Source organism: Prevotella brunnea, from assembly GCF_008016795.1.
Taxonomy (GTDB): domain Bacteria; phylum Bacteroidota; class Bacteroidia; order Bacteroidales; family Bacteroidaceae; genus Prevotella; species Prevotella brunnea.
The window spans coordinates 1-54,302 of the sequence record NZ_SDIK01000011.1 but is presented as its reverse complement, the minus strand read 5'-3'; the positions used below and the strand labels follow the sequence as shown (position 1 = coordinate 54,302).

At 44.9% G+C, this 54,302-nt stretch carries 49 protein-coding genes, 2 tRNA genes and 2 pseudogenes; 20 read left to right on the top strand and 33 right to left on the bottom strand.

Features of this window, described 5'->3' with window-relative positions; genetic code table 11:
• The first annotated feature begins 61 nt into the window (after positions 1–61).
• Positions 62–202, top strand: a complete 141-nt coding sequence (locus ETF27_RS11150; RefSeq protein WP_158635970.1) for a hypothetical protein — start codon at positions 62–64, stop codon at positions 200–202.
• A gap of 47 nt (positions 203–249) precedes the next feature.
• Here the strand turns inward: ETF27_RS11150 and ETF27_RS01760 are convergent, their stop codons facing one another.
• Together ETF27_RS01760 and ETF27_RS01755 are read right to left on the bottom strand one after the other, a co-directional pair.
• Positions 250–1,044 carry a HincII family type II restriction endonuclease gene (locus ETF27_RS01760; RefSeq protein WP_130830691.1) on the bottom strand — a complete coding sequence of 265 codons (795 nt, stop codon included), beginning with the start codon at positions 1,042–1,044 and terminating at the stop codon, positions 250–252.
• Positions 1,041–2,582, bottom strand: coding sequence for an Eco57I restriction-modification methylase domain-containing protein (locus tag ETF27_RS01755; RefSeq protein WP_147785402.1), 1,542 nt, complete (start codon positions 2,580–2,582; stop codon positions 1,041–1,043). The genes ETF27_RS01760 and ETF27_RS01755 overlap by 4 nt, the downstream gene beginning before the upstream one ends.
• A 177-nt stretch (positions 2,583–2,759) precedes the next feature.
• On the opposite strand from ETF27_RS01755, the gene ETF27_RS01750 reads away from it, so the two are divergent.
• Positions 2,760–2,975: a hypothetical protein gene (locus ETF27_RS01750; RefSeq protein WP_147785401.1), complete on the top strand. Its 216-nt coding sequence runs from the start codon at positions 2,760–2,762 to the stop codon at positions 2,973–2,975.
• Positions 2,976–3,429: 454 nt separating this feature from the next.
• The gene (locus tag ETF27_RS01745; RefSeq protein ID WP_147785400.1) at positions 3,430–3,678 is read left to right on the top strand and encodes a hypothetical protein; all 249 of its coding nucleotides are present in this window, start codon (positions 3,430–3,432) and stop codon (positions 3,676–3,678) included.
• Here ETF27_RS01745 and ETF27_RS01740 read toward each other — a convergent pair.
• The gene (locus tag ETF27_RS01740) at positions 3,675–3,932 is read right to left on the bottom strand and encodes a hypothetical protein (protein WP_147785399.1); all 258 of its coding nucleotides are present in this window, start codon (positions 3,930–3,932) and stop codon (positions 3,675–3,677) included. The genes ETF27_RS01745 and ETF27_RS01740 overlap by 4 nt on opposite strands.
• A gap of 948 nt (positions 3,933–4,880) precedes the next feature.
• A complete protein-coding gene (locus ETF27_RS01730) occupies positions 4,881–5,267 on the bottom strand; it encodes a hypothetical protein (RefSeq protein WP_147785397.1) in 387 nt (128 codons plus the stop codon).
• A 1,565-nt stretch (positions 5,268–6,832) separates the two neighbouring features.
• Between ETF27_RS01730 and ETF27_RS01725 the strand changes: the two genes are divergently transcribed.
• The 4 genes from ETF27_RS01725 (at position 6,833) to ETF27_RS01710 (ending at position 9,659) form a co-directional block, all read left to right on the top strand.
• Positions 6,833–7,579, top strand: coding sequence for a hypothetical protein (locus ETF27_RS01725; RefSeq protein WP_147785396.1), 747 nt, complete (start codon positions 6,833–6,835; stop codon positions 7,577–7,579).
• A 113-nt stretch (positions 7,580–7,692) separates the two neighbouring features.
• Entirely contained in the window at positions 7,693–8,403 is a 711-nt protein-coding gene (locus ETF27_RS01720; RefSeq protein ID WP_158635969.1) for a hypothetical protein, read from the top strand.
• Positions 8,404–8,431: 28 nt separating this feature from the next.
• Positions 8,432–9,094, top strand: a complete 663-nt coding sequence (locus ETF27_RS01715; RefSeq protein ID WP_130829835.1) for a ParA family protein — start codon at positions 8,432–8,434, stop codon at positions 9,092–9,094.
• 49 nt (positions 9,095–9,143) lie between these two features.
• The gene (locus ETF27_RS01710; RefSeq protein WP_147785394.1) at positions 9,144–9,659 is read left to right on the top strand and encodes a DUF2339 domain-containing protein; all 516 of its coding nucleotides are present in this window, start codon (positions 9,144–9,146) and stop codon (positions 9,657–9,659) included.
• 108 nt (positions 9,660–9,767) lie between these two features.
• Here the strand turns inward: ETF27_RS01710 and ETF27_RS01705 are convergent, their stop codons facing one another.
• Together ETF27_RS01705 and ETF27_RS01700 are read right to left on the bottom strand one after the other, a co-directional pair.
• Positions 9,768–10,778: a DNA cytosine methyltransferase gene (locus ETF27_RS01705; RefSeq protein ID WP_147785393.1), complete on the bottom strand. Its 1,011-nt coding sequence runs from the start codon at positions 10,776–10,778 to the stop codon at positions 9,768–9,770.
• A gap of 32 nt (positions 10,779–10,810) precedes the next feature.
• Positions 10,811–11,770 carry a HaeIII family restriction endonuclease gene (locus ETF27_RS01700; protein ID WP_147785392.1) on the bottom strand — a complete coding sequence of 320 codons (960 nt, stop codon included), beginning with the start codon at positions 11,768–11,770 and terminating at the stop codon, positions 10,811–10,813.
• A 119-nt stretch (positions 11,771–11,889) separates the two neighbouring features.
• Between ETF27_RS01700 and ETF27_RS11145 the strand changes: the two genes are divergently transcribed.
• From ETF27_RS11145 to ETF27_RS01690, 3 genes are read left to right on the top strand one after another with little or no spacing between them, the layout of a single operon-like run.
• Positions 11,890–12,120 (top strand): hypothetical protein, encoded by a 231-nt coding sequence (locus tag ETF27_RS11145; RefSeq protein ID WP_158635968.1) that lies wholly within the window; start codon positions 11,890–11,892, stop codon positions 12,118–12,120.
• A 33-nt stretch (positions 12,121–12,153) separates the two neighbouring features.
• Entirely contained in the window at positions 12,154–12,576 is a 423-nt protein-coding gene (locus ETF27_RS01695) for a hypothetical protein (RefSeq protein ID WP_130829833.1), read from the top strand.
• Positions 12,577–12,588: 12 nt separating this feature from the next.
• The gene (locus ETF27_RS01690) at positions 12,589–13,032 is read left to right on the top strand and encodes a hypothetical protein (RefSeq protein WP_147785391.1); all 444 of its coding nucleotides are present in this window, start codon (positions 12,589–12,591) and stop codon (positions 13,030–13,032) included.
• Positions 13,033–13,363: 331 nt separating this feature from the next.
• Here the strand turns inward: ETF27_RS01690 and ETF27_RS01685 are convergent, their stop codons facing one another.
• From ETF27_RS01685 to ETF27_RS01640, 10 genes are all read right to left on the bottom strand, one after another.
• Positions 13,364–14,380, bottom strand: coding sequence for a hypothetical protein (locus ETF27_RS01685; protein ID WP_147785390.1), 1,017 nt, complete (start codon positions 14,378–14,380; stop codon positions 13,364–13,366).
• 151 nt (positions 14,381–14,531) lie between these two features.
• On the bottom strand, positions 14,532–16,430 hold the full coding sequence (gene rho / locus ETF27_RS01680; RefSeq protein ID WP_147785389.1) for a transcription termination factor Rho: 1,899 nt from the start codon (positions 16,428–16,430) through the stop codon (positions 14,532–14,534).
• Between the two features lie 143 nt (positions 16,431–16,573).
• Complete coding sequence (locus tag ETF27_RS01675; RefSeq protein ID WP_147785388.1) at positions 16,574–17,566, bottom strand: N-acetylmuramoyl-L-alanine amidase-like domain-containing protein; 993 nt, start codon at positions 17,564–17,566, stop codon at positions 16,574–16,576.
• Positions 17,563–18,690 (bottom strand): DUF4421 domain-containing protein, encoded by a 1,128-nt coding sequence (locus ETF27_RS01670; RefSeq protein WP_130829950.1) that lies wholly within the window; start codon positions 18,688–18,690, stop codon positions 17,563–17,565. Before ETF27_RS01670 ends, ETF27_RS01675 begins: the two co-directional genes overlap by 4 nt.
• 57 nt (positions 18,691–18,747) lie before the next feature.
• Entirely contained in the window at positions 18,748–19,731 is a 984-nt protein-coding gene (locus ETF27_RS01665; protein WP_130829828.1) for a Gfo/Idh/MocA family protein, read from the bottom strand.
• Positions 19,732–20,135: 404 nt separating this feature from the next.
• A tRNA-Tyr gene (locus ETF27_RS01660) sits at positions 20,136–20,217 on the bottom strand.
• Between the two features lie 6 nt (positions 20,218–20,223).
• Positions 20,224–20,298, bottom strand: a tRNA-Val gene (locus tag ETF27_RS01655).
• A 93-nt stretch (positions 20,299–20,391) separates the two neighbouring features.
• Positions 20,392–21,747 (bottom strand): MATE family efflux transporter, encoded by a 1,356-nt coding sequence (locus ETF27_RS01650; RefSeq protein ID WP_147785387.1) that lies wholly within the window; start codon positions 21,745–21,747, stop codon positions 20,392–20,394.
• Positions 21,748–21,759: 12 nt separating this feature from the next.
• Entirely contained in the window at positions 21,760–22,386 is a 627-nt protein-coding gene (locus ETF27_RS01645; RefSeq protein WP_147785386.1) for a DUF4230 domain-containing protein, read from the bottom strand.
• Positions 22,379–23,062, bottom strand: a complete 684-nt coding sequence (locus ETF27_RS01640) for a DUF4230 domain-containing protein (protein ID WP_147785385.1) — start codon at positions 23,060–23,062, stop codon at positions 22,379–22,381. The genes ETF27_RS01645 and ETF27_RS01640 overlap by 8 nt, the downstream gene beginning before the upstream one ends.
• 345 nt (positions 23,063–23,407) lie before the next feature.
• Between ETF27_RS01640 and lipA the strand changes: the two genes are divergently transcribed.
• Positions 23,408–25,234, top strand: a complete 1,827-nt coding sequence (lipA, locus tag ETF27_RS01635) for a lipoyl synthase (protein ID WP_147785384.1) — start codon at positions 23,408–23,410, stop codon at positions 25,232–25,234.
• Here lipA and ETF27_RS11620 read toward each other — a convergent pair.
• The 3 genes from ETF27_RS11620 to ETF27_RS01625 all read right to left on the bottom strand — a co-directional run bounded on the left by ETF27_RS11620 (position 25,210) and on the right by ETF27_RS01625 (position 28,533).
• Positions 25,210–25,332 (bottom strand): hypothetical protein, encoded by a 123-nt coding sequence (locus ETF27_RS11620; protein ID WP_255418145.1) that lies wholly within the window; start codon positions 25,330–25,332, stop codon positions 25,210–25,212. The genes lipA and ETF27_RS11620 overlap by 25 nt on opposite strands.
• Positions 25,333–25,395: 63 nt before the next feature.
• Positions 25,396–25,869 (bottom strand): Lrp/AsnC family transcriptional regulator, encoded by a 474-nt coding sequence (locus tag ETF27_RS01630; protein ID WP_130829823.1) that lies wholly within the window; start codon positions 25,867–25,869, stop codon positions 25,396–25,398.
• A 462-nt stretch (positions 25,870–26,331) separates the two neighbouring features.
• Positions 26,332–28,533 carry a sodium-translocating pyrophosphatase gene (locus ETF27_RS01625; RefSeq protein ID WP_130829822.1) on the bottom strand — a complete coding sequence of 734 codons (2,202 nt, stop codon included), beginning with the start codon at positions 28,531–28,533 and terminating at the stop codon, positions 26,332–26,334.
• A 343-nt stretch (positions 28,534–28,876) separates the two neighbouring features.
• Here ETF27_RS01625 and ETF27_RS01620 point away from each other — a divergent pair, with 343 nt between their 5' ends.
• On the top strand, positions 28,877–29,251 hold the full coding sequence (locus ETF27_RS01620; RefSeq protein WP_130829821.1) for a RidA family protein: 375 nt from the start codon (positions 28,877–28,879) through the stop codon (positions 29,249–29,251).
• A 345-nt stretch (positions 29,252–29,596) separates the two neighbouring features.
• Here ETF27_RS01620 and ETF27_RS01615 read toward each other — a convergent pair whose 3' ends face one another.
• The 5 genes from ETF27_RS01615 to ETF27_RS01595 form a co-directional block, all read right to left on the bottom strand.
• Positions 29,597–30,214: a radical SAM protein gene (locus ETF27_RS01615; protein WP_147785383.1), complete on the bottom strand. Its 618-nt coding sequence runs from the start codon at positions 30,212–30,214 to the stop codon at positions 29,597–29,599.
• Between the two features lies 1 nt (position 30,215).
• Positions 30,216–31,361 (bottom strand): energy transducer TonB, encoded by a 1,146-nt coding sequence (locus tag ETF27_RS01610; RefSeq protein ID WP_147785382.1) that lies wholly within the window; start codon positions 31,359–31,361, stop codon positions 30,216–30,218.
• A gap of 3 nt (positions 31,362–31,364) precedes the next feature.
• Positions 31,365–31,907 (bottom strand): carboxypeptidase-like regulatory domain-containing protein, encoded by a 543-nt coding sequence (locus tag ETF27_RS01605; RefSeq protein WP_240048102.1) that lies wholly within the window; start codon positions 31,905–31,907, stop codon positions 31,365–31,367.
• 179 nt (positions 31,908–32,086) lie between these two features.
• Positions 32,087–32,767, bottom strand: a complete 681-nt coding sequence (locus ETF27_RS01600; protein ID WP_130829814.1) for a carboxypeptidase-like regulatory domain-containing protein — start codon at positions 32,765–32,767, stop codon at positions 32,087–32,089.
• Positions 32,768–33,276: 509 nt separating this feature from the next.
• A complete protein-coding gene (locus tag ETF27_RS01595) occupies positions 33,277–33,924 on the bottom strand; it encodes an Abi family protein (RefSeq protein ID WP_262711913.1) in 648 nt (215 codons plus the stop codon).
• 490 nt (positions 33,925–34,414) lie between these two features.
• Between ETF27_RS01595 and ETF27_RS01590 the strand changes: the two genes are divergently transcribed.
• From ETF27_RS01590 to ETF27_RS01580, 3 genes are all read left to right on the top strand, one after another.
• Complete coding sequence (locus ETF27_RS01590) at positions 34,415–34,633, top strand: DUF4492 domain-containing protein (protein WP_130829812.1); 219 nt, start codon at positions 34,415–34,417, stop codon at positions 34,631–34,633.
• A 94-nt stretch (positions 34,634–34,727) separates the two neighbouring features.
• Positions 34,728–36,263 (top strand): cytochrome ubiquinol oxidase subunit I, encoded by a 1,536-nt coding sequence (locus tag ETF27_RS01585; protein WP_130829811.1) that lies wholly within the window; start codon positions 34,728–34,730, stop codon positions 36,261–36,263.
• Positions 36,260–37,402 carry a cytochrome d ubiquinol oxidase subunit II gene (locus ETF27_RS01580; protein WP_130829810.1) on the top strand — a complete coding sequence of 381 codons (1,143 nt, stop codon included), beginning with the start codon at positions 36,260–36,262 and terminating at the stop codon, positions 37,400–37,402. Before ETF27_RS01585 ends, ETF27_RS01580 begins: the two co-directional genes overlap by 4 nt.
• Positions 37,403–37,973: 571 nt before the next feature.
• Here ETF27_RS01580 and ETF27_RS01575 read toward each other — a convergent pair.
• On the bottom strand, positions 37,974–38,678 hold the full coding sequence (locus ETF27_RS01575) for an HAD family hydrolase (RefSeq protein WP_147785379.1): 705 nt from the start codon (positions 38,676–38,678) through the stop codon (positions 37,974–37,976).
• A gap of 840 nt (positions 38,679–39,518) precedes the next feature.
• On the opposite strand from ETF27_RS01575, the gene ETF27_RS01570 reads away from it, so the two are divergent.
• The 3 genes and pseudogenes from ETF27_RS01570 to ETF27_RS11140 all read left to right on the top strand — a co-directional run.
• Positions 39,519–39,707: a hypothetical protein gene (locus ETF27_RS01570; protein ID WP_147785378.1), complete on the top strand. Its 189-nt coding sequence runs from the start codon at positions 39,519–39,521 to the stop codon at positions 39,705–39,707.
• Between the two features lie 27 nt (positions 39,708–39,734).
• Entirely contained in the window at positions 39,735–41,786 is a 2,052-nt protein-coding gene (locus tag ETF27_RS01565; RefSeq protein ID WP_147785377.1) for a hypothetical protein, read from the top strand.
• Between the two features lie 334 nt (positions 41,787–42,120).
• A pseudogene (locus ETF27_RS11140) lies at positions 42,121–42,267 on the top strand (plasmid mobilization protein); the annotation flags it as partial.
• A gap of 16 nt (positions 42,268–42,283) precedes the next feature.
• Here the strand turns inward: ETF27_RS11140 and ETF27_RS01560 are convergent.
• The 7 genes from ETF27_RS01560 to ETF27_RS01530 form a co-directional block, all read right to left on the bottom strand.
• On the bottom strand, positions 42,284–42,769 hold the full coding sequence (locus ETF27_RS01560) for a hypothetical protein (RefSeq protein WP_147785376.1): 486 nt from the start codon (positions 42,767–42,769) through the stop codon (positions 42,284–42,286).
• Position 42,770: 1 nt separating this feature from the next.
• A complete protein-coding gene (locus ETF27_RS01555) occupies positions 42,771–44,993 on the bottom strand; it encodes a peptidase domain-containing ABC transporter (RefSeq protein ID WP_036891723.1) in 2,223 nt (740 codons plus the stop codon).
• Positions 44,990–47,398, bottom strand: coding sequence for an outer membrane beta-barrel protein (locus tag ETF27_RS01550; RefSeq protein ID WP_025877781.1), 2,409 nt, complete (start codon positions 47,396–47,398; stop codon positions 44,990–44,992). Before ETF27_RS01550 ends, ETF27_RS01555 begins: the two co-directional genes overlap by 4 nt.
• 4 nt (positions 47,399–47,402) lie before the next feature.
• Positions 47,403–48,395, bottom strand: a complete 993-nt coding sequence (locus tag ETF27_RS01545) for a radical SAM/SPASM domain-containing protein (RefSeq protein ID WP_231728336.1) — start codon at positions 48,393–48,395, stop codon at positions 47,403–47,405.
• 341 nt (positions 48,396–48,736) lie between these two features.
• The gene (locus ETF27_RS01540) at positions 48,737–48,949 is read right to left on the bottom strand and encodes a hypothetical protein (RefSeq protein ID WP_130829803.1); all 213 of its coding nucleotides are present in this window, start codon (positions 48,947–48,949) and stop codon (positions 48,737–48,739) included.
• Between the two features lie 235 nt (positions 48,950–49,184).
• Positions 49,185–50,324 carry a StlD/DarB family beta-ketosynthase gene (locus ETF27_RS01535; RefSeq protein ID WP_147785375.1) on the bottom strand — a complete coding sequence of 380 codons (1,140 nt, stop codon included), beginning with the start codon at positions 50,322–50,324 and terminating at the stop codon, positions 49,185–49,187.
• Positions 50,325–50,331: 7 nt separating this feature from the next.
• Positions 50,332–50,958, bottom strand: a complete 627-nt coding sequence (locus tag ETF27_RS01530) for a TetR/AcrR family transcriptional regulator (protein WP_147785374.1) — start codon at positions 50,956–50,958, stop codon at positions 50,332–50,334.
• 803 nt (positions 50,959–51,761) lie between these two features.
• Here ETF27_RS01530 and ETF27_RS01525 point away from each other — a divergent pair.
• Both ETF27_RS01525 and ETF27_RS01520 read left to right on the top strand, forming a co-directional pair.
• The gene (locus ETF27_RS01525; RefSeq protein WP_130829800.1) at positions 51,762–53,042 is read left to right on the top strand and encodes an AAA family ATPase; all 1,281 of its coding nucleotides are present in this window, start codon (positions 51,762–51,764) and stop codon (positions 53,040–53,042) included.
• Between the two features lie 6 nt (positions 53,043–53,048).
• Positions 53,049–53,645 carry an RloB domain-containing protein gene (locus ETF27_RS01520; RefSeq protein ID WP_147785373.1) on the top strand — a complete coding sequence of 199 codons (597 nt, stop codon included), beginning with the start codon at positions 53,049–53,051 and terminating at the stop codon, positions 53,643–53,645.
• An 84-nt stretch (positions 53,646–53,729) separates the two neighbouring features.
• Here the strand turns inward: ETF27_RS01520 and ETF27_RS01515 are convergent.
• Positions 53,730–54,038: pseudogene (locus tag ETF27_RS01515) on the bottom strand (ATP-binding cassette domain-containing protein); the annotation flags it as partial.
• Positions 54,039–54,302 lie beyond the last annotated feature (264 nt).

Sequence of the window (54,302 nt, the reverse complement as noted above, 5' to 3'; positions counted from 1 at the left end):
GGGACACTGAGGTCTCGCTGTTTTGTTTGTATTGCTGGTTGTTTTTTTTCCTCGCCGAGAGATGCAGACAACCTCTCGCTACGCTTCGAGAACGTCTGCATCTCTCGGCGAGGGCTACTCTTTTATTGCACTTCGTTTTGGAACTTGCAGACAGCCGGCAAAATACCTAAACGATAAAGAACTGAAACTCACCAAGATATAGCCAGCCTGTTTCTTGTCAGAAAAGAGCAGATGGAATGTTGTTTTTCCTTAACTGTTTTCTGTGTTCAAAATATATTTTCGGAAAGGTTCAATAAACTTTTCACGCATCATAACCATTCTTGTTTCTGCACTGTCCACAAATACTTTCAGGTAATGTCTTGCCCACTCCTCCATTGTTCCACTCCAAGATTGATCAAGATCGCAAACGTGAAATTGTATCTGTAGAGCTGCACTCCAATTTATATAAAGTGCTTCGGGTTTTGCTTTAAATAGATTTGCATAATGCGCATCAGTACATCTCAAATGTTTTTCCTCTTCAGTCCAATCTATTTCAATATAATCAATCCCCAAAGTATCAAATTCTTCATTGTCTATCATCAGTGCGCACATCCTTGCTAATTTGTAAGCTGACACTATGTTAGGTGCCATTGCAGACTTATCAATGTTTCTTGTTTTCACATCTATGATACCATAGTAGTTTGGTTCATGGTAGAGTATATCTGCCGTATCATTCTGTTTTTCTTCAAATAGATTTTCCGGTGTCCATTCCTTTGTAGCTTTGTTTCCCCTATTCAGCAAAAATAAAGCTGTCGGAGAATCAAACAGGGCATATTTTTGTTCAACGGTTATATGCTTGGGGTGTCTCAAGTATATATCGTTGAGATATTCATATTGTTTGAAAATGTTATTTGGGTATTTCTGTTTTAATATTTTATACACGCATTTTTCAAAAGGTTCTCCGGCAGCATGCCCTGAGAGTGTTCCGGCCGATGCTTTGTTTGGACGTTCAACCCTTTGGTTTTTCATTCCTTTCGTTAGTTTTTCAAAGTCTTCCTTTTTCATAATTCCAATCTCTTAAAATAACTGTCAATATGTTTTATATGCGCAGACTCTCGGCTTTTCAGATATTCTCGCACTTCTTTTGTAATCATTGCATGCAGTCTGACTTCCTCTTCCGATTGCCAATTGATGGGACGAAATGGAATACTTGCAATAGGTGCTTCCGAAAACTCCACAATGGCACCTTTTACAATCCCATTCAATATAAGCCATTCAAAAACATCTTCACTGTTCAGATAGGCTAAAATATATTCGATAGACTCTTTGCAGCACGGCTTCTTAAATATGGCTGTTACATCCTGCGTCGGATAATATTCTTCCGAAGCATAACAAAATCTGAAATAATCTTTGTTGGAAACACGTTCTTTGCATGGAACGAAAATTCTCGGCTCGTTTCGTTCAAACATCTTTTGGTTTCTCGGAAAAACAAACTCCCAATAAGGAATATCCCTTTGATAGCTGTACCTATTGGCAAGTTTTTCTAAATAAGGTTGAAAATGCGCTGCAAAATGGGGATATTTTTTGCAGAATTCTTTCTCTGAGATCCTCTCTTGAACAAAGATGTACGGAGTAAAAGCTTTCGATTTGTAGGGACAGAGGTCTTTGGCTTTTATCACTTTGATGAGCTTTTTCTTCTCTGCCACATTCAACGGTTTCACATCCTTCAACTGAAATGCCACATCAAGTCCGGAAACCATACCATTTCCAATGTCGCAGAAGTCGCCAATGCGATGAAGTTCTTTCTCAAACAGATTACTGTTGAACTTTACACATTTGTTTTCAAAATTCTCCAACCGCTTTTGTGTATCTTTCGTTGCCAAAAGCCATCTGCTGTTTTCTTTGAAATGTGGAATTACACAAAAGTCAAAACAGCTCTTGTCTGCCAATTCCTGCTGCGTAGGCAGCCCCTTACTCTTATTATATTGATAGAGCATAATGGATGTTCGTTTCTCTGAACTCTTGATAAATCTAAAAATAATAAATGAAGCTGTTACCTTTTCAAAAAGTGGTGTCTCCTTGAAATGATAGATTTCAGTGAAATATCCCTGCCTGCACATATAGTTACGCAGCGTTTCGGAATGAGTGGTATTCATCCAGTATTCCGTACAAATAAAGATCAACTCTCCGTTTTCTTCAAGATGCTCAATGCTTTTAAGAATAAAGATGAAAAGATAGTCGCACAAACTGTTAAAGTATTGATTCCATAAATCATTTTTTGATAACTCTTTTTTCAGTTCCGGCTCTATGTTTTTCCACCTTATATAGGGAGGATTGCCTATGACAACATCATACTTTTCAGCAGTGGATACTGATAAAAAATCGACAAATCTGATACAATCATGGTGCGCCCCTAATGTCGGGTCTATTTCGTAAGCAGTGAGGTTTTGAAATCCATGTTGGAAAAGAAAATCAAGAAAAACGCCCTTACCACAAGATGGTTCAAGTATTCTACTGTCTTTCTGATGAGAAATCAGCGATACCATGAAGTCTGCTATAATGGGAATGGTAAAATATTGCCCGTACTTATTTTTCTCTATCATTGAATATTCGTACTTGTAATAGTGCCACAAACTTACAAAAAAAAATCCGTTTTTGTGTTGATAAGAAAAAGATTTTAGCCTTTCAGCCTGATAACCGATTGAGTACACTTTACCCGTTCTTTCGCACTTCTTTTAGCGAAAAAACATTTATTATAGGGAATTTCAGCTAATTCCATTTTGAAAATCCCCATAGTCTGTCGGGAAACACAGGTAGCTCTCATGGCAAGTCGCATCCGTCAGACACAGTTTCTTGTTTTTAAGACCGTCTTTCCATTTGTCGTAAAATATGCGCCGAAAGCTGTCTATGCCAAAAGTTTTGACAAGACGATTGCACATGCCATTTATAATCTTCCCATCCTTGATGGGATTGGAAGGGTTTATGGGTACAAATAATATATCAACACTGACAAACTATCAGTTAGGAATTTACTGAATATTCCTAAATAACGCGTCGAAGGGCAAACTTTCGTCATACAATAGCTAAACTTTTGTTTTTCAATAGCTTAGATTTCTCCTTCCAATAGCTTACCTTTTACACCGCAATAGCTTACCTTTTGCACCGCAATAGCTTAGCTTTTACATTCCAATAGCTTAGCTTTTGGAAGACTGACCTTTTTTCACTGAAAAACAATCAACCGGAAATCATGTGATCATGGTAAAATTATTATGCAAATATCACATAATATATAATTATATTTTTATGTTTTTTATTCTATTTTACACGAAATAAAAGAATATTTATATATTTATCTATAACTGCTTTTATATATTTTTGAAAAATTCAGAATACAAAAAGAGGGTAAGAGGAGTTGATACATATTTATATATTTACATTATTCGTAACTTTATGGCGACAAACACCGGACAAACACAAATCAGGCAGAACATAAATGCTCGTTCGCAATATGTTTTCACCGGAGGGAAAATAATATCCGCAACGAAAGAAAACCATTCTCCAAATGGGCAACAGCCTGCCCCACCGGTTGGTTTTGCAAAAAATCTCTTTGACAAAACTCTGTTCATCGTTGAAAGAAACTTTGCCATTCGTTGGAAAAACTCTGTTCATCCGTTGGAAGAAACTTTGCCCATTCGTTAGAAAAAACTGTTCATCCGTTGGGAGAAACTTTGCCATTCGTTAGAAAAACTCTGTTCATCCGTTGGAAGAAACTTTGCCATTCGTTGGAAAAAACTGTTCATCAGTTGGAAAAGCTTTGTCAAATCGTTGGAAAAACCCTTTCCTGCACACCTCCTTCCAGTGCTCATGGCGATGTTTCTCTCGCGCTGCAGGCACAAACGCTTTGCCGGTGTGCAGGGAATGTCCGACAAGCGTCGCACGCCGGTGAATCGCAAGCTTTGCGGGAGGGGTGCCAGCGCAATCATGCACCGTGAGACCGGGCAGATGATGGCTTTCGCCTTACGCCGCGCCGCGCGCCGGAACCATCAACTCGGGCGCGGCAGCGTGGTTCCACGACTTCAAAACTTCGGAAACCGGGCACAAAAGACACGAAACGGGAGCATGAGCTGTAAACTATTTTCAATTTGTTCCTTTTTTGTCGTTGCGGAATGAAAACCACAAATCAAAAATTCCTCCCGAAATGTCGCGAGAAAATTTATATATTTTATATCTGCCTGATAACATGATATTTACGAATATACATATTTAAATTTATAATCATAAATATTCACAGATGCGGAACATATATCGGCAGACTTTTAGCAATATACAAACGAAAAAGAAAGAAAAAGTCATTGTTTTGTCATCATTATTTACCTAATTATGAAAAACCCTCCCAAAGCGTCGAAGCAAAACTCCCCTTTCGTCGGAATAGTGCTCCACGACTTACTAAATTGTCGCCACTACCCTACTATTTTGTCAAGGCTTTCTTACCAAACTGTCGCCACAAACCTACCAACTTGTCGTTAATAAACTTCGCTAACCATTGTGTATCAATACTTTGCATGGGCTTATATAATATCTTATAAAGATATATCAATGAATTCAAATCGAAAGATGAGTTTTAAATTTTAAAGTTATTGTTTTTATGATGCTTCGCTTTCATGATGATTTTTACAAGTTTTCTTGCGACCCTCCCTATTTGTCGCACCAACCTTTTTTGCATCTTCTGCCCTCCTTCCCCATTGCCCGTTTCTTTTTTGTCAAAGCCTCGTTCACTTTTCGCTCCCCACGCTTGCAGCGTTCCCGATTTGTTGTTCGCGTTCCGCGGGGTTTGTCGTCGGCACCCCTCGATGTTAATTTCTCATTGGCTCGCAACCTGCTGTTTATCAGGCAGCCCCGGGTCATTCCCCCTGTTGCTTTCTTGCTCCGGTTTCTTCTCGGAAGTTTTGCGATACACTTTCTACATCGCGTTCCCCGTCCCTTTTTCTATTCTTCAAACTCTCCCTTTTGTCGCTCCCCCACCCCATTTTCTGCACTTGTTTCCTCCACCGTGCAAACAAATTCTTCCTTCTTTTCGAAACTGTCACGGGCGAATTGCGCCTCGAAATTTCCCATTCTTTGTCTCCAAACAAAGGCACGAGTTTTCTCTCCCTATTTGTCGCACCCTCCCATTTTTTACCTTCTCCTCCCCCGGCTTCCCTTTTTGTCGCCTTAATTCCTTTCGTTTTCTCTCCAACCCTACCTTTTTGTCGCTCTTCAGCCAATGCCCCCACCTCCATGCACCCCATTTTCGCTGCAAAAACCAAGCTTTTGCAGCGACAAATAAGGAAACTGTTTGCTTATATCTCACCATTTATATTTATTTTACTCTGTTGAAATAGAACATCTTACAGCCGATTATTCAACAAAAACTTAGCAAACGCCTGAAACATTTCACTTTTTTGTCGCCATTCCCCTTTAACATCCACCTTAACCCCTTTGAAAATCAGATGATTACAGCCATTTTTACATACCCCGAAAATACCTTACTAATTTGTCGCATCTCCCTTTTTCCGCCCTTTTCTTCCCTTTTTGTCGCCAAAGTCTGTTCTTTTCTTCTCGTCCGCTCCCCTTTTCCGGCTTTTTGGCGCAACTCCTTCGCCGCGATTCCATTTCCACTCCCTCCGAAAACCGGTTTTCAGCTACCGCCCTACCCTATCCGCTGCCGTCAGTAATTTTCTTCCTCATTTGTCGCTCTTGGTTCTCGGTTTTCTTTTTCCCTGCCCTTTTCGCATTTCCGCTCCCTCTTGTCAATTGTTCTGTACAAACACATAAATATATAAATATACAAAAGATTAAAAAGCCCCCACCTTTCCTTTGCTCTTTTTGCTGCTATGAGGGTTGAGGTTTTTTCGCTTTTTTCCCACGTTGTGCAACGACCCGTGGCAGAAGACGAACCTGCCATGAGATTGTTTCCGGGCTTCCCTCCCCCACCCTGCCTATATATATGTGAGTAGAAGTTCAAAAGGAAGCGTGCAAATCTTTCTTTGTTTTTTGCTTTCCGAACGACAAACGAGGCTCTGTTGCCACAATTGTTTTTTTTGCACACCTGCTTCTACCTTTTTTTTCTTCTTCTGCTTTTTTCTTTTTCTGCTTTTTTCTTCTTTTCCCCAATATTCATTCCCCGATTTGCTGTTTTCAGCCTTTCGTTCTTTGTTCTCTCCGACCGATTGCACGGAGGAACTTCATGAGCCATAAGCATTATGGCGATTTTGTGGCTTTCGGCTTACGTTGGTTAATATAAATATATAAAGACATAAATACATATAAATGCCGTTTTTCATATATTTTCGGTTCAGATTTGTCTTTTTCAGCTTTTTATCGTATATTTGCGCAAGGTTAAGTATATATCTAAATATATGGTTGTTCAAACATGGGGATAGATAAATATATAAAAATGTATTTAAGTTTATAATCTCTATTCCCATACAAGAATAAACAGAAACATATATGAATGATAATATAAAACATTGAAAATGTAAACATACTAATATGTAAATATATAAAAACATAAATAGAACGAAGTCTAAAGTTTTACGGTTATTATGCATAAAGATATAAATGTTTAAAAAAGGAAATATGTTTCTATATAAACATGTTGAAAGATGAAAATATAAATACAAGGATGAGTAAAAACAAGGAAATATAATTATGCGGAAATATGATAATATAAAAAGGTGAAAATAGAAATATTTAAGAATATGTTTAATTAAAAACATGAAAGTGTGAAAATATAAATATATAAATAATTATTTTCTATCTTGGAATGAATGTATTATCATGTGTTAATATAAATATATAAAAGAATGAATATATGGTTAATCAATTTCAAATCAGCAAGGTTCAGAACGAGTTGATGAACTGGTCGTTCGGAATTGGGGTGGCGATGCTCATCTTGGGATTTCTCGACGGTTTCTTCGGTTCGGGCACAGCGTTTCAAGGCGAACTTGTGGCAGGTGTGAAGAGGGTGGGGCAGAGTTCGCCATTGAGCTTGGTGGAGGACCTCACCTTTTGCGTTGCCAATCTGTTGATGTGGTGGGTTCTGCATCGTTGTTTGGTGCGTCGCGGTCATTTCGGCATGCAGCTTGCCCTCGTCACAATGATGGTGCTCACGGCGTTGGGTGCGGTGATTGGCATCATTCCCTCCGGCGATGTGCTCACGGCGTCGGGCTTTTATCGTCAAACCACGTTTGGCGCGTTCCAAAGTCGTTTTCCGTTTTTCAATTCCTTTGTTGTTTATCTTGCCGGGTTCGTGCTCGGCACCGGTTTGATTCGCCGTTACGGTGGTTATCTCCGTCTTTATGGATGGGCGTTGGTTGTCTTTCCCCTTCTCGACTCTCTGTTGCAGTCGTTCTACGTCTATCTCTACACCTCCGTCGGCGGACTCACCCTGAACGAGCTGAACACCTATCACGGTCTCGCGCAATTGGCGCAATTGGCACTCGCCATCGGTTCGCTCGCTCTCTTGCGCCGCTCCGTTTCGGTGGATGCCGACGAGCGTCCCGACGACGGGTCCGACCTGAACCAGCATGGGGCAATACAGTATAAGATAAAAAGGTAAATACGTGAAAATGTGAAAAGATATACATATTTCTATGTTAATATATAAAAATACAGAATGTTGATAATCAGAAATTTATTAATTACGAAATACCCATTAATCAACCTAATTAAATGTTAAAGTGTATGGAGCACATGAAACTCAATGAAATTCCCATTTTGGTGGAAGAGAAGCGACTAATCAGAGTTTGCTTTCCGGTGTATATGCTGAGTCTGTTCGGACTTTTGTATGCCTTTCTCACCCAGCCGGACATCATCTTTCCCGACGACCTCATCCCCGACCGGTTGCTGTTCAGCGATTACGTGTCGCTTATTTGCGAGAGCACCGCCCTGTTTGCCTTTTCCGGTTTGATCTATGTCTTCTATCAGGCGTTGGAACGCATCATCGATTACGATCGCGTGCTGTCCGCTCGTTTCTTCCTGATGGCGAGTGTGCTTTGCGTGCCCTTCTACGTGCTTTCCGCCAAAATCGGTACGATGTGGTTCGGAACTGCGGGGCTGCCCGGAGCGTTAGATTTGTTTTCCAACATCCTGATTGTCATCTTCCTCTTCAGCACGCTAAACTCGTTGTGCATCCTTTATCTGTCCACCGAGGAGAAGTTGCGCGTTCTTTCCCAGCGCGCCCTGTTGTGCTATGTGGGCATGCTCGTTTTGGGACTGTGCTTCTTCCTTCTTGCACTGACGTCCGTTCCCAACTTGCTGCTCGCGTCTATAGCCGTCGTTCAGCTCGTGCTTGCTGCCCTTGTTTTCAAGAGTCTGTACGCCATGTTGGGTTATTCCCCCTATGAAGAAGAATTGAAACGGCGCACCGCAAGTTGTGAATGAAGTGAAACCATAAATTACAGACAGAAAAATGAAAAATATAAAAGTAGTATTTGCCAATCAGAAAGGTGGGGTGGGGAAGAGCACACTCTGCATCCTCTTCGCCAATTACCTTGCCTATAAGCGCAAACAAGTGTGTGTCATTGACACCGACCTTCAGAAAACCATCCTCATGCAGCGACAGAAAGATGCGCAGGTGTATGAAGATGCCGAAGAGCCCTACACGGTGCAAGGCTTCGACGTGAGCGAGCCGGAGATGATGCAGCAGCTCATGGACTCCGCCTCACGGGTGGAAGGCTTCGTGCTCTTCGACTCTCCCGGCAACGTCAGCGAAGACGGACTTGTTCCCCTCTTCGCCAATGCCGACTACATCGTCTGCCCCTATGAATACGAAGACAAGACCCTCGATTCCACCGGTGTCTTCGTGCAAGTCATCAATGCCCTCAAGGAGCATAATCCCACCATGCACGCCCAACTCTTCTTCGTGCCCAACCGCATCGATCCCCGCATCGGAACCATCGATGAGCAACGCATCTGGAACGCCACCAACAGCATTTTTCAAAAGATAGGAAAGGTAACTCCCGTGGTGAACAGTCGCGCCACGCTGAAACGCATCAACACCTTCGAACTGCTTGCCACCCAGCGCGATGCAGTGAAGGGCGCGTTCGATTACATGTTGAAGCACATGAAGTAAGATTTCACCCACGAAACCAAAACAGAATACAATAAAAAAAACATAAGCTATGGTAAAGAAGAAAACCAGCGTGGTGCTGCCCGGCGGCATCGCCAACCTCGTACATCAAGTGCAGGGAGCTGAAACCCCTGCCACACCCGAAAAGAAAGAAGAAACCCCGAAGCCGGCGGAACCCGTTCGTCCCGCCACTCCCGAAGAGCCATCGCCCACTCCGGAGAGCACCATGCAACCCACACCCGGCGGTAAAGACCGTTCCGCCCCCGCTGCCAAGAAGTTGCCCAAGGCCGAAGGCAAGGAGTTGGCACGCGAATACACCCTTGCCATCGACAACAGTGAGGAGAGCTGGCAACTCTTCCTCGACCTTGCCAAGGAATACAAGCGGCGCGACACGAAGCTCGCCACCGTCTATATCGATTCCGACCTCAAGAGTGTCCTCGACCGTCTGAAGTCAGCCTCCAGTGTGAAGCTTCCCTCCACAGCCATCCTCAGCTCCATTGTCGCCCGCTTCATCTTCGATCACGAGAAGGACATCAAGAACGCCATCTTCGGCGAGAGTCTGCTGTAAGAGAAATCCGTTCCTCCCGAAGCATTGTGGTTCGGAGGAACGGACAAGAGCAAGGTGTGTGGAACGGATTGATTCTGTTGGTGTGCGTGCAATCTTGATGAACGGAAGTTAATTTCTATAATCAATTTCATGCCTGTCCAAAGCATTTCTGATGCTTTTTGCCACGTGGCAGGCAAGGTTTACCGGTACGGCGTTTCCCACCATTTTATATCCGATATTTACGTCATTGTACACGAACTTGTAATCATCCGGAAACGTTTGCAGCCTTGCCACCTCCCTCACCGTCATTCTCCTATAGAGGTGTTCTTTTCCCGGGACGAAAATTTGTTCGTTTTTCCCTATTTTCAACATCTTTGGGGCTTGAGGGTGCAGTTGGCATTGCCTTCCGCTTGCCTGTACGGTGAATCCCGGTTCATCCCAGCTCCTCACCCTGTTTCTTGACATGAAGATGGGCGAGTACGACCCTGTGAAATATTCGTGATTGGGGATGATGCACCTCTCCCCATTGGTCTTGTTCTTTTCCAATGCCGGCAGCGCGGTGTCCTTCAAGTCCCAAATGCTTTCGCGCAGCGTTGGTTTGTGGGCTGATGGTTTTGGATATTGAAAGTCATGAATGTTCAAGTCTTTTCTGAATCCAACATAAAAAACCCTGTCTCTGTCTTCAGGAACATCGAAATCGTTGGCGTTGAGCATTTTTAGGTTCACGTCATACCCTGCTTCTCCGAAAAGCCGTATAAACTCCCTCACCGCTTTCTTGTTTCGTTTTGCCAGCATGCCCGAAACGTTCTCGGCGACGAAGAACAGTGGTTTTACCGTTTTCAATATCCTTATGTATTCGTAGAACAGTTGTCCGCGCGCATCGTTTATTCCTTTCAAGGTGCCGGCTTCGCTCCACGATTGGCAGGGAGGTCCGCCAATGATGCCCGTAACTTGTTTTGGAAAGCGTTCGGCACTTACCCATCTTATGTCTCCTTCTATCAAGTGGGTATCAGGAAAATTTATCCTGAACGTCGGACAGATTTTAGGGTCGAACTCGTTGGCAATCACCGTATGGAATCCGGCATTATGAAAACCCTTGTCCAAACCGCCCGCTCCCGAAAATAAGCTTATTAGTTTCATCTTTAATCCCCTGGTGTTTTATGAATGTTTTTTTACCATTTGCAATTGAATTTTATATTGATTTCCGCCGGCATCCCCACAATCTGTATGTCGAACTTCAATGATGTGTTTACTTGCTTTTCCGCGTTGTGCAGTCGGAATGAAAACTGCCATCCGTTGTCCAAACACAAGAGTAGGGAGGTTTTGCTGTTGGGCTTAAAGCCGATGTGTAGCAAATGTTTGGGGCATTGAATATGTGGGACTTTCAAGGTGGGTTTGGAATATTTTCCCGGTAGGTTGAGCGTCCCATACATATTGAACGACTGGATTGTTGTCAGACGTTTCTCGTCAGTGCTGACAACCTTGTAAAAGTCGTATCTGCTTAATAAGTATTCAATCAGCTTTTTGGGAATTTCAGGGTGTTTCCTGACTTGTGTCGTTATTTCCTTCGCGAACGCATTGAGTAGTGGAACATAGACTTTTTCTTCTTTCCCGACCAAGTCTTTGAATAAAGTTCCTTTTGTTTTTTCCCTTTCCAGAACATCGAATACCGGTTTTATTTCTTTCCAATAGGTTTCCGAGCATGGGATACCGTACCATTTGCTTCCGAAATCAAGATTTTTCGCTATTCTGCTGTGCTTAACGGCTTGATGGTTGTGCTTAATGCTCAAGCCTATTTCCCATACAATATCCTTTCGTTCGATGATGATGTCCCTTACATCGGCTGTTTCGCCTCGCTTATCGGGTTGGATATATAAGGTCAGTACGTCATCTTCGCCATTTCTCTCCATTATGTTTGGCTCCAATGCGAATATCGTGTCTATCGTAGATAATGCACTGAGTGTGTATAATGTCCGGTTGCTCTCGCAAAGAGTGTTCCACGCGTTTTCGGCAGCTTCAAAACTGCTGTTCTTGAAAATCTCGACAGACCTCACCCTCGCGATGGCATCCCGCAGTGCGTTCAAACAGGCGAATTCATAAGCCCTTCCGTGGTTGTTACTTAATTTGCTCATTTTGCGTTTCCATGGGAATTCATCCCGATGGGGAGTTGGTATAATGTTGCAAAAATAGGAATTATTACTCGAATTCAAGACGTTTTCATCGTTATTTTATGGAAAGTTAATTGAAATTCATGCGAAGGTTAAAGATTGGTGCGCGGAACTCGGTAGGGGCGGAGGGAGTGAACACGCACCGGTGCGCCATCGGGCAGGGGAACAAATTTTGGGGAGAAACGAATGTAAGCTCCAAAACGAAGTGCAATAAAAGCGTACCCATCGGCAATGGAAAAAAGAAACGAAATTCGTGGCATGGCAGTTTGGCGGTTTTGAATATTTTGCGTAAATTTGCCGTGTCGCTTCCATGAAACCCATGGGAGCGCGATGGAGAACAGACCGTTATGAAACCGAAAAAGAAACCCACATACACCCTGCCCGTGGCAATCTGCGCCGCCGTGCTGGTCTTCGGTTCGCTCTTGTTGGCAATCCTCATGGCCACGCGCGACATGGCACCACCGAGGAAATACGAGGTGGATATGTCCGGAACGGTCATCGGAGTGGACACCACATCGAAGATACCCGTGCTGACGAAGGAAGAAGCCGAAGAAGTGCAGGTGAAGGAAAACAAGAAGGTGGACTATGTGCCCGCCGATGAGAGCGAAACCGGTGAGAAAATTCCCGAGCCGGAACCCATCGTCGTGCCCTCCACGCCACCTGTCGCAAAGGAAGAACCGGGTGTGAAGGCAGAGGAACGCACCGCCGTGCCCGACGTCAGTGTCCGCCGGCCCGACATTAAGAATCCGCGAATAGAACCGATAGAGTAGGGGGGGAGCGACATGTGGAATAAATTTATCAATCTTCTCTCTGCCCTTTTCACCGCCCTCAATGTGGGGGTGGCGTTGTGGTTCTATCTCACCACCGACGAGATTGCCATCCCTGCTCATTGGGAAGCCCTCGAAAGTGCGTGGGGCTATGGCAGGTCGTGGCTCATCCTTCCGCTTTCTGCCCTTTCCGTGTTCATCTATCTGCTCTTGCGCTATAGTCGGCGGCACACCCTTGTGAACCTCCCCTTTGCCGTTACGAACAAGGTGGCTGCTCATCCGTTGATAGTGTCGATGATGAGTCGTGCCACGTTCCTCATCACCCTTGCCCTTTTCTATGTTGTTCTTGCCGTGGCGCAACTTGTCCCGCTGCACAATGTTCTTCTCTTTCTTCTTTTTTTCCTTCTTCTTTCCGATGTCGTTTGGCACGTCATAAGAATCTATCGCGTAAGGAAGTAGGGCTGTTCCATTGCGAACCGTTGCAATTCCAATCCCTCGTGGGGACAAACACAGGGTTTACAATCCCCACGAGATTGATTTTTCCGGCGTAATGGAAATTTGGAAGGCTGAAAAAGTTCCAAATTTCCATTACATAACAGTTATTAGCTCACACGCTCACAATTGGTTGATAACAATATGGCTTATCACCTGATTTAACTCTCTTGTTGTCAACAACCCTGCAATTTTCTCTCGCTTCTACCCACTACGTCTTCAAAAGCACGACAAACAAACTGATCGGTAGTCAAATAAAATCAGCACAGACGTTAATGACCGGTTTGAGGTTAATCTGCTATTTTGAAGGAACAAAGTCATGCTTTGCCCTCATAAGTGCTTTGCTCAAGGCTGGTACATTGGGCAGAAGCTCAACTGCCTCCTTGCTATTTTTGATCTTCATCTGCCGCTTGGCTTCGTCTTTTGTCAGATATTCAGCCTCTACGGTATAGAAATCCTCAACATAGTTATAGACAACCTCTTTCTTCTTTACACTGGAATTGACTGAATAGAACGTATGGCTGAGGGATAAATCGCCCATGGTGTATTTTCCATCTTCCCGATACGGTGTGAACATCTGCCCAACACTTATATAATTGAATTTGAACTTTACCACAAAGAATTTGAACTTGACCGTATCTCCTGCTATGGCGTCGGGAATCTCAATCAAAGAATGGTTGCCCCCAGGCATATCGTACTGAATTCCAAACGGCTGACCGGCTTTCATGATTTTCCAAACTGTGGCATCTGCTGTCTTGGAAACGACCTTTTTATCTTTGGCCACCAAAGGCTGACGCTCAAAAAGGTTCACTTTCGTTACATCATAAGATTTGGTCATACCCTTAGCCATGAGTTGTCGCAACCCCTCAGTACGATACTTTATCTTTCCTTTTCCATTGATTGGGATGAAATACTCCACGACTCCCTCCGTAATGAACGTGAGATTCTTATTCTCGAATTGATAGTTTCGTTGCCAACCTCTCAATTTCACATAGTCGGCCTTAGGTTTATCCTTGCCTCGAACTGAAACCGAACTGACAATAGGGGTCATCTCCAGATTCTCTTCCGCTCCCCCATTAATCTGAAATTCGACAGGTTCGAAGGCGGAATGCACTACATCAATCTTTCCAACCGACAGCATTTCGGCGGTCAACAGACCGTCCTCTTTGGTTATTCCCAACAAATGCCCCTCTGAGTCCATCACCAAAGCGCCACCAACCGGTGTCTGTGTGACGCTGTTTGTCAAAACCTTCTGCGCCTTTGACTCTAATCCTAAAAGACAGAAGGTTATCAATACAAAACATAGTCTTTTCATGAGTATTTCAATTAATTAAAGTTTCCATAACTTAGAACTTGCAAACGCTACAATTAAAGAACTTCTAATATTACGCTTCATAAGTTCATCCACCTTGGAATTATTTACTATATTTAACATTTCATAGTGTCAAGTTGTTTTCGAGCTTTGCTTATCCGTTCATTGACAGTAGGAATTCTTCGTTGTCTTTTGTTCTTTCCAGTTGAGTGCTGACTACGTTCATTGCTTCCAGCGATGTCATGTCGGCGATGTTCTTGCGCAAAATCCACATGCGGTCGAGCGTGGTCTTGTTGTGTAGCAAGTCGTCTCGGCGTGTGCTCGATGCCACGAGGTTCACTGCCGGGAAGATGCGTTTGTTGCTGAGGTTGCGATCGAGTTGCAGTTCCATGTTTCCCGTACCCTTGAATTCTTCAAAGATTACCTCGTCCATTTTCGATCCCGTGTCGATGAGTGCCGTGGCTATGATGGTGAGCGAGCCGCCTCCCTCGATGTTGCGTGCTGCTCCGAAGAATCGTTTTGGCTTTTGCAGGGCGTTGGCATCCACACCTCCCGTAAGTACTTTTCCCGAAGCCGGTGCCACGGTGTTGTAGGCGCGTGCCAGTCGTGTGATGGAGTCGAGGAAGATGACTACATCGTGTCCACATTCCACCATTCTCTTTGCTTTCTCCAGTACGATGCCTGCTATTTTCACGTGTCGTTCTGCCGGTTCGTCGAATGTAGAGGCAATGACCTCTGCGTTTACGGTGCGTGCCATGTCGGTAACCTCCTCCGGTCGTTCGTCTATGAGCAGCATCATCAGGTATGCTTCCGGGTGGTTTGCTGCGATGGCGTTGGCAATGTCTTTCATCAGGATGGTCTTACCTGTTTTGGGTTGTGCCACGATGAGGGCGCGTTGTCCTTTTCCGATGGGTGAGAAGAGATCTACCACGCGTGTGGAGCGATTGGTGGTTGCCGGGTCGCCGCAGAGTGTGAATTTCTCGTCCGGGAAGAGTGGTGTGAGGTGTTCGAAAGCCACGCGGTCGCGTACTTCGCCGGGTTGTCTGCCGTTTATTTTGTCAATGGAGGTCAGTGGGAAATATTTTTCTCCGGCGCGTGGTGGTCGTACATGACATTCCACTACGTCTCCGGTCTTCAATCCGTATTGTTTCACCTGATTGACTGCGACGTACACATCGTCGGGTGAGGAGAGATAGTTGTAGTCGCTCGACCTTAGAAATCCGTATCCGTCGGGCATGACTTCCAAGACGCCGTTGGCGGTGATAATGTCGCTGAAGTCGAATTTGTTGTGGTCTGCCTGTGTGGAATGGTCTTGATAGAATGTCGGCCGGTTGTTTCCCGCGGGCATTGTGGGTCGGTCGAGCATGTTGTAGTCCGGCAGTGCGCCTTGGTCTTCCACCGGTATGTCCACCACGGTGATGAAGTCGGTGCCGTCTCCCGGGTCGCCTTCCCACACTTTTCCTCCGGTGTCTGCCGTTTTTGTTCCGTTCTGTTCGTTGTGGGCGTTCACCTTGGCTTGCAGTTGTTCGATAAGGTTTGTGTCGGTTTGTGCCTCCTCCTTTTCGTTTTTCTGTTCGGCGGTTTCTTCCGTTGTGTTGTTCGTTTCGGACTGTTCGCTTTGCGGTTCTTCTTTTTCTGCTTTTTTCTCCTCCGGCTTTGCCTTTGTCGTTTCTTTTTTCCGCGTTTGTCTTGTTGGTTTTACCGGTTCCTCGGTTTTTTCTTCTTGTTCGGTTGTTTCTTCGGGAATGTCCTTAAACAGTGAGGGTTGTGGTTGTTGTGCTCCCATGGGTTTGTTTTTCTGAACGTCGAAGTTTTCGCCTTCTTTCCCATGAACGGTGTACACTCTGTCGGTGTCTTTTCGTGCTATTCTGGTACGTTTTCTCTTGGTGGTTTCCAAGGGGTGTGTTGCTCCGGCATTCATTGCCTGTCTGTCTAAAATCGCGTAGATAAGTTCTTCCTTATCATCGTCTTTCTTATAATCAGCGTTAATTTTGTCGGCAATTTCTTTCAACTCGGAAATGTTTTTGCCCAATAAGTCTTCTTTACTTAACATAAATAATTATGTGTGCGAGATTTTAATTTTGTGAGAAACGGGGTTTCGAGACCGGAAACCCCGCGTATGTTAAAAAACAGGGGCAAAGTTACGTTTTTTCTTTTGTATGTGCAAGGATTTTTCCTGATTTATTTTTTTTTTCGTTACTTTATTTTGGAGAGGCAGAGGCGTGCAACGCGGATGCCGGGATTGTGGGGGCGTTCGGCAAGGTAATCGTAGAGTGTTTCTTCGGGTTCGATTACTGAGTTTTGGTTTTTCTTCAGGCTTGATGCGTTGATGAGGTGGAGTCCGTCGTGGTGCCATACGGCGATGCCGAGGTGTGTTGTGTCCAAATTTTTCTTGTTGGTAACGATGGCAATGAGGTCGCCGTCGCGGATGACGGTTCTGAGCAGTTTGGAGTTTTTCAGTTCTTTTTTGGGAATGTAGCGCACGTTGGTGCCGTTGGTTTTGTCTTCCATTTCTTTGATTCGGCTGATGCGTTCGGGGTGGTTGCGCAGCATGTCGTAGGCGTTGCTGTTTTGGCTCATGTAGTTGATTTTCAGTTTCTGCACTTCGGTGAAGGGTGGGTTGGGTGTATGGATTTCCCTTACCAGTCCCATTTTTTCGTTGTCTGTTACCCACCATTGATAATAATGCAGCCGGTTCTCATAGCTTATTTTTCCGCCCCGATAGCGAATTTGTCTCAGCAGGTTGGCGAAGTCGCCGAAGGAGGTTTTCCCCCTGTTTGCGCACAGTGCGATGGCTGCCACGTTTTCGAGGAATGTGGTGCAATCCATTTCTCTTAGGTTCACGGTGAGTTGTTCCTCTTTGTTGCGGTCGAGCGTGTGTGCCACGTAGGGTGTTCCGATGAAGCTGCGTGCCACGCGCAAGATTAGTTCGCTCTCTGCGAGTTGTTTCTCGTCGTGCACCAATTGGCTCAACAAGCGTTCCACGCCGGCAGAGTCTTCGGCGGTGGCGGACAGTTGCATGGTGGTTGTCTGCTCGTGGGTTGTTTGTGCCGTGTCCTTTTCTGTTTCCGCTTGTTTTTCGGTGTTTTCCGTTTGTTTTGTTTTCGCTGTTTTGTTGGCACTTGCGTTGCAGGCTGTCAGCAGTGTTGCCGCGACGAGTGCTCCGTAAAATCCATGTAATCTGCTCATTTTGCCTTGTTTTTTTTCTTTTTCCCCTTTCTTCCGAAGTTGAACCCCGCGTAAATGTTGATGTTTCCGAAGAGGTTGTTGGTGGAGAATTGGCTTCGCCTGTAGTTGTAGGCATGCAGTATGGCACTTGTTCCCGCGTACCACCGGGTGTTGTTCCATACGATGCCGAAGCGTGCCGTTCCGTCTATATTGAGGTTTTTGGTTGAAAATTGCCTGAGCGAGAAGCGTCGGTGTTCCATGTCGCCTTTGGTTCGTTTGTAAGCCAGCCCCAGCGTTATCGACCCTGCCATGAGCCAATTGTGTGCGAACACCCAGTTGTAGGCATATCCGCCCGAGATGCTTATGTTGGAGTATTTCACTCGTCCGAACATCATTGTGCTGTCCAGTCCGGCTTCATCGGCTTTGTTGCCGAGTTTTTCGGTGATGATTTTGTTCAGTTCGTTCCAATTCACCGAGAGTGTGTGTTTCGTGTAGCCAATTCCGAGGAGGGGGCTGCCTGCGGAGCGGCGTTGCACCGTGCTTTGGCTGAATGCTGCCGGATAGGAGAAGCGGCTGTGGTTGAAGATGTAATAGATGTTCAGACCTTTCACGGTGGAGGTGAGTCCGCCAAAATCCGACCCTTCCACGTTGCGTGTGTCGATGTTTGTGCCGAGGTTCAGACTGCGTATTTTGTAGTCGTTGCCCGTCTTCCGATAGTAGAAATCCATGCCCACCATGGAGCTGTACAGGCTCAGGTCGTATTCCTGTCGTTGTTTGTCGTCGCCGCCGAAGTTGATGTGCTTCACGTCGAGTGTATAGCCGAGGAAGATCCATTGCCATCCCACGAATGGTCCGATGCGCACGCTGGGTTCCGGTGCGAACACGATGTTTTGTCCTTCCTTGTTGTTGAGTCTGTACACCTCATAGTTGTTGGTGTTTTGCAACATCACGGTGAAGTTGTAGAGTTGCGGTTCGATGTAGTTGGTGTCTATCTTGTTGAATCCGCGCGCCATCTTCTCCGCTTTCTTCAGTTGTCGCGTGTACCATCCGCTTTTCTTCTCCACGCGCATCCATCTTACGGTGTCTTGTTTTTCGACTTGGGCGCGAGCGGACAGGTGGGAGAGCGATGTTGCCGCGAGCAGCATCGTCAGGAGGAAAGTCCCGATGGGGTGGTGGAAGAATTTTGTTGCCGGCAATTTTCTTTATATCTTCTCTAAAATCCTGTCCATCACCCAATTGGTGGGTGTGGCACTGACACTTGTACAATCGCATTTCCCGAAGCCCTGCAGGTCTTCTACCACCGAGCGGATGAGGGGCAGCTGCACGTAAGGGGGGTTGGGCACTTCGATGTCCTGCCGACCTTCTCCCGTGTAGAGGTGGATGGGGTCGTAGGTATAGACCGAGAATGCCACGCGCCCTTTGGTTCCGAAGATTTCGATGCGGTCTTCTCTTGCGCTCTCGTGCGACACGAAGCTCCACGCGCCACTTCCGTTGAGTCCGCTCTCGAAGCTGAACACGGCGTTCACCGTGTCCTCCACGTCGTAGAGTCCGGCGCGGTTGGCAACATATCCGTGTGCTTTCACGATGATTCCGAAGAAACTTTGCAGAAGGTCGAGCTGGTGGGGAGCCAAATCGTAGAAATAGCCCCCTCCGGAAATGTTCGATTGCAGACGCCAGGGCAGTTTGTCGTTCAGCTCGTAGTCAAGGTCGCGTGGCGGAACGGCAAAGCGCACCTGCACGGTGAGCACCTTCCCTATGGTGCCGCTCTCCACGATTTCCCTCACCTTATTAAAGTAGGGCAGGTGTCTGCGATAATAAGCCACGAAGCAGGGCACTCCCGTCTGTTCCGATATGCGGTTGATGCGCACGCAGTCCTCATACGATGCTGCCAATGGCTTCTCTATGTAGCAGGGTTTGCCGGCTCGCATGGCCATGATGGCGAAGGCGGCGTGCATGGCAGGCGGCGTTGCGATGTAGATGGCATTCACGTTGGGGTCGTCCACGAGCAGTTGCGCATCGGTGTACCAATGTTTTATGCCATGTTTGTTGGCATAGGTGCGTGCTTTTTTCACACTTCTGCTGAACACCGCTTCCACGTGCGACCCTTCCACTAAATTGAATGCTGGTCCGGATTTGCGTTCCGTTACGTCGCCGCATCCGATAAAGCCCCAACTGATTTGTTTCATATGCGTGTCTTTTTTGCAAATGTACAAAAAAATCTCTTATTCCGTGAAATGCGTTCCCGAAAATCTTTCCGCCGTTGTGTCCTTTCCCCATGAATCGTGTGCAATTCGCCCGTTGTGTCCTGATTTTTTTATGCCGCCCGTGCAAAGCTTAACTTTTGCCCGGCAAAAGCTTACCTTTTGCAGTGCAAAAGGTCATGAATCGGAGTGCAAAAGCCAAGCTTTTGAATCCCAATTAATATTCTTCTGATTATCAGCAGGTTGGGAGGCATGCCCCGGTTTCTGTTTTTGTCATCTTTTTTCGTGGCGGTGGTCGGATGGAAAGTTTGAAATCAAGCCCTTGTTTTCCCAAGCGGGGAAAGAAAAAACCGAACCCTCATGAAGGATTCGGTGGTGTGTGCGTGGAGTGGGTAGTGATGGATTCGAACCACCGAAGCAAGAAGCAGCAGATTTACAGTCTGCCCCATTTGGCCACTCTGGAAACTACCCGATGGGTGGGCGTTGACGGATTCGAACCGCCGACCCTCTGCTTGTAAGGCAGATGCTCTAAACCAGCTGAGCTAAACGCCCTTACTTTTTCAGTAAGCGGGTGCAAAAGTAATGTTTTTTTTTCGCACGTGCAAGTTTTTCTGCAACTTTTTCTGTCTTTTTTTCTTTTCTCGTTCAGCGGTTGTATTGCCACACCTGTTTGAGTCTTCGCAGGAAATGATAATAATAGAGCAGTCCGGCAGTGGTCAGTGCGAAGGGGAAGGCGAGCCAAATGCCGAGCAGTCCGGTTTCCATTCTGATGCCGAAGAGATAGCCCAGGGGCAATCCGATGACGAAGTAGGCGAGGAATGCCGTGTACATGAGTGGTTTCACGTGGGCGAGTCCGCGCAAGGCGTTTCCGTAGGTGCACTGCATGCCGTCGCCAAACTGATAGATGATGAGGGGGATGATGGTTTGCGCCACGAGGCGGCTCACGTCGGCGTCATCGGTGAAGATGGTTCCCAGACTGTCGCGCCATGCCATCACGGGCACCGACACGGCGAGTGCGATGAGCAGGATGAGATGGAAGCCTGCCGCCGCCGTCGCCTTCACGGCTTTGTAGTCGCGTTGTCCGGTGAAGTAGCTCACGCGAATTGCCACTGCTGCTCCCATGCCGTAATACACCATGTAGAAGAATTGCGAGATGGTGAGCATCACCTGGTGGGCGGCGAGCGATGTCGTGCCAATCCATCCCACCATGACGGAGCTAAGGCTGAACGCTGCCGTCTCCATTCCCATTTGCATGCTGAGTGGGAATCCTATCTTGCACAGACGGCGGATGTCGGCGCGGTTGATTGGCAGTTCGCCGAAGCCTTTTTTATACACTTTGTAGCGAGGCATGAAGAGGAAGACTGCCACGAAAGCCACTGCCATGACGATGCGCGAAATCATGGTGGAGAGCCCTGCGCCATAAAGTCCCAATTCGGGGAATCCCCATTTGCCGTAGATGAGTGCGTAGTTGCCCACGATGTTCAGCAGGTTGCCTCCGAGCAGAATCCACATGGGCGTTCGGGTGTCGGTGGTGCCGTCGGAGAGCTGTTTGAAGGTGTTGAACCATGTTACGAAAGGCAGCGAGAGGAGATTCACGATGAAATAGGGTCGCATCAGGGGCAGAAGCTCTTCAGGCTGTCCGAGTCGGTGGAGGTTCAGATAGAGCAGTGTCATCACGCCTACCAAAAAGAATGCCAACAAGGTGTTGCTCACGAGCGAGTTCTTCAACATTCCGCCTATCTTCCGGTTCTCTTCCCTTCCGTAGAGCGAGCCCACGATGGGGGTCAGTCCGTAGGCGAAGCCCATGGCAAAGATGAGCACGAGCACGAACATATTGTTTACGAACGCTGCCGCACCCAATTCCGCCGTACTGTGCCGACCTATCATGAGCGTGTCGGCAAAACCGAGCACGATGGTTCCGATTTGTCCGATGATGATGGGAACGCCCAATTGCGTCAGGGCGCGATAATGCGTGTAATAAGGCTTTATTTGCGTGAACATGCTTCGGTTTCTTTATTTTCTTTTCTCTTTCTCAAACTCCACGCAGACGTTCTCGTATCCCATGGATTTGAGCAGTTGGGTGAACTGTCTGCGTGCGTTCTCCCTCGCCACGTCGATGTTCTCCCTCGTCATGCAGCGTTGGAGCATTTTCCGATGAGCAATGTCGTAGAGCCGTTTCATGTCCTGTGGCGTCCATTTGCCTTTTTGAAAGAACGACTGGGAGCGTGCCTCGTCGATGAAATCCTGACTGAGCAGTCGGATGGGGGGCAGCGTGGCAACAATCACGCTGTCGTGTTCCACGCGAATCCATCCCTGTCGGGTCTCGCCGAGGTTGATGCCGAGCCGGAGAGTTCCGTAATAGATGCGCGCCAGCTCCGCATCGATGAAGAGACCGGGTTTTACGGAGTCCACCAGTTCTTCGTCGTCGATGGCAAGGAACTCCCATTCGCCCATGTCGCGAATGCTTTGGATTTGTTGCGGCGTGATGTCGATGCGGTTGTCCACCGTTATGCCCACGTGATTGCCGGTGTTCAGCCGGTGGCAGTAGTTGAGCAATCCGATGATTAGTGCGATGCCGATGACGAGGAGCAGTGCCGCTGCCTTGGCGTGTTGGCCGATGAACCGAAGCAGACTAATCATGGCTTGCCCCCTTTCTCTCTGTGGTTGTGGCATCGAGCAGCGAGGAGAGGTCGGCTCCGGTGAATTGTTTTCTGAAACTTATCGTGATGTCTTCCTCCCTATAGCCCATTGCCGTGAAGATGGGCAGGAGTTGTCGCGCCGCGCTCCGTCTTGCCTGTTCCATGATGCCCGTCCGCGGTAGGGCAGTGAGAATCTGACTTCTTCCCTGTCGCTCGTAGGCAGTCAGTTCCTCATCGGTGAAGTTGCGGCGAGTCAGTGCCACGTACTGCTTCACGCCATCGTGGTCTATCTTTGTCGCCGTAAGGGCGATGCGCGGGTCGGGCAGGGTAATGCTGAGCTTGCTTCCCTCGCGCCGGATGTTTGCCTCGCTGAAGCCGTCGAAGTCGATGTATGCCTTCAGTGTCGCACTGACGGGAATGGCGATGCGTCGTTCGCCAAGTGGCAAGTCAAGGCTGAAATCTTTTTGCAAGAGTTTTCCCGACACTTTCGCTTTGTCGTTGTGGGTGATAATTTTTCTGATGCGATATTCTGTGGTGTAGAGTCGCGAGCATTGTCTCACCTTCAGCACCATGAGGGGTATCGTGTCGATTGGCTCGGCTGCCGGTGTGGTGTCGCCGTGCTTGGAACAGGCGACGGCGAGCAGTGCCGTAAGCAGGAAGAGGATGATTTTTCTCATAAGCGTTGCTGAGTCTTGCCCCATTGTTCGCCACCTTTCTCTCTTGGCGCAGATGGGGATTTCGATGGCGCAAAGTTAGGAATTTCCCCCCGATTATGCAAGTCGGAAGGCGAGTTTTAGGACAAAAGCTCGTGTGGGATTGCAAACTTATAATTATAAATAACCCTAAAATCTTATCCAAAGAAGCTGTTTCGGAGTTTTATTTGTACATTTAATTAATTTCACTTTTCAAAGAAAGAAAAGCGAAAAAGTGGCTCGTTCCCTTTTTTTTCGTACATTTGTAGCCCGATAAACTCGCGGGAACGATTTCCGCGGGACAGACAAAACAAAAACGACAAGGAGACAATGAAATACATCATCATTCCCGACAGCGCGGAAATCCGCCGGCTGCCTTTCTATTTCGCCGTGGAAGAGTATGTGGCACGCACCTATACCGACGACGATTACTTCATGGTGTGGCAGGTAGAGCCCACCGTCATGCTCGGACGCAACCAACTCATCGCCAACGAAGTGGACACCGATTACTGCCGACGTGAGGGCGTGGACATCTTTCGCCGGAAGAGTGGCGGCGGTTGCATTTATGCCGACAGGGGCTGCTTGCAGTTTTCTTACATCTCCTTCGCAGAGAATGTCAGCTCGGCCTTCGTCGATTACATGAGGGGAGTGGCGGAAATGCTTCGCTCGCTGCACATCAACGCGCGTTTATCGGGCAGGAACGACATCCTCGTGGAGGGGAGAAAGGTGGCAGGCAGTGCTTTCTACCGGCTCAAGGGGCGCAGCGTGCTCCACAACTCACTCCTCTTCGACACACGTTTGGAACACCTCTCGAAGGCACTCACGCCCTCGGGTGAGAAGCTGCGGAGCAAGGGGGTGGCATCGGTGGCGCAACGCGTGACGAACATCGGACAATACACCGAACTCGGCATAACGGATTTCATCGCTTACGTGCGGAAATATATGTGTGGCAGCGAGGGGCGCACGCTCACCGAGGCAGACATGACTGCCATCGCCGCGATTGAGCGGGAACTGGCTTCCGATGAGTTCACTTATGGGAAAAACCCGAAATACACCGAGATACGCTCAAAACGGTTCCCGGAAGTGGGCACCATTCAGGCGCACATAGAATTGAAAAACAACAAGATAGTGAATATCAATCTCATGGGCGACTATTTCCTGCTGGGCGATCTCGACCGCGAACTGCTCGATGTGCTGCGCGGAACCGACTTCACTCGCGAGGCGGTGGCAAAACGACTTGAGGGCATCGAACTTGGGACTATCATCCGGGAACTGACCATCGACCGGTTCCTGCGGCTTCTCTTCGGCAGACCGCCTCACGTCATGAAGCCCGATTGGCTGAAGATCGACCTCCGCTCGAAACAGTCTTCGGGCGAAACGGCAGGCATCCTCGCGCGACATAAGATGAATACCATCTGCACCAGCGGACTTTGTCCCAACCGAACGGAATGTTGGATGGCACGCACTGCCACGATGATGATAGGCGGGGAGGTGTGTACGCGCAAATGTCGCTTCTGCAACACGCTCAGCGGACGACCCAAACCGCTCGACACGGAAGAGCCGCGCCACGTGGCAGAGACGGTGAAGGCACTCAAATTGCGCTATGCCGTCATCACATCGGTGGATAGAGACGACTTGCCCGACTATGGTGCCGACCACTGGGTGAGGACGGTGGAGGCGGTGCGCAACATGAACCCGGAAACGAAGATTGAACTGCTCATTCCCGATTTCATGGGGAACATGGAACTGCTGGGGAAGGTGCTGGAAACGCGACCGCACGTCTGCGGACACAACATGGAAACGGTGCGCCGACTGACGCCCTCTGTGCGCAGTGTGGCACAATACGACCGAAGTCTGGCGGTGCTGGCGGAGATAGCTCGCCGTGGAGTTCAGGCGAAGACGGGCTTCATGCTCGGACTTGGCGAGACCCACGAGGAACGCTTGCAAACCATGGAAGACATCCTTGCCGCGGGCTGTCGGCGGCTCACGCTCGGACAATATCTGCAACCCACTGCCAACCATCTGCCCGTTAGCGAATATGTTACTCCGGAGCAGTTTGCCGAATACAAGCGCATTGCTCTCGAAAAGGGTTTCCGCCACGTGGTCAGCGGTCCGCTCGTGCGCTCTTCTTATCATGCGGCGGAAACTGCCGAATGAGGGTGGCGCGCCAACCCATCGGACACTTGCTTTCCGAAGGGGCTGATGTTCGTCTCGGAGGGGTGGGGCAGCTCCTTCCGGGACATGAATAATTCCATTCCGATTGTTTCGGAATGGAATGTTCATGCGTCCCCGCCCCGTCTTTCTTTCCTTTGTCGCTGTCAGCGAATGGGGATGCCGTGCGTGTTTTTCACCACCGACACCACGAAGTTGCTGTGCAGATTTCCGATGCACTCGATGTTTCCCAACGTGTTGAGCATGAACTCTTGATAGTCGTTCATGTCCTTGGCATACACCTTGATTTGGAAGTCGTATTCGCCACTGGTTTCAAAACACTCCGTAATCATTTCGATGTCCTTTACGGCATCGGTGAATTTCTTGATGTTCGGCAGGGTGTGCTGCTTCAGTCTTACGTTGCAGAGCACGAGGATTCGGTTCCCCACCTTGTTGCCGTTCACCACCCCCATGTAATGCTCTATGTAGCCTTCGCGCTCCAATCGCTTTTGGCGTTCAAAGGTGGGAGAGGGCGACAGATGCACCTTCTCGGCAAGTTCTTTTACCGTGAGATGCGAGTCTTGCTGAAGTATGCGCAAGATTTGCAAATCGACGGCGTCTAAGTTTTCAGTCATTTCCATTCTGCCATAAGTTGAAAATTCAGAATATTATTTTTGATTATTCTCTATATGGGGGCAAATGTAGCATAATTTTCCGAAATACACAAAAAAGTTTGCTTATATAATATTTTTTGCCTACCTTTGCATTGCAATAATGATAATACGGTTAAAGTTTTTAAGGTAGAAGGTTAAAGTTAAAGGTATAAGTCTTAGTAATAAGATTGTGATTTTGGGTAATCATATTAGTACAACAATTAGCGATTTTGATTCCGATTAGACGTGATGTCCGGTCGGAATCTTTTTTGTTTGATGCCGACAATGTTTTTCTTCCGTTCATGCAAAGCTTAGCCATTGCTTTTTAAAAGCTTACCTTTTGCACTGCAAAAGGTCATGAATTGCAGTGCAAAAGGTAAGCTTTTAAATTCAGATTAATATTCCCCTGATTATCAGCAGATTGCGAAGTGCGTTTTTAAACCTGATTTCTTAGAGGAACGCTATGGTCAGACCTGCCATGACGATGCTGACCATCGACATGAGTTTGATGAGGATGTTCAGGCTCGGACCAGAGGTGTCCTTGAACGGGTCGCCCACGGTGTCGCCCACGACGGTGGCTTCGTGACATTCCGACCCCTTGCCGCCGAAGTTGCCTTCCTCAACGAGTTTCTTGGCGTTGTCCCATGCGCCGCCGGCGTTTGCCATGAAGACTGCCAACGTGAAGCCGGCAGCCAGTCCGCCAACGAGGAGTCCGAGCACGCCTGCCACACCGAGTATCAATCCCACGAGGATGGGGATGGCAATGGCAAGGATGCTGGGGAAGACCATCTCGCGCTGTGCGCTGCGAGTGGAAATCTCGACACATCTGCCATAATCGGGCGTGGCTTTGCCTTCGAGTATTCCGGTGATTTCGCGGAACTGTCGGCGCACCTCTTCCACCATGGCTTGTGCGGCACGTCCCACGGCGCCCATGGTCAGCCCGCAGAAGAGGAATGCTGCCATTGCACCTATGAATGCCCCAACGAGCACTTTCGGGTTCATGAGCGTTACTTCGAAGAACTGCATGAAGTCGGGCATGGTGGCTGTGGACGGATCGAAGGCGTTGCCTGCCCCGTCGATGAAGTGCTCGCCCTCGTTCATGGCGCGCACCATTGCCATTTTCACTTCTTCCACGTAGGAGGCGAGCAGTGCCAAGGCCGTGAGAGCCGCACTGCCTATGGCGAAGCCCTTGCCCGTGGCGGCGGTGGTGTTGCCCAGCGCGTCGAGCGCATCGGTGCGTTGGCGCACGTCCTCACCCAGTTCGCTCATTTCGGCGTTGCCCCCGGCATTGTCGGCGATGGGTCCGTAGGCATCGGTGGCAAGCGTGATGCCGAGCGTGGAGAGCATTCCCACGGCTGCAATGCCGATTCCATAGAGTCCGCGGCTGATGGCATCGGAACTCATGTCCATGTCGAAGCCGTTGGCGCAGAGATAACTCATCATGATGGCAACAGAGATGGTGATGACGGGGATGCAGGTGGATATCATTCCCGTGCCCAAACCCTTGATAATCACTGTGGCGGCTCCCGTCGTGCCGGCTTCGGCGATGTGTCGGGTGGGCGAATAGGTGTGCGAGGTGTAGTATTCGGTTGCCTGTCCGATGATGACACCGGCGACAAGTCCCGTCAGTACGGAGAAGGAGATGCCCACCCAGTTATCGAGTCTGAGCAGATAGAGAATGCCAAACGATGCCACTGCCACGAGGACGGCACTGACGTTCGTGCCCAATCCGAGCGCGCGGAGCAGGTCTTTCATCGTGGCCCCATCCTTGGTGCGCACGAGGAAGATGCCCAGCAGCGAGAGAAAGATGCCCACGGCGGCAATAATCATCGGGGCAATGACTGCCCTCAGCTGCATGTCGCCGTTCATGGCGAACGCCGTTGCGCCGAGTGCGGCCGTGGAGAGGATGCTGCCACAATAACTTTCGTAGAGGTCGGCACCCATTCCCGCTACGTCGCCCACGTTGTCGCCCACGTTGTCGGCAATGGTAGCAGGGTTGCGCGGGTCGTCTTCGGGGATGTGAGCTTCCACCTTTCCCACGAGGTCGGCTCCCACATCGGCAGCCTTGGTATAGATACCTCCGCCCACACGTGCGAAGAGTGCTTGCGTGGATGCACCCATTCCGAAAGTGAGCATGGTGGTGGTGATGGTGGTGAGCGCCATCGCGCTGCCCTCATATACATAGGAGAGGAGAAGGAACCAAAAGGCAATGTCGAGCAGTCCCAACCCGACTACCACCAGCCCCATGACGGCACCACTGCGAAAGGCAATTTTCAGTCCGTGGTTCAGTCCGTGGCGCACGGCGTTGGCAGTGCGTGCCGAAGCGTAGGTGGCGGTTTTCATGCCAAAGAAGCCCGCCAAGCCCGAAAAGAGACCGCCCGTGAGGAATGCCACCGGCACCCAAGGGTTCTGCACCTTCAGCACGAAAGCCATGATGGCAAAGACCACTACCATGACGGCAAAGACCATTGCCACCACCTTGTATTGCTGTTTGAGGTAGGCCATGGCACCTTTTCGCACGTGTTCGGCTATCTCTATCATTTTCGGGGTTCCCTCCTTCTCTTTTATCATGGCAGAGAAGAAATACCATGCCATTGCCAATGCTATCACCGAGGCAATCGGTACGAGCCAAAATACTACAGGAATGTTCATAAGCTGCGGATGTTTAGGTTCAACAATTCGGGGCTTCCCACCGCTATATGAGGGCGCGACCCACTCTTTGGCGAATGTTACGATAGTGTAACAATTCTTGACAAATGTACTGATAAAAATGATAAATCAACAATTTTCAAACGATTTTAACATAAAAAACAGATAATATCGCAATCCCAACACCATTTTTTACCCGTATTCAACGCGAAAAAACAGACCGGCGGATGAACAGCCTGCTTTTTTCATGTTCCGTCGGAAAACTTTCCGAAATGTTTGCGCAATCTGAAAAATATCTTTAACTTTGCGGATAAGTAAAAGGTAGAACATCATAAAGCAATAAATCATGAAAGTAGTAAACACAACTAATGCACCCGCAGCCATCGGTCCTTACAGTCAGGCGATAGAGGCAAACGGATTGGTAATCACTTCGGGACAACTCCCCATCGACCCTGCCACTGGTCAGTTCGCTCCGGGTGGCATCAAGGAACAAACCCGCCAATCGCTGCTCAACGCGCAGGCAGTGCTCAAAGAAGCCGGCATCGACCTGTCGCACGTGATGAAGACAACCGTCTTCCTTGCCGACATGGAAGACTTCGCGGCAATGAACGAAGTCTATGCCGAATTTTTCAAAGAGCCGTTCCCGGCACGTTCCGCCATCTCGGTGAAGCGGCTGCCCAAGGACGCGTTGGTGGAAGTGGAGTGCATCGCAGTGAAATAAACTTCAAATTAATCATTCTTCATGGTGGGAGTGCTTCTTCGCGGAGTGCTCCCACTTTTTGCCTTCAGAAGCGCGAAGCATCGAGCCGCGAAACATCAAGCCGCGAAGCCGTCGAAGAACGCCATAAGCCCTTGGTTGCATGACACATCATCCCATCCGATAACGGAAAAGCCGGCAGACTGTAAAAAAAATATTTTCCGAAATTGTTATGTTTTGCGAAAAGAAACTGAGGGAAAGAAAAGCCAATAGCAAGTTGGCGGAGTATATCCGTAACGGCAAGATAGTCAGTGGAAGCAACACAGAAACAACAGCCATAGCCTCAGTGGAGTATATAATTAAACCAGTTTATCCTCCAATCACATATTCAAATTCATCAAAATACTCATATCCTAATTCTTTTAAGACTTGACGACTGTGTTTCCTATCCTCTTCGGTGTTGAACTTTGGTATGAAGGGGAGGCGGAGAATGATTTTGTCTTTATGCTTTGCATGAGTGTAGAGCCAAACAAGATTGTCGATAACTTGTTTGTTGGTCTTGCCTGTATAGGCTTGGTAGATAACGGGATCCATATCCTTAATGTCGATGATAAAGGAATCAATGTATGGAGTGACTTCCTCCAAGTTATGGCGAGGCGCGTTTAGACTCGTCTCCATCGTAAATTGCCATTCATTTGGGCATTGCTCACAAAATTCCTTTATAAATGAACTCCGCAGAAGTGGTTCGCCTCCGCCAAAGCAGATGCCTCCTCCTGTCGCCAAGAAGTAAAGATTGTCCATCTCCACATTCTGCATTAAGAGTTCTGTATCCATTTCCTGCCATACGCCGTCAGCATCATGACACTGTGGATTGAGGCAGTATTTACAACGAAGCGGGCAACCGTGGAATGCCACGAGCGTAGTTACCCCTTCACCGTCTATTGAAAGGCGGTGGCGGTCTATACAGATGAGCGGAGCGGTATTCATATTATTCAATTCTGAAATTGACAGGAATAGTATATTTTGATTTCACGGCTTTGCCGTTCTGCTTGGCAGGATTCCACTTCGGCATACTTTTCACCACTCGAATGGCTTCCTTGTCTAACTTTGGTGTGATGCTGCGCATTACCTTGATGTCGCTCAGACTTCCATCCTCATTGACGGTGAATCCAACGATGACTCTGCCTGTTGCTGCACCTTCTTGACATTCTTTTGGATAGCGGACGTTATCCTTAATGTATTGCATCAATGCAACAGAACCACCAGGGAATGAGGCCATTTCCTCGATTGCTTCACCAAATAGCTTGCTGCTCTCGGTAGAGTCGGAGTTAACGGCGGGTTGGATGATAGCGGTCTTGCCTAGTTTGGACTTCTTTTCTTGTCGTGATTTCTTGGAGGACTTGTCCTTCTTGACGATGGGATATGCTACTTCAACAGGGACTATTCCTGCCACCATCTCTCCTAAGTAACGCTCATCTTCTGCCAAAGTGATGATGTTTAACTTTTCTTGGCTCATTTCCGTAAGTTTGATGGCTCTATTTTGCATGCCAACGTATTCAACGCTTATAGTGTCGTTAGGTGATACTTCAAGAGTGAAGTTTCCTTTCCTGTTAGAAATAGTCTTTTTACCTGAAAGTTTGGCGATGATATAGGCTCCGACAATCGGCTCTTCATCTTCATCGTCAATGACATGCCCTTGGACGAAAAGTACTCCTTTCTTGTTTAGTGCTTCTTTTTCTTGGAGCAAGGTTGAATCATCGGCTGTGTATTCTCGGAAGCGGATAGGGATGATCTTTTCTGGCGTGGAGGATGTTGAGGACGTTGATGTCGCGGCTGTGGAAGATGTTAGAGTAAAACTATTGTATCCCTTCTGCGTGGAGCAAGATGTGGCGGATGTGGCAAGGGCGGTGATTCCCAAAGCCACTCCTGCAACCTTGATGGTCTTTCCTGCCATCTGTCGAAGTCTCAGTTCATACTCTAAGTCCTTCACATCTTGCTCGCATTTAGGGCACGTGCCCTTACATTCACCCTTGAAATGACATTCTTCGGGTGAATAGTCTATCTTATTGGCATCTGCTATTTGTTTGCGGATAGCTTTGAGAGTGTTGCAAATGTTACGTCCTCTTGTTGCCATAATTTATTTCCTTTCTTGTTTTGCTTTCTTAACATGTTTGTTCTTTTTAATAATAGGAGTAGTTTCTTTGGGATAAGGAGCGATACCAGCAATCACTTCTCCTAAAATATGTGCCGTTAAAGTAACAATATTGAGCTTGTCTTGGCTCATTTCCGAAAGTTTGATTACTCGGTCTTGAAAGCCAATGTATTTTACAGTTATCATATCCCCTTGCTTTACTTCAAGGGTAAAATTCCCATCAATGTCAGACAACGTTTGCTTTCTTGAAAGCTTAGAAGTGATAATGGCTCCGATGATAGGATTTTTCTCATCGTCAATAACATGCCCTTGTACAAATAACACTCCCTTTTTGCCAAGTTCTTCTTTTTCTTTAAGTAAAATGGTATCATTGGAAGTATAATCTTGATAGCTGATAGGAATAACTTTTTCTGGCATGGATGATTCCATGTCATATTTTACCTTTTGTGTGGCACAAGATGTGGTGGATGTAGCAAGGGTGGTTATTCCCAATGCTATTCCAGCAACCTTGATAGCCTTTCCTGCCATCTGTCGAAGTCTCAGTTCATACTCTAAGTCCTTCACATCTTGCTCGCATTTAGGACAAGTACCCTTACATTCGCCCTTGAAATGACATTCTTCGGGTGAATATTTTATCTCATTGGCATCCGCTATTTGCTTGCGGATGGCTTTAAGAATATTACAGATGTTGCGTCCTCTTGTCATAGTTATTTTCTTTTATGCTTATGTCCTTTTTTGATAACAACAATTTCACCCATGAGTCCTCCACTTTCTGTCAAAGTGATGACATTGAGTTTTTCGAAATTCATTTCAGAGAGTTTGATGATTCTGTCTTGCATACCAATGAACTTTATGGTGATTGTATCTTTTGGCTTCACTTCAATGGTGAAGTTTCCATCAATGTCTGCTCCCGTTTTCTTTCCAGAAAGTTTAGCTGTGATGAAGGCACCAACAATCGGTTCTTTTGTGTTTTCGTCAATGATATGCCCTTGAACAAAAAGAACTCCTTTCTTACTCAATGTTTCTTTTTCTTTTAATAGGATAGAATCTTTGGCTGTGTATTCTTGGAAGCGAATCGGAATAACTTTCTTTGGCAGTGCGGGCGTGGAGTTATAGTATCCTTTTTGTATAGAGCAGGAAGTAAAAGATGCAGAAAGAGCAGTCATTCCCAATGCCACTCCTGCGACCTTTATAGCCTTCCCTGCTTTCTGCCTAAGTCGCAACTCATGTTCCAACACTCTAACATCTTTCTCGCATTTCGGGCAAGTTCCCTTGCATTCACCTGTGAAGTGACATTCGTCTGGTGAATAGTTAATCCCATTGGCATCCGCTATTTGTTTGCGAATAACCTTGAGAGTATCGCAGATGTTGCGTCCTTTGGTTTTCATAAATTGATGTTTTTAGGTGTTCAACATTCCTTTTATTTTCAAAATGAGTATATATTGCTCCTTAGTTATAATTCATAATTCTGTTTTCAAAAGTACGAAAAACAATCCACAAACAAGAATGTTTTGCTTTGTATTGTAAGAATGGGGACGACATTTAATATTTCTCTTGTTTTTAATGCCGTATATGAAAATTATATGTGTTTCGATTAGATATTGTGTTGTTGCATTTGTGACATTTCTTCGACCATAATTTAATAATCTATAAAAACAAAGCAAAAGATGTTGCTTCGCAGATTTTAAATTTATCTTTGCAGTCGTAAAGAGTTGTTTGACAAGCAAGGCAAACTTATGTAGAATATAGAAGTTAAAACTATTGCCAAGTCATTACCTCTATTGAGGAGGAACACTCATAAATCGCTCATTTTAAGCTGTTCAGCAGATTTTAGTAGAATTTTATCAAAAAATAACGCCTGAAAGTGACTGCACGAAGTTTGGTTAAAGAATGTAAATTAGCGTTGTTTTAAGGAGTTGATTTTGGAACAGACACTCTGCACATGGTCAAGTCCATATAACATTGAACGAGAATCTATTCCCATCCAAGAGAATAAAGTCTGAATTTTTTGATATTCATTGACGATATAACTTGTGTCTATTTCGGAAGCATGAAGTCTGAAACAGATAGGTTCATGGTGCGCTATTCTGTTTCTCAGACTATTCACCTTGTCAAGTTCATTGAATATGTAGGCATTGCTGTATTGAGCAGCAGCCGATGAACGAGGTTTATTTGGGAATGCCCTTAACAGACATTGCCCTGTCGCACGATACTGTAGAGAGGAGTACATATACTTCCATACTCCGAATTCCATTTCGGCTATCAGCTTGGAATGAGAATAAATACCTTGTCTATTCAAACGATTGTATGCCTTTTCTATGATTTTTCTTGTTTCATTCATGCGCCCATTAGAAAATATTCCATTGGCTTGAACAGAATCTTTCAGCCAATTCATTCCTAATGTCGGTACCAAAAGGCTATCTATAGCATTGCGCAAAGCCACTTCAAAGCAGCTAACTATCGTGAACATCTCTTGCGACAAGCGCAAGTTGTAGCGATACAAAGCCATAGCCTTGCGAGTATCACCATTCGCTGCATCCTTTATATCTCTGTATTCGTTTGGCAGACAAGATTCTTTCGAATTCTAAATATTCCATAAAAATGGTTCGTTTACTTGGTTGTAACAAGAAAAAAAGCTATCTTTGTAGCGTTGATTCCCGGTAGCCTCTGATTCGTCAAGCTATCGGGTCTTGTTTTTTATATGATTCTTACCCACAAAAATACATCTTTTTCTGCAATTACGATTATGCCACATTATATAATTACAGAAAATTAACCGTAAAAAGTTGATAAAACCATTGTATTTTTACAACCCAAAAAGAGTTGTTTGACAGCAAACGTGTGAAGATTGCAGAAATTGGAACTATTGTCAAATCATTACCTCTGTTGAGATGAAACGCTCATGAATAGTTCATTTTAAACTATTCAGCAGAATTTAGCGCAATTTTTATCAGAAAATTTATACGTTTTCGTTTTTTTTATATAAATTTGCAAGTGGAAATTATAACTATTACAATGGCGAAAGTATTTTAAATATGAATAAATCCGGCTTTTTTTATCGGGCTTTTGACTTGTATTACGACGGCTTCAGAAACATGACGTTGGGCAAGACACTTTGGGCGGTAATCCTCATCAAGCTCTTCATCATGTTCTTCATTCTCAAATTGTTCTTCTTTCCCAACATCATCAAACAGCGATCGGAGAAAGGACATGAAGACAAGTTTGTGGCAACCGAGGTGTTGGGGCGCGAATAATCGCAACCCACGGGCAAATCGAATTGCGAGTTTCGTAAATCATTGCGGCAAGAAGAAAAGAAAAATCTAACAGTTACATATTAATATTTACAACATGGAAAATTTATTATTAACCATTGATCCCGGAGTAGTCGACTGGTCGCGCGCCCAGTTTGCCCTCACAGCCATCTATCACTGGCTGTTCGTGCCACTGACGCTCGGACTTGCCGTCATCATGGGCATCGTGGAAACGTGCTACTACCGTACGCGGAAAGAGTTTTGGCGTTCTGCCGCCAAATTCTGGCAGACGTTGTTTGGAATTAATTTTGCCATGGGTGTTGCCACGGGTATCATCCTCGAATTCGAGTTTGGTACCAACTGGAGCAATTACTCTTGGTTTGTGGGCGACATCTTCGGCGCACCACTTGCCATCGAGGGCGTTGTGGCTTTCTTCATGGAGTCCACCTTCGTGGCAGTGATGTTCTTCGGTTGGAAAAAAGTGTCGGCAGGCTTCCATCTTGCCGCCACATGGCTCACCGGTCTGGGTGCCACCATCTCGGCATGGTGGATTCTCGTTGCCAACTCTTGGATGCAATATCCCATCGGTTGCGAGTTCAATCCCGAGACGATGCGCAACGAGATGAACTCCTTTGCAGATGTGGCATTAAGCCCGTTTGCCGTGGATAAGTTCTTCCACACCGTTACCTCCTCATGGATTATCGGAGCAGTGTTCACCATTGCCGTTTGCTGTTGGTATCTCATGAAGAAACGCCACACGGAATTGGCATTGCAAAGCATGAAGATAGGTGCCATCGTGGGTATCGTGGCCGCAGTGTTGGCAGCACTCACTGGGCACAACTCGGCTTACATGGTGGCACAAACACAACCCATGAAGCTCGCCTCCATGGAAGCATTGTACAACGGTGGCAACTCGCAGTCGCTCACGCTCATGGCAATGGTAAACCCATTCAAGCAGCCCGACTATGCCACAACCGACGAACCGGCAGGACGCATTGCCATCCCCAACCTGCTCTCATTGCTTGCCACACGCGACGCCAAAGGATATGTGCCGGGCGTGAACGACATCATAAAGGGCTACACCAAAGCCGATGGAAGCAAAGAACCATCGGTGGCAGAAAAGATGGAACGAGGCAAAAAAGCCATCGCCGCACTGAAAGCCTATCGTGAAGGAGAGAAAACACCCGAAAACCTGCACGCCTTGGAAGAAAACATGAAATACTTTGGCTACGGCTACGTGAAGAACCCCGACCAAATCGTTCCATTCATCCCCGTGAACTTCTGGGCATTCCGCATCATGGTCGGACTGGGAATGCTCTTCATACTCGGATTTGCCATCATTCTCTTCTACCTTTACAAGAAAGACATCACGCGTCCGCGCTGGATTCACGTCTTCGGCATCCTCCTCTTCCCATTGGCATACATCGCCAGTCAGAGCGGATGGCTCGTGGCAGAGTTCGGACGTCAGCCATGGACCATTCAGGACATGCTCCCCACATGGGCTGCCGTGAGCGACATCAGCAGTAGCGGCGTTGCCCTGACCTTCTTCATCTTCCTCATCCTCTTCACGGCGATGTTGGCAGTGGAAATCAGTATTATGTGTAAACAAATCAAGAAAGGACCGGCACTATGACATACGACTTTTTGCAACATTATTGGTGGTTCCTCATTGCCGTGTTAGGCGGCTTTCTGGTGTTCCTGATGTTCGTTCAGGGAGCCAACTCCATGATTTTCCGGTTGGGGAAGGACGAGGAGGAACGTCGTCTTCTCATCAATTCCACCGGACGTAAGTGGGAATTTACTTTCACCACGCTCGTTACCTTCGGAGGAGCTTTCTTCGCCTCCTTCCCGCTGTTCTATAGCACCAGCTTCGGAAGTGCCTACTGGGTGTGGCTCGCCATCCTCTTCACGTTCATCATACAGGCAGTGAGCTACGAGTTTCAAAACAAAGCGGGAAACCTCCTCGGCGTAAAGACATTCCAAGTGTGTCTCGTCATCAACGGACTGCTCGGACCACTGCTCATCGGAGGCGCGGTGGCAACCTTCTTCACGGGCTCTAACTTCATCGTGGAAAAAAGCAACATCGTAAGCGATATGCAACCCGTCATCTCACAATGGGCAAACGCATCGCGCGGACTCGATGTGTTGCTCAATCCATGGGTGGTCATCTTCGGATTGGCAGTGGTGTTCCTCGCACGCATCCTCGGAACACTCTATATTAATAATAATGTGAACGATACGCACATTCGCGCGCGCATCAATCGCCACCTCATCGGAAACACCGTGCTGTTCCTAATCTGCTTCCTCGCCTTCCTTGCAAAAACCTTGTTGGGCGACGGATTTGCCGTTGCCACAGACGGAACCATCGTCATGGAACCAATGAAGTATCTCAACAACCTCATTGCACTTTGGCCACTTGCCATCGTCTTCCTTGTCGGAGTGCTGCTGCTGCTCTACGGCATCATTCTAACCCTGCTCCGACCGAACTACATCAAGGGAATCTGGCCGGCAGGCATCGGAGTGATACTCGTCGTAATAGTCCTCTTCCTCATCGTGGGATGGAACAACACAGCTTACTACCCATCCACTGCCGATTTGCAAAGTTCGCTCACCATAGCCAACAGCTGTTCGAGCGAGTTCACCCTCACCACGATGTTCTATGCAAGTCTTGCAATACCCTTCGTCCTCGCATACATCTTCTATGCATGGCGAAGCATAGACTCCAAGAAGATAGACCGGGAAGAACTCAAGAACGATGACCATGCTTATTAACCATCCGACATCAAGGTTGATAAGATAAAACATTCACGATATCCGGCGGAAACAAACTTCCGCCGGATATTGTTATCCCTCCACTGACATTTCTTTTTATTTTTTCGCAACACCTGCATAAAAACAAATAAGGAGGAAACCTTTTCGCGGCTGCCTCCTTAAAGAATACAATCTTAAACAAAAACTATAGAGAGTCCTATAAAAAAATACTCCCTTTCAAAAACACTTACGCGGATCTCGATAATCTCACATCATCGTCCCGACGACTTCGGAAAGCAAACCGGTTGTCACAACCATTTGCCACCGCGGGCACGCCGGTATCCTTGAAAAGACAATATGCAAACATCTAAATTCAACCTTAAACCTAATAAAAAACTATAATCTCGATGCCATTCCTTGCCTCTTTGAGCTTCATCCGGTCCACCGACCTTCATGGCATGACACCTCTTTGCATTTCCTTTATACCTTTATACGCCGCAAAGGTAACGACCCCCGGTTTCAATGCTATGAACAGCATTTTAAAAAAACATGAAAAAGCCTCCCAGCCCTTTCGGAAAGCCCGGACAACACCTCACGACAGCAACGCCGGAAGCTCCGCAATCCCCCTTAGCGTCCACAACCGCTCATGGGCGTACTCTCGCGTAACCTCATGTTGCCACTCCGTGTGAAAAGGAATGTGAACCGCACTGCCACCCACCTGCAACGCAGGCTCCACATCGGAACGGAACGAATTGCCCACCATCAGCAACTCATCGGTTTCGCAGCCAAATCGAGCACACAACTGCCGATAAGTTTCGGGCGTCTTGTCGGAAACAATCACCACATCATCGAAAAAATCCCGAAGACCGGAACGATGCAACTTGTTCTCTTGGTCGAGCAACTCGCCCTTGGTGAACACCACCATCTTCCAACAACCCTGTTCGCGCAACCAATGCAGCGTAGCCCTTACACCCGGCAACGGACTGCCGGGAAGCTCGAGAAGCGTCTTCCCAAGTGCCACGATTCTGCCGATGTCGCCTCCCGTAATCCTGCCACCCGACATCGCTACGGCATTCTCTATCAGCGAGATGATGAACGCCTTGCAGCCATAACCCAACAACGCCATGTTATCAGTCTCAACGGCAAACAACGATTCCGACACCTCCGACTCGCTCCCATAATCGGACAAGATTCGTGCGTACTCTCGTTCCACGATGGCGAAGTGCGACTGGCAATCCCATAGCGTGTCGTCGGCATCGAAAGCCAACAGCCCGATGTTTTCTTTCAAATCTCTCATAACCTTTCTCCTTCAAGTGAGGCAGAGACGAAACAGCGGTGAAACAACCCCCCCGCTCAGTCCATCCCTCGTTTTTACTTGCAAAAATAACTTTTTTCCCCGACAATCCCTCCGTATCCCCCCAAAAACTTGCTTTCTTTCACGGGCTTGACACAATCCGACCACCAACAACTTATGCCCCCAGTCTTAAATCTTCAGTATTTTTCCATTCCGCAATATGGCAAATCCATTCCACCATTACATTCTTTCATTGTGAACCGGTGGGAATCCATTCCACCGCAGGAGGCAAACTCTGTGTTGGTCCGCCCACGGAATATATGGATAAAAAAAGTAAAAAAAATTCTGTTTTTTCTTTGCTGTTTTAAAAATTGGTCGTACCTTTGCAACGAATAGTTATTTAAGGTAGCTTATTACCCACCGTTGATTGAGCGTGGATATGGCTTTGAAACAGTTTACTGTAATCTTTTGAGTAATAAAAAAATATGAACCGTGTGATTGTCAGAATGGGCAAAAATGGGAATGTATTGCAGAAAAAATATAATTTATTTTCTGCAAATTTTAACACGTTTTATTTGCTCGTCTCAAAATATTTATTAACACACACACACACACACACTATATATATAGGCTTTTTACCCAAAGTCTGTTTTTCACATTCTTGCTATGGATGCGCATCGTTGCGCACATCCTCATGAACACACGGGAGAAATGTTCTCTCATGTGCAATGCGGTGTGTTCGTATGTGTCCTTGCGTGCCAAACATTATGGACTGCAGATGCGATTTGGTGTATTGTTTATTTAATCATCTAACTAATAAATTTTAATTTAAAGAAAAAGATTATGAAAAAAAGACCTTACATTATGCCGGAAACCGACATTGTAGAAATGAAATCCGAAGCAATGCTTGCCGGTGTGTCAGGAGGAAAGAAAGACCCAAATGATGATGGCATGGATATCCTTGCCAAACCCATCGACATTGAGATTGGAGAGGAATTTGATGATGAAGACAGAAATTCCACAAATTTTTAAGTTTTTAACCAAATAAAAAAATCAGACATGAAAAGAAAGAATATATCGGTTCTGCTGTGCGGAGCCATTGCATTGCTCGGCATGTCGGCTTGTAGCGATGACATGAATGAGCCAAACGGAACGAAAGACAACGCCGGACAAGCTTTGGTTTACAAACTCAACGTGGCGGCTACCACTCGCAATGAAGGTACGAAAGCCTTAACGCTCGATGAGAAAAGTCACATCCATACGGCGTGGAAACCCGGAGACAAAATGTTTGTATATAACTGCAGTGATAATAACAAAAGCACCGAAAAGCAATACAGCACCGTCGTTACACAAGACGACGGAGGAACCACAGCTTCGTTCACGGGATCAATCAAGAGCAAAAACGCCATGCAGGAAAGCGACGTGTTGGGCTTCTTCTATCCCGGTGCAGCCATAGAACAACAAGACAATGTGGCAGCAGGAGAACTTACACAGGAACAAGTAAAAGTGAATGGCAGCACCCAAGTTATAGACTACTATAAGAACTCGGAAGCTGTCAAAGACCAAGTGTTGCTCAATCTTTCACAGCAAGATGGAACTTTGGAGACCATCGACAAAAAGTATGATTACTGCTGGGGTAAAACCAATCCCATGGACATAACGGGAGATGCAGCGAACGGCTACACCTGTCGCGCAAAAGTAGATCTACACCGCATGGTGGCTTTTTGGGGACTGCAGTTCAACGGTGGCAAGGAAGGAACTCCTCTTACAAGCATCGAGCAAATCAATATTAATGGACCGAAATCGACAGACGTACTCAACCTCAAAGATGGAAAATTAATCGGAAATGACCAAAACAAAGCCTTCTCCATCAACATCAGCAACAACGGTAATTACATTAAACTGACCAATGGCTTTATCTGGGTGGCACTACTTCCCGGAGAAACCCACAGAGTAACCATTACGCTCAAAACAACGGACGGAAAGGTGTACTCAAAAACCGTAAACAAAACATTCAAGGAAAATACAACCTATCGCTCCAGAATTACGAACATGAACGAGGTAACAGCCGAACCATATGTTGAAGTGTGCGGCACAAAATGGGCAACGGGTAACTTCATCCGCTATGTCGATCCCGACAATTCCTCCAATGTCTATTGGGGCGTGGCTCCTGCACAATGGTGGATTAGCCATTATGGTGAAAACCCCACAGAGGCAAACTATCTGCCCGCTGCCGGAGATAATAAAGAACCAATACGATCTAAAGAACTCGGATCACAACACTGGTATGCCGACAAAGCAATAGGCGATGACGGATCTGGAAGATGGGGCATCACGCAGAACGACCTCGACCTGTTCACATGGGGCGCCATCAAAGATGTCTTAGACTTTCCTCTAATTGGAAACTACCTCGGAAACGCGGGACTGGCTGCTACTTCATGGCCCAAGGAAGATAGAGGAAATTTGGCCAAGAAATGGTTTGAAAAAACCAATGCTTATGGAACTCTCACCACAGACCCGGCAAAAGCCAATTACGGCGACATCGTTTGGTATTACACGCATGATGCAAGCCACAACCACCATTACCGCTATCCCACATTGGATGAAATGAAGGCGCTGCAGTATGCAAAAACCATCGTGCCGGCTTACTGCTATACCGACAAGGGAAACAAGGTGTACGGCGCATATTTCTCTGATGCGGATGCCTTACCGAACCCATCCGGAACAAAAAATATAAATGCCTTCCCGACAGGTCGCAACAATCTGTGGAAATATGAAAATGTAACGGGACTTGTCCTCGCCAACAAGGGCTTGTTCCTCCCCATCACGGGATTTAGAAGCGCAAGAGCAACGAAGGTGGTGTATCGCTATGTGGACAATGTAAGCACATTCTATTCTGCCTATTTAACTTCACAAGAAACAGCAGTGTCAACGATAAATGCTTTCTTCTTCGGTTCCAACGAATGGAATCCGAAAGGCGCACCCCAGAAACAGCAAGGAAACCCCATCCGTCCGGTGTGGGATTCAGGCAATGCGACAGCTCCGATAGACGCAAGCAAATTCGCACCATTCAACAAGATCGTTACAACTTTTGGAGCACGAAAATATTAATGGCATGACAATCAATAAAGTTTAGGCACCAAGCAGCCTGATCTGTTCAGGGGCGCAGCATTTGTATCCGCTACAAGTGCTGCGCCTTGTTTTTGTTCCTCACGACATTCCGCATCGCCACGAAATAACATGACAAAAAACAAACATCAATATACATTTTATAACCAATTGATAATCAGGATAATATTAACCGTAATTTAAAAGCTGGGCTTTTGCACTCCGATTCATGACCTTTTGCATTGCAAAAGCTTACCTTTTGGAAAGCAAAAGCTAAGCTCCGCACGAACAGAAAGAAAATCATACCGAAGCACTGTCATATTTCTTTACGTTCCCCTACAATCAGGTGGTGCGCTTTCTCCACATCACCGAGAGGGAAACAACGACACAAACCCTGTTGCAGGAACTTATCCATCTGACAAAAGAACTCATCGCCCTACAAGAGAAGACGGTGAGTTTAACCATTGACTTTCGGGAGAGATAAAGAATGTGCGATGAGATTATATTCCCCCAAGCATTTTTTGCAGCAGATTACCCGATGTTCGAGTTATCTGGAAATCCACCGTTTGGTTTTCTACAGTTTTTATGTCGGCTGACTTGAAACGGCATAGTGCTTCCTGGCGCTCCAATGTGTCACGGACGGAAGAAAGGTCTTGTATCTGTCCTACAAACGTTCTATATGGAGATTGCAGACAAATTATTTGTCCATTCACTTTGTCTGGGCGTTTGTTCTCAAACTTCAATAAGATGGTTATATCCGTACTGTCCGCCGGTGTTGCGGTTGTTGCTCCGTGTACGGTAGCCGTTCCCGAATACACCTGCTTATAGGGCAGGAAATAGGCTACGGCTAACAGACAAAGCAAAACAGCTCCTATGGCAGTAATACCATAACGAACGAGAGATGAGGGTATCTGCCCCACGATGCTGCGTACTTTCTCGCTGCGAAGTTCAAAACTCCGTTCCTGTTTCTTTTCCTGGTCTTCCATATCAGTTACCCAATTCTAATTGATTCTTTACTAAGGCAAAATATTTACCACGTTTAGCAGTCAGTTCCTCATGTGTACCTACCTCTACAATTTTACCTTCATCCAAAACTACAATTTGGTCGGCATCGCGAACAGTGGAAAGGCGGTGTGCCACTACTACAACTGTTTTTCCCTTGTAGAACTCCGAGAGGTTTTCTGTAATGGCTCGTTCATTGTTGGCATCGAGTGCATTGGTCGCTTCATCCAGAAAGACAAACATTGGATTCTTATAAACTACCCTTGCTATCAAAATGCGTTGTCGTTGTCCCTGACTGATGCCCTGTCCGTCCTGTCCTATCATCGTGTTGTAAGCCAAAGGCAGGGCTTCGATGTAGTCTGCGATGTTTGCCACACGGGCAGCATGGCGGATGCGTTCGATGTCTGGCTCATCGTCTGGTATGGCAATATTCCTCGCAATGGTATCGGAGAACAGATAGCCCTCCTGCATGACCGCACCGCATTGGCTTCTCCACCAACCAAGATTGTATTCATTCAGATTGGCATTGCCCATTTCTATACTTCCATTCAGTGGCTCATAGAATCCCAAAAGGAGTTTTACGAGTGTGGTCTTTCCGCTTCCGCTTGCCCCAACGATTGCCGTTACCTTACCGTTGGGAATAGAAAGATTGATATTCGACAGAATATTTTTCGGACTGTAGATGTCGTATTTAAAGGAAAGGTCTTTTATCATGAGGGAATGTCCTCCTGTAGTTTCGTCCGTATAGGTGGTATGTGTCCGTTCGGCATTCTCCTCATTGGTCTCGGTATGTATTTCGTTCATGCGATCAAGGCTGATGCTCACGTCCTGCCATGAGTAGATAAATTGAATAAGTTGTTCCACAGGGCTGTTGAGCTGTCCGATAATATACTGTACTGCCAGCATCATACCGAGCGTCATGTTTCCATGTATCACGGCTGTGGCAGCAAGAACGGTAATCAAGATATTCTTTACCTCGTTGATAGTGATGCTTCCTGACTGTTGTACTTGCTGAAGATTGAGTGATTGCAGATTGACCTTGAAAAGGTCGGCTTGCACATCCTCCCATTCCCATCGTTTGCGCTGCTCACATCCCTGCAGCTTGATTTCCTGCATACCGCTTATGAGTTGGTAGCTGACGTTGCGGTTGCGTCCTGCCTGCTCGAAATACTTATAGTCAAGTTGTCTGCGCTTTTTGAGGAAGAGTATAATCCAGCCTGCGTAAAGCGATGTTCCCATGAGGAAGACAAAGAAGATGCCGAGATTATAGACTGCAAGGACGACACCGAAGACAAGGAAGGTGAAGAACGAGAATAGCAGGCTCAGACTGCTTGAGGTGAGGAACTGCTCCACACGTCGATGGTCTTCAATGCGTTGCAAGAGGTCGCCCATCAGTTTGGTGTCGAAGAACTTCATCGGTAGTTTCATCAGCTTGATGAAGAAATCCGATATGAGCGAGATATTAATACGTGTGGAGATGTGAAGGAGTATTTTGGAGCGGATAAAGTCGATGGCAGTACGGCTGAAAAGTAGCATCATCTCTGCCAAGAGCACCAACCATACAAAGCCTATATCCTTTCCTCCTATACCCGTATCTACTATAGCTTGTGTGAGGAATGGAAATACAAGTTGCAGGAGCGAGCCAAGCAACAGACCGAGAATGAGTTGCGTAAAGAAACGCTTGTATTTTTTGAGATACCCCCAAAGGAATTTCAAGCGGTTTTGAGTGGGAACGATTTTCGCATCCTTTTGAGCGCAGAATTGCTCCGTTGGTTCAAGGAGTAGGGCTATGCCTTTCTCCTCGCCGTTGGTCTTGGTGCTTACCCAATGCTCGCAGAACTCCTCTTTAGTATAGGTAACAAGTCCTTTACTCGGGTCGGCAACATATACGGTATATTTTCCTTTCTTGTGCTTTTTTATTTTATATACAACAACAAAGTGATTCTGATTCCAATGAACAATGCAGGGCAAAGGAACTTCAAATGCAAGTGTATCAAAACTTACTCGACCTCCAACAGTCTTGAAACCGATAGTTTCTGCTGCCTTACTGATACCAAGCAAAGAAACACCATCCTTGCCCAAAGAGCAAGAACGACGTAAGCCATCACGTTCTGGTCGCAATCCGTAATACCTCGCTATCATAGCGAGGCATGACGGACCACAATCCATAGCATCGCGCTGTTTGATATTGAAAAAGAGTTTCTTCATTCTACTCCTGTATTTTGGTCATCATTCTTTAGTGTTCTGTCGCGCTTGATCTCTTTATGCGATCCTTTTTGCAGAGTGTAGGTAATATCTATGCCGAAGGCTCTTGCTCGCATAAAATTTGTTTGTGAACCAGAATATGAAGGCAATATGCTTTGCTCTCTGATTTTAGTAAACTTGCTAAATGGAGAGTTCATTATTACTCTTACATTTAAAGCATTCTTCAAGAAAGACTTGCTGACACTGCATGAATATATATTAAAGCTGTGTGTCTTACCCCAAATAGGGTGCATATTCAGATAGTTACCATATTGCAGACTTAATGTCCATTGATGCTTCAATGAAAAGTCGCACATAAAAGTGAGATTATACGATTTTCCGTTATCATAACCTCCAGTATAGTCCTTCATTCTATATAATCCAAAATCACCCGTTAAGGTTAAAGATAAAGGTATGATAGGTTTGTAATTACCATAGAAATTCACCCTATAATCATTCAATGAACTTATATTCATATATTGATTCATATACTGATGCAATTTTTCTGAATAGCTTGGATACAATACAATTGGTCGGTTCTGATGCTTGAATGTGAAACCACAAGAAAAGAACATCGTATTAGAATAAACCATATACGAAGCATCAATAGTATTGATATAAGAACTTTCCAATTCAGGATTACCCATTTCCGCTTTATACTGAGAAGAGTATGTTTTAAAAGGATTAAGCATAAGAATGTCTGGGCGCATCATTCCACCTTTATAAGAAAGTGATAAAGAGGAATTTCCCTTTTGATAAGACACACCGATATATGGAGTTATATTTCCAAAAGTTTTTGAGAAATCTGCTTCTGTCATCTTAGGAAACAACATTTTCATATGAGTATATTCCCACCGAAGCGATGTGTCAAAGGTAAAGTCCTTGACACTGATAGCGTATGAGGCAAAAGCCGATGAGACATCTTGGTGATAACGGATTTGGTCCTGTGCAAAACTTTCATCGGTTTCCGACACCCATTCATTATTTTGATTAAGGGTAAGCAATTCCGTGTCTATTGCTCCCTTTCTAAATATCTGCTTTCCTCCTATCTGCAAATATTGTGTATCATTATCTATTAGAGTAACACTTGCCATAAGGCTGTGTTCATTTAAACCGCCATGCGTTTTGTTTCTGCTCTTTTGCTCAATGTTTGTATTGTCAACAGATGTTTGATTAAAATATCTAATATCAGGATTATAAGTATAGCGATAGCCTGCCATCCAACGCTCTTTACTTTTATCTTTTCGGAACATATTTCTATAAAGAACATTAGATTCAAATGTTCCGGCTGTATTATTGTGCTTAGAAAGAAAAGTTGTGTTAAGTGGCTTTGCCCAACTCTGAACTTTATACCGCTGATTCCAATCAGTGCTCATATCAGTTTGCTTTATCAGTGCATGACCGTCAACATATAGACTGTTCAGACTGTCTATATTAAATACAACCATTGCTCTCAATGTATGCGTTTTCCATTTACCGTCAGATATACCACTTGCTGTATTTTCTTGATAAGCATTTGCAGTAGAATAGATGCCTGATGACTCTACGGGTTGGTTTCTTTGTCCGTCATAACCGAAATTATATCCTAACAAGTAATCAATCTTTTTCTGCGTGCCAACCAAACTCATTCCTGCACCCGCTTTAGGAAGAGTATTAGAATTGCCATTCAATGTAAGTGACCAGTTATCAAAGTGATGTTTCGACGTGATAATGTTGATAATAGCATCTCCTGTATCACCGTCATATCGCCCATCTAAACGAGTAATAACCTCAATCTTTTCAATGGTAGATACGGGAAAAGACCTTAATACTGTTTGCGGATCATATTGTGCCATACGATAAGGCTTTCCGTTCAGATAAATTGAATAAGCCGAACTGCCTTTTACTGTTATATTTCCATTTGGAGTAACATTTACCAATGGTACATGATTAATTGCATCCAATAAATTTAATGCTCGGATATTAGTATCCTTAGAAATGTCATAAATAATACCTTTATCAGACATCTTTATCAACTTTTTTCGAGCAACCACAGTTGCCCCTTCTAATTCCATTGTCTTTACTGACAATAATATATCTAATGACTTACTTTCGGTGAGATTTATGTGTTTTTGCAGTTTGCTGTATCCCAATAAATTAAACCGAATATCGTATTCTCCATCCAATAATTTTACTTGACATATACCTACTGTATCCGAAAAGCATACAAGAGAGTCATGAATACTTTGTATCTCAATTTGTACGTAAGCAAGAGGCTCACCACTATGAGAATCCTTGACGTGGATGATTAGGTTATTTCTTTCTTTTGCTTGTATAACATTGCCAAAAAGATGAAATAACAGTACGAAAAATATCAATTTTATCTTCATTGCTTTATTGTTTTGGAATGGATTTTAACATGTTGATTGCTTTCTCTTTATAGTATGGACATAGTGTTTTTGGAAAATCAGTTGTTTTCCCTTCAATATTTAAAGTTGCCGCCCTACATCCCCCGCTACAAATGTATTTAACTTTGCAATCTTTACAGGTCGGTATATTATCTATAGAAAAGTTTTTTGCAATATCTTTATGTATTTGTGTGTGTATGATATCCTCTATACTATCTGCGAGTAAATTTCCCATCCTATACTCTTTATAATGGAGACTTTGGCATGGGTACACATTTCCTAATGGGTCTACACTTAAAACTCCAATTCCCGCCCCACAATAAAGACGTAGACTATCTAACGGCCGGGTATATGATGATAAGGTAGAGCAATATTCTTCCAATGTAGGCAAAAGTGATAGTTCGGATACTCCATTTGGTACAATGAGTACATTCCTAAAATTGACAGATTGACAGCTACAATACTCTTTAATATTATTGATTTCTGATAGATTACATTTTGAGAATACACTGGTTATGGTTATAGGCAATTCTTTATACTTCTTTTTCAGAAAATCAATATTCTTCCTAAATAAAGAAGGGTTGAAGTTAATACGTGTTTGCCCTACATCAGATAGATTATCACAACTAAAAATCGCACGATCTATATTACCAAAAACTTCATCTGCATATTCATAAGCAGAGAAATCTGTCATACAATTGGATATCAGCTCAATATGAATATCCTTTTTTTTGTTTCTTATTTGTGTAATGATATATGGTAACAAAGGTGTTAGAGATGGTTCACCTCCTGTTATTATGATGCTTTTTGCATATAAAAGAACCTTGTCAAGAATTATATCCCATTTTGTTTTAGGCATCTCAACAAATTCAGACCGTATACTTTTATTATAGCAATATGTGCAATTTAAATTACATTTATAAGTTAGATGTAGATAATAGGATAGAGGATACACTTTACCTATAGTGTCGCAAGTCATTACAGGAGTGTCGGATAGAACGTTATTGTCAATGACGGCTGAATAAACACTCTTAACATATTGATGGTATTTTGTATCCAACTGAGACAAAATAATCGATAGGTCTTTGTATTTGTAAAACAAATCAAATAGAACCAAATCTAACTCGCTTATTCTACAGGCATAATGTCTTATAGTATTATAAAAGATAAAATGTTCATTATCTTTTATAATTAAGAAATGAGGATTATCCAACAACATCATATTCACTATTTCTCTTAAATTTGGAAATTATCATATAGAAGTAACAAGGCATATGATGAGAAAGAATATTCCTTTTCATCATATGCCATAAATAATATTTATCGGCCAGCACCACTACCGTTTCCTGCTCCTCCTGCACAGCCGCATCCACAGCCACAAGCATGGGAGGTATTGTGGTGTACATTATTTGCTTGTACTGCCGCATATTCACCTTGGAATGTAAAAAGCCTTTCAGGAGTTGATGAAACATATCCGCCTAAGACTTTTTCCAGCATTTCATTTGCCAACTTGAAATCATCTATTTTTTTCATATTTGTAGTATTTTTAGTTTAATGCTATAACGTCAGCATTCATAACGCTCTTATTTCACACAGTTTACCGCCAATCATTACGGAAGAGAATTGCTGCGCTGTAATGAATTTTACAGCTTCCAAACGACTAAGTTTGTGTTTTAAATCTTTGATTGCGTTTTTTGATTTACTTACTAATACTTCTCATACAAAACCTTATTACATCCTTGCAAGAGAGCAATAAGTTGGTTTCTACTTAGTCAGCAGTAAGCAATACCGTTCCATAAGAGAACCTGCCACTCTCAGGGACAAGAAGAAGTATCTTTTGTCCACGTTTAATTTCTTTTGTCCTTATGAGTTCTTCCAGTGCCACATAAATGGCAGCTGAACCGATGTTGCCTACAGAAGTAAGGTTTGTAAACCACTTCTCTTTTGTCAGAGCAATGTTACGAGCAGCAATTTCGTCATTTAACTTCTCATAGAAAAACATCGAGGAAACATGAGGTATGACATAATCTATCTCTTCCGCTTTTACATGATGTTTGGCAAGTACGGTTTCGATATGGTCTACCCAAAACTTGATGATGTATTTCTTTAGCTGCCGAATGTCCTGTTTGCCGACAAGTACGGCACGCTCCTTAATCTCATTAGGAGAGAACTCTTTCCAGCTTTTGAGCCGCCCGTCCTCCTGCAACTCCGATGCCATAAACATACAGGTAGGTAGTTCGTTGGCATAGGAAGTCATATCGACCCATTCAATTTTTAGAGGACACGCTCCTTCGGGGTAATCTTGTACCAATACCGCTCCTGCACCATCAGAAAGCATGAACCGCATAAAATCCTTTTCAAAAGCCATATAAGGGTCTTTGTCAGGATTGTCGTGTGTAGCTTCATACTCCGGGTCATAAAATTTGGATACCAATGCAGGTGAAGTTAATTCTGATGCCACGCATACAGCTTTTTGATGCAGTCCTGCAAGAATATTGCTATAGCATATTTTCAATGCCTGCAATGAGGTAAGGCATACACCTGCAGAGGAAAATATTTCCATAGGATAGTTGGCTAATTCTCCATGAACCATAGACGCATGGGAAGGAAGCAATTGATCGGGTGTGCTTGTCCCACAAGCCAAAAGGGTCAAGTCGTCAGGAATACTTCCATTTTCAAACAGTCCACATACGGCTTCTTTTGCCAATTCTGCATTCGAGTGTGTTAGGCTTTGGTTTTTGTCCAACCCGTAATATCTCGTTTTGATGCCATTTTGTCTAAGGACAATGGAACGAACCCTTGACGGATTTCCACCAATTTTTCCGATATAATCTTCCATATCCTCATTGGCGATGGGAGAATTAGGAAGATATGCCGATACACTATTGATATATGCTACTTTTTCCATAGGAATATTATTTGGTTATTAAATAGTATATTGTGTATATTTGCTCTTTCAATTCGGAAATAGAAAGTTGGCTGCTCAATGCACTTCTGTATGACAATCCAAGATATATATTTCTAATGGAAGATATAATCTTTTCTGTTTCCACAGTTTGAGTAATCTCTCCTTTCTGTTTGGCAAGCTCTATCACCTCTTTCCACTCAAGGCTCTTTCTTTTCTCGTATTCTTGAAACTTCTCTTTCCAATCCAGATAGTTGTCTTTCAGATACAAGATAAATGACATGAAATTGGCAGGAGTGACTGTGCCTTTTGTCATTATAAAAAATGATTTCATACGGCGACCGATGTTTTCTACACGATTATCAATGAAGTCCTTTAATGGTGTCGAGCTTGTAAGTTCAAGAAAGTCTGTAGCATCATTTGTCAAGAATTCAAATACAAACCTATCAACGGCATGATTGAATATATCCTCCTTATTCTTGAAGTGATGAAACATATTGCCACGAGAAATGCCGGTAGCTTCCACTAAATCCGAAAATGATACTGCTGCATAACCTTTTTTCAGAAACAGCCTGAACGATTCATTAAGGATAATGTCCCTTTTGCTTATGCTTTCTTTATCTATCTGTTTTTCCATTATTTCATACTTGCTAAATTAAAAACAGAACGTTTGTTCTGTTTTTGTAAGTGCAATATTATGCAAATTATTTCAATCCGTCAAATTTTTCTGATGATTTTTCCCGAAAAAGTTTCATTTTTCTCTCTTTATCTTACTTTACAGTGTAAAATAATTGATTATGAGCCTTTTTGATAGCATAATAACAACACTAAAACTTGAATAAATAAGTGCCAATAGAATTAGATGTGAATATTTTAAGGTGTATCTACAATTTATTTCTCTAAAAATACACTGTTTTCATCAGAAAATATTATCTTTGCATTATCAATTTAAGTGCTCTTTGAGGCATTGCAGGATAAAGAAATGGAAAGAAACTCGCTCGTTTCCAAATCGTAACCCATTTACCCTTTATTTATTCTTATTTTATTGACTATCTGAAAGATACAATATTCTTGAATCTTTCACGGGCTTAACCAGTAATGTCCTAAATTTTCTTCATTCATCCACCCAAAGCTTAGCTTTCACTTTCCAAGATAATGGCTAAAATTTATCTAATTGAAAATAAAGAAGTTTCATTATTAGTGTAACAGGTTGGTAACGATTGGGAAACGAGCGAGCCACTTCAAGTCGCTGTTTTCTGCCTAACAAAGAACGCTTGTCATTCTGTCTGTAAGGATAAGGGTCATCCGACATTTGGAGTGATGAAGTATGAGTGAATCTATTTTATTTTGTTTTTATTAAGTTTACTTGTTTATTTCAGAAAAATATCTTATTTTTGTAGTAAAATTACGATTTTAGCAAAATAACATAAAATTTGCGCTATGATAAGAGATTTTTGGGTTGAAAATTATCTGTCTATCCGAGATAGGCAGGAGTTGAGTTTTGTCTCAAAAAACCAAGACGAATTTCTCAGTTTCGAGATTTCAGAAGGCGTTTTCCTTAACAAGTTAGGTATTCTTTACGGAGCAAATGCCTCGGGAAAGTCGAACATGCTATTTGCCATTCAAAATATCTTTGATTTGTTATACAATTCTCATACTGACATTGCGGACAAAGTCATGGCTGGTGCACCTTTTGAACTGACCAAGGAGAACCCAACCAAGATGCATGTATCCTTTTATGCAGAAACTATCCGGTACGATTATGATGTGGAATATTTCCCTGACTATATCGTTAAAGAAGAATTGTATTATTACCCTAACAAATCCAAAGCTTTATTTTATGAACGTACATTCAAGGATAAAGGCATACAGGCAGACATCAAGTTTGGTACAAGTTTGGAATTGAAGACGAAAACACAAGAAACACTTAAAGAGAATACACTTAACAATCATTCTGTTCTATCAACTTACAGAAAAGTTGCTTTTAAGGAAGACATACAGCCCATTGCCAAATTATTTTCATGGATAGAACACCATGTACATGAAATTAACGGAGACGGAAATATCAATTTCGTTGAGGAGATTAGAGAAATCTGTAAAAATGAAAAACTGAGTAGTTTCTATCGTCTGATGTTAAAGAAAGCAGATTTGAATATATCGGATTTTCAGGTGGTGAAAACTCCTAAGAAAATTTCTCCCAAATTACGTCAGATGATTATGGAAGATGACGAATTGACGGAAAAAGCTAAGAAAAGAATGCTTGAGACGGATAGAGAGGATATTTTGTTTATCAACCAATCGGCTGATGGCTCTTTTTACATACCTTGGCGACTTCAGTCGAAAGGTACGATGCAATATCTTCAAATCTTGCATTTCCTATACGATTTGATAACGAGCTGCCACTTGTATCTTCTTGATGAATTAGACGAGGATTTGCACTATGACCTGCTGGTTTATTTCCTGAATGTTTTTATTTATAATTCGAAAAACTCACAGTTGGTGTTCACCAGTCAGGAGATTTCCCTGCTTTCAGAAGAACTGCTTAACGAACACCGCGAACTGGTTTGGTTTGTGGAAAAGAATCATGATACGGCTTCCTCAGAATATTCACGAGGCGATTCGTTCGGATTGCACAAAAATCTATCCCTATATAACTCATATAAGATTGGCAGATTAGGTGCAAAGCCCGAATTAGGTTCATATTTTATTGACTTGGATTGAAAAGTTATGGGGAAGTTAGTAGAAGCAGTCATGATATTGGGTGAGGGACTAACCGAGAGTTTTTACATGAACTCATTAAGGGACGATTTTCCTGCACAGTTGAAAAACATTGAGCCAAGAACTCCCAAACATAGTAATCTTACAGAATTGGAAAGAAGAATAGAGGACGGCATAGCTAAAGGCTATTCCAAAATATTCTGTATGATAGATATGGACAATAAAAAAGGCGGAAAGGAAAAAGCCGACTATCTGAAACTGAAGAAGAAATACGAAAAGCCCATTGTAAAAGAAAACGATGGCATAAACTGTGAGGTGAAATTCTTTGAAACGGAAAGATGTACGGAACTGTTTTTCCTTTACTATTTCAAATATACGACAAAGGAATATCTTACTTCTGACGAAGTTTTCAGGGATTTGGCAAAAATTAGTGGATATAAGAAAGAACAGAAGTTTTTCAGGCAAGGACTGCACAAGATATTCAAGAAAAAAGGTGGTTCTTTGCAAAAGGCGATAACAAATGCCAACATTTCGTGCGAAGATAAAAATAGAGACCATACCTATTCGCAATTGGGCAAGATGCTTCAAGAATTATCTATTTCGTAAAAATAGAACCAATAATGAAGAGGGCTGCAAATCTAAATGGAATTTGCAGCCCTTTTTTTCTTTATCTCATGACTTTGTTTCCTGTTACAGTCTAACCATTCGTGAGAACTCACCGCCCTGTGCCATGAGTTCGTCAGGCGTACCCTGCTCGATGACGATTCCGCCACCGAGTACTACGATGTGGTCGGCTTTTTGCATGGTGCGCATACGGTGGGCAATGATGATGGCGGTCTTGTTGTGTACCAGTTCGGAAATGCTCGTCTGAATCTTCGTCTCGTTCTCGGCATCGAGACTGACGGTAGCTTCGTCCAAGAGAATGACAGGAGCATCTTTCAGAAACGCATGGGCTATGGAGATATGCTGCCGCTCGCCATCCGACAGGGTTTCGCCGTTTCATCGCAGTAAAATTGTTAATAAACCTGAAAATGCCACTTTTCTCAAAAATAATCACGAAAACATTTGGAGCGTATGATTTTTTGTTATACCTTTGCAAACGCTTTCGCAATAAAAAAGCGATGGCATCAAAATCGTTCTTTGAAAAGATTTACATAGACAGAGAAGTAGTACAAGAAGAAGCGTCCGCCGCCGATATTTTTTTTATTGGTCGGTGGATGGGTAAAGAAACGAACCGTTCAATTTTTTTTTATCTTCTGCCCT

Excerpts from the sequence above, each read along its gene's own strand:
- ETF27_RS11150 (WP_158635970.1), top strand. The coding sequence starts at position 62 with ATGCAGACAACCTCTCGCTACGCTTCGAGAACGTCTGCATCTCTCGGC.
- ETF27_RS01760 (WP_130830691.1), bottom strand. The coding sequence starts at position 1,044 with ATGAAAAAGGAAGACTTTGAAAAACTAACGAAAGGAATGAAAAACCAA.
- ETF27_RS01755 (WP_147785402.1), bottom strand. The coding sequence starts at position 2,582 with ATGATAGAGAAAAATAAGTACGGGCAATATTTTACCATTCCCATTATA.
- ETF27_RS01745 (WP_147785400.1), top strand. The coding sequence starts at position 3,430 with ATGGCGACAAACACCGGACAAACACAAATCAGGCAGAACATAAATGCT.
- ETF27_RS01730 (WP_147785397.1), bottom strand. The coding sequence starts at position 5,267 with ATGGGGTGCATGGAGGTGGGGGCATTGGCTGAAGAGCGACAAAAAGGT.
- ETF27_RS01725 (WP_147785396.1), top strand. The coding sequence starts at position 6,833 with ATGGTTAATCAATTTCAAATCAGCAAGGTTCAGAACGAGTTGATGAAC.
- ETF27_RS01720 (WP_158635969.1), top strand. The coding sequence starts at position 7,693 with ATGTTAAAGTGTATGGAGCACATGAAACTCAATGAAATTCCCATTTTG.
- ETF27_RS01715 (WP_130829835.1), top strand. The coding sequence starts at position 8,432 with ATGAAAAATATAAAAGTAGTATTTGCCAATCAGAAAGGTGGGGTGGGG.
- ETF27_RS01710 (WP_147785394.1), top strand. The coding sequence starts at position 9,144 with ATGGTAAAGAAGAAAACCAGCGTGGTGCTGCCCGGCGGCATCGCCAAC.
- ETF27_RS01705 (WP_147785393.1), bottom strand. The coding sequence starts at position 10,778 with ATGAAACTAATAAGCTTATTTTCGGGAGCGGGCGGTTTGGACAAGGGT.
- ETF27_RS01700 (WP_147785392.1), bottom strand. The coding sequence starts at position 11,770 with ATGAGCAAATTAAGTAACAACCACGGAAGGGCTTATGAATTCGCCTGT.
- ETF27_RS11145 (WP_158635968.1), top strand. The coding sequence starts at position 11,890 with ATGCGAAGGTTAAAGATTGGTGCGCGGAACTCGGTAGGGGCGGAGGGA.
- ETF27_RS01695 (WP_130829833.1), top strand. The coding sequence starts at position 12,154 with ATGAAACCGAAAAAGAAACCCACATACACCCTGCCCGTGGCAATCTGC.
- ETF27_RS01690 (WP_147785391.1), top strand. The coding sequence starts at position 12,589 with ATGTGGAATAAATTTATCAATCTTCTCTCTGCCCTTTTCACCGCCCTC.
- ETF27_RS01685 (WP_147785390.1), bottom strand. The coding sequence starts at position 14,380 with ATGAAAAGACTATGTTTTGTATTGATAACCTTCTGTCTTTTAGGATTA.
- rho (WP_147785389.1), bottom strand. The coding sequence starts at position 16,430 with ATGTTAAGTAAAGAAGACTTATTGGGCAAAAACATTTCCGAGTTGAAA.
- ETF27_RS01675 (WP_147785388.1), bottom strand. The coding sequence starts at position 17,566 with ATGAGCAGATTACATGGATTTTACGGAGCACTCGTCGCGGCAACACTG.
- ETF27_RS01670 (WP_130829950.1), bottom strand. The coding sequence starts at position 18,690 with ATGCTGCTCGCGGCAACATCGCTCTCCCACCTGTCCGCTCGCGCCCAA.
- ETF27_RS01665 (WP_130829828.1), bottom strand. The coding sequence starts at position 19,731 with ATGAAACAAATCAGTTGGGGCTTTATCGGATGCGGCGACGTAACGGAA.
- ETF27_RS01650 (WP_147785387.1), bottom strand. The coding sequence starts at position 21,747 with ATGTTCACGCAAATAAAGCCTTATTACACGCATTATCGCGCCCTGACG.
- ETF27_RS01645 (WP_147785386.1), bottom strand. The coding sequence starts at position 22,386 with ATGATTAGTCTGCTTCGGTTCATCGGCCAACACGCCAAGGCAGCGGCA.
- ETF27_RS01640 (WP_147785385.1), bottom strand. The coding sequence starts at position 23,062 with ATGAGAAAAATCATCCTCTTCCTGCTTACGGCACTGCTCGCCGTCGCC.
- lipA (WP_147785384.1), top strand. The coding sequence starts at position 23,408 with ATGAAATACATCATCATTCCCGACAGCGCGGAAATCCGCCGGCTGCCT.
- ETF27_RS11620 (WP_255418145.1), bottom strand. The coding sequence starts at position 25,332 with ATGGAATTATTCATGTCCCGGAAGGAGCTGCCCCACCCCTCCGAGACG.
- ETF27_RS01630 (WP_130829823.1), bottom strand. The coding sequence starts at position 25,869 with ATGGAAATGACTGAAAACTTAGACGCCGTCGATTTGCAAATCTTGCGC.
- ETF27_RS01625 (WP_130829822.1), bottom strand. The coding sequence starts at position 28,533 with ATGAACATTCCTGTAGTATTTTGGCTCGTACCGATTGCCTCGGTGATA.
- ETF27_RS01620 (WP_130829821.1), top strand. The coding sequence starts at position 28,877 with ATGAAAGTAGTAAACACAACTAATGCACCCGCAGCCATCGGTCCTTAC.
- ETF27_RS01615 (WP_147785383.1), bottom strand. The coding sequence starts at position 30,214 with ATGAATACCGCTCCGCTCATCTGTATAGACCGCCACCGCCTTTCAATA.
- ETF27_RS01610 (WP_147785382.1), bottom strand. The coding sequence starts at position 31,361 with ATGGCAACAAGAGGACGTAACATTTGCAACACTCTCAAAGCTATCCGC.
- ETF27_RS01605 (WP_240048102.1), bottom strand. The coding sequence starts at position 31,907 with ATGGCAGGAAAGGCTATCAAGGTTGCTGGAATAGCATTGGGAATAACC.
- ETF27_RS01600 (WP_130829814.1), bottom strand. The coding sequence starts at position 32,767 with ATGAAAACCAAAGGACGCAACATCTGCGATACTCTCAAGGTTATTCGC.
- ETF27_RS01590 (WP_130829812.1), top strand. The coding sequence starts at position 34,415 with ATGAATAAATCCGGCTTTTTTTATCGGGCTTTTGACTTGTATTACGAC.
- ETF27_RS01585 (WP_130829811.1), top strand. The coding sequence starts at position 34,728 with ATGGAAAATTTATTATTAACCATTGATCCCGGAGTAGTCGACTGGTCG.
- ETF27_RS01580 (WP_130829810.1), top strand. The coding sequence starts at position 36,260 with ATGACATACGACTTTTTGCAACATTATTGGTGGTTCCTCATTGCCGTG.
- ETF27_RS01575 (WP_147785379.1), bottom strand. The coding sequence starts at position 38,678 with ATGAGAGATTTGAAAGAAAACATCGGGCTGTTGGCTTTCGATGCCGAC.
- ETF27_RS01570 (WP_147785378.1), top strand. The coding sequence starts at position 39,519 with ATGAAAAAAAGACCTTACATTATGCCGGAAACCGACATTGTAGAAATG.
- ETF27_RS01565 (WP_147785377.1), top strand. The coding sequence starts at position 39,735 with ATGAAAAGAAAGAATATATCGGTTCTGCTGTGCGGAGCCATTGCATTG.
- ETF27_RS01560 (WP_147785376.1), bottom strand. The coding sequence starts at position 42,769 with ATGGAAGACCAGGAAAAGAAACAGGAACGGAGTTTTGAACTTCGCAGC.
- ETF27_RS01555 (WP_036891723.1), bottom strand. The coding sequence starts at position 44,993 with ATGAAGAAACTCTTTTTCAATATCAAACAGCGCGATGCTATGGATTGT.
- ETF27_RS01550 (WP_025877781.1), bottom strand. The coding sequence starts at position 47,398 with ATGAAGATAAAATTGATATTTTTCGTACTGTTATTTCATCTTTTTGGC.
- ETF27_RS01545 (WP_231728336.1), bottom strand. The coding sequence starts at position 48,395 with ATGACTTGCGACACTATAGGTAAAGTGTATCCTCTATCCTATTATCTA.
- ETF27_RS01540 (WP_130829803.1), bottom strand. The coding sequence starts at position 48,949 with ATGAAAAAAATAGATGATTTCAAGTTGGCAAATGAAATGCTGGAAAAA.
- ETF27_RS01535 (WP_147785375.1), bottom strand. The coding sequence starts at position 50,324 with ATGGAAAAAGTAGCATATATCAATAGTGTATCGGCATATCTTCCTAAT.
- ETF27_RS01530 (WP_147785374.1), bottom strand. The coding sequence starts at position 50,958 with ATGGAAAAACAGATAGATAAAGAAAGCATAAGCAAAAGGGACATTATC.
- ETF27_RS01525 (WP_130829800.1), top strand. The coding sequence starts at position 51,762 with ATGATAAGAGATTTTTGGGTTGAAAATTATCTGTCTATCCGAGATAGG.
- ETF27_RS01520 (WP_147785373.1), top strand. The coding sequence starts at position 53,049 with ATGGGGAAGTTAGTAGAAGCAGTCATGATATTGGGTGAGGGACTAACC.